This is a genomic window from Arthrobacter sp. ISL-65 (assembly GCF_018613795.1).
Classification (GTDB): domain Bacteria; phylum Actinomycetota; class Actinomycetes; order Actinomycetales; family Micrococcaceae; genus Arthrobacter.
The window spans coordinates 57672-113287 of the sequence record NZ_JAGGPN010000028.1; the positions used below are offsets into that span (position 1 = coordinate 57672).

Genomic DNA, 55616 nt, shown 5'->3' on the forward strand with positions numbered 1-55616 from the left:
TTCGTGTACTGGGCCATGGCCAGGGTTTCGCGGACCGAGATTTCCTCGGCCAGCTCTGGGCGCGTGCGGTGCAGGTGCTCGATGCCGATCCTGCCGTCGTCGGCGTGCTGCGCCGTGCAGTCCGCGATGATGGGGTCGTGCTCGGCGTGGATGTACGTGAGGCCGTCCAGCCGGACCATCTCGCGCATCACCTTCAGGATGGTGTCCCCGTCCGCCATGGTGGTGCCGCGGTTGGTGGTGTACATCTTCACGGAGCGGACACCCTCGGCGGCAAGCTGTTCGAGCTGCCACGGCACGGTCTCGTCCCAGCTGACCACGGACCCGTGGAGAGCCACGTCGCAGCGGGACTCCTGCGCGAGTTCCTTCTTGTGCAGGACAGCGGCCAGCGGGGTTTCCTGGGCGTCGCGGGGGATGCCGAAGTCGATGATGGTGGTGGTGCCGCCCCACAGGGCAGCGGTTGAAGTGGTCCGGTAGTCGTCCAGGGTGCGGAACCGGCCGGTCACCTGGGCCACGTGGCAGTGCCCGTCCACGCCGCCGGGGATGACCAGCTGGCCGGTGGCGTCGACGGTGCGGAGTGCGTCGGGCGCGGGTTCTGTGGCGTCAACCAGTTGGCTGATTTTGCCGTCGACCACCACGACATGGGCGTGCTGGCGGCCAAAACTGTTGACCACGGTGCCGTTGGCGATGACGAGTTCGGGAATCTGGGACATCGTCGTCCTCCTGACTGGGAAGCTGATGGGGAAGTTTGCTGGGGTTAGTTGGGTGAAGTCGGCGGGACTACTTGGCCGGCGATGCTGCGTTCGACGCCGTCTGGGCGGCGGTCAGGGCGGCGTCGAGATTTTCGGACAGGCCCTTGCGGGCCTTGACCGGCGGCGGGGCGAACGCCCCGCCGCGGTGCGGGCCGCACTGGAGCCCCACCAGAGCCTCGGCTATCCGGATGCCGGCGGAGATGCCGTCCACCACGGGGACGGGGATCTGCCCCCGCAGTTCGCGGGCCAGCCCCGCCAGGGGCGCCCCGGCGAGGATGACGACGTCGGCCCCATCCTCAGCGACGGCCTGCCGGCTGAGTGCCAGAAGGGTTTCCTTGAAGTCCTGCTGCACCGAGCCGATGGCGTTCAGGGTCTCGTTGATGGAGCGGATGGAGGCCAGCCGGCCGCCAAGGCCGAACCGCTCCACGCAGTCCAGGTACCACGGACGGATCCGGTCCGAGATGGCGATGATGGAGAACCGGTGCCCCTGCAGCGCCGCGGCGCAGAGGGCCGCCTCGGTGATGCCGACGACGGGCACGTCGGCCAGCTCCTTCAGGGCCGGCATTCCCGGGTCCCCGAAAGCGGCAACCACGACGCCGTCGATGGGGTCTTCCGCGGCAGGCTCCGCTGTGTGTTCCGCGATGATCTCGGCGACGGCGCCGGCCGCGATGAGCGACTCAAAGCGGGTTTCGATGTACTCCACGCCGTGGCCGGCCGTACGGACCACCAGGCTGGTGCCGGGGGAGGCGGAGCGCCGGGCCTCGGACTCGATCAGCGCGGTGACGTCCTCGCTGATATTCGGGTTGATGACAAGAAGCTTCATTTTTTCTTCCGGTGCAGGGCTGGTTCCGTTTTCTGGAAGTCCTCCGGGAACTGTTCGCGGTACTTGCCGATGTGTGACGCCGACTGGGCGGCGGCGCGGTCGGGGTCGCCGCTGGCGATGGCCCCGTACAGGTCCCGGTGTTCCTGGATCAGTTCCGGCAGGTCGCTGACGTGGCGGAAAAGCCAGTGCATGCGCCCCTGCAGGGGTTCCAGCGCGGATTTGAGAAAGTTGTTGTCGGCGATGCCGGTGATGGCGTCGTGGAATTCGCTGTTGGCGCGGTGCGCCTCGATGACGGCACCCTTGGCGAGGCAGCGGTCGGCCTCGTCCAACAGCCCCAACAGGTGGCCGAGGTCCTCAGCCGTGGCACGCGTGGCGGCGAGCCGGCAGGCCAGGACCTCCAGTGACTGCCGGACGTCGAAGAGGTCCTCGACGTCCTTGGCGCTGAGGGTGCTGACTTCCGCGCCGCGCGCGCCGCGGTCACTGATGAGCCCTTCCTGGCGCAGCATCCTGAGGGCCTCCCGGACGGGAAGCCTGGAGACGTTGAACTCGGTGGCCAGGTCGCGTTCCACGAGCCGGGTGCCGGGAGCGTAATGCCCTTCAAAGATCCTGGTGCGGAGCGTGTCCCGGACAGCCTCGCGGAGGGGGCGTTCCTTGTCCTGGGTCTCTTCTGCGGTAAGCATGTTGCTCCATTCGGATTCTTTGGTGGCTTTGCGCTCCCGGCGGCGGGAGCTGGGGCGTGCTGCCCAGCTTAGACAGGCAGGCGCTTGTTGTAGTTGAGCGTGAGCACGGAGACTCCCATGATGATGGCGGATCCCACGAAGTAAAGCAGCGCCCAGGTGTAGGAGCCGGTGGCGCCAACGATCAGGCCGACGGCGATCGGGGTGACGAACCCGGAGATGTTGCCGCTGAAGTTCATGGCCCCGCCGAGGACACCGGCGTTGGTGCGGCCGCCCAGGATGGACGGGATGCTCCAGAACAGGCCTACCCAGCGGAGGAAGAACATCACCACGGAGAGGAGGACGACGGCGGTGGTGGGGTCCGCAACGACGGTCACCCCGATGAGGCCGCCCACCACGACGACGCTGGAGATGCCCAGCAGCGTCCGCATGACGCGGTTGGCGGAGGCGCCGGACGCGCGCCACTTGTCTGCGATGGTGCCGCCCAGGATCTCCCCGACGAAGCCGGCCCCGAAGATCACGAAGGTGGACCAGCCAATGGTTTTCAGATCGAAGCCCTTGGCCTGGGCGAGGTACAGCGGGCCCCAGGTGAGCAGGCCGTAGAACACGCCGTTGAAGCCCAGCCAGCCGAAGCACATGGCCCAGAAGGAGCGGTACTTCAGGTAGGGAAGCAGGGCGCGCTTGCCCTTGCTGCCGTCGAGCTCGGCTTCGGCGTCCTCGGCGGCGTGCGAGGCTTCGATGTACTCTGCCTCGGCCGTGTTGACGCCGCGATGCTGGCGGGGATTGTCGCGGACATACCACCAGACGGCCAGGCCCATGAGGACGGTGGCAGCGCCGGCGATGACGAACGACGTGCGCCAGCTGCCGGTGGAGGCAATGAGCCCGGCGATGAGGAGGCCGCCGAGCCCGGCGCCGAGGGGAGCGCCGGCGTCCAGGATGGTGGCGCCGCGGCCACGCTCCGACTTGTGCATCCAGATGGCGTTCAGCTTGCCGCCGGCCGGCATGACGCCGGCCTCGGTGACGCCGATGCCCAGCCGGGCGATGAACATGCTGAGGAAGCCGCCGGCCATGCCGGAGGCGGCGGTGGCGGCGCCCCAGCCCACGCAGGAGGCGGTCATGACCTTGCGCGGACCGAACTTGTCGATCAGCAAACCGACCGGGATTTGCATCAGGGCGTAGGTCCAGAAGAACGCGGAGAGCAGGAGGCCCACGAGCTCCGGGGCCAGGTTGAATTCCTTTTGGATGATGGGCAGCGCCACGGAGATGGAACCGCGGTCGATGTAGTTGACGGCGACCAGGACGAGCAGCAGCAGGAACAGCTTCCAGCGGACGTTGGTGCGCCGTTGCACGCCGTCCTTGCCGGGCTTGGTGCTGCGGGATTCCGGGGATTGGGCCTGGGTTGTCACTGCTTCAGTATCTGGGAGAGACACAGCTTCTCCTTTGTGGGAAGGGTGCGGACGTGGGATGGGGGATGAAGTGGGGCGGTGCGGCCGCGGTTCGGCGGGAATCTTTGGGCCGGCGCTGTTGAGTTTGCGTCAGCGGAATGGTCCTGCCTTTTGGGATCCCGATTTGGGATCCCAAATTCAAGATAGGTGTGGCGTGGGACACTGTCAAGGGTTGTCGGGGAAGATGGCCGTGGCCCGCGAAAAAACGAATTGTGACTGAGGCACGGAAAGGGAGAGCCGAATGAAGACGGTCCGACTTGGAAACTCCGGGCTGGAAATCAGCGGAGTTGTCCTGGGCATGATGAGTTACGGCGATCCGGAGAAGGGATCGCACGGGTGGAGCGTGGGACTCGATGAAGCCAGGCCTTTCGTACGGCGCGCCTACGAGGCGGGGATCACCACCTTCGATACAGCAAATGTGTACTCGGCCGGCTCGAGCGAGGAGATTACCGGCACCCTGCTCAAGGAACTGGTCCCCCGTGAGGAGGTCCAGATCGCCACTAAGGTCCATGGCCGGATGCGCCAGGCCCGCAACGGGGCGGGCCTCAGCCGGGCCGCGATCATGCATGAGATCGACGCGTCCCTCACCCGGCTTGGCACCGACTACGTCGACCTATACCAGATCCACCGCTATGACCCGGTGACCCCGGTCGAGGAGACGATGGAGGCCCTGCACGACGTCGTGAAGGCGGGAAAGGCGCGGTACATCGGAGCGTCAAGCATGTGGGCCTGGCAATTCGCCCGAATGCAGCATGTGGCGGAGCTGCATGGCTGGACCAGGTTCGTGTCCATGCAGGACCAGTACAACCTCCTCGAGCGGGAGGAGGAACGCGAAATGCACCCGTTCTGCCAGGCCACGGGTGTGGGCGTCATCCCCTGGAGCCCGCTGGCGCGGGGAAACCTGACCCGGCCGTGGGGTGCTGCCGGGTCCGGGACACGGCAGGACACGGACGAGTTCGGCAAGGGGCTGTACAAGCAGGACGAGGACGCGAACAGGGCCATCGTTGACGCAGTCGCCGCCGTGGCGGACGATCGTGGCGTGCCAATGGCGCAAATCGCTTTGGCCTGGAGCGCGGGCAAGTCCGCCGTCACCGCCCCCATCATTGGGGCGACGAAGGAACGCCATATCGACGACGCCGCTGCCGCCGTCGGGCTTTCACTGACCGAGTCGGAGGTCCGGCGCCTCGAAGAGAGCTACACGCCCCGCAACCCCTCCGGGTTCTGACCGACCCGCAGGGGCTCCCGGTGCGCCAGGATTTCGGCGAGCTCCGCGAGCCGGTGGGCGCGGGCCGACTCGGCGGGCGTGAACGGCTCGCCGGGACGGAAAAAGGTGATGGGTCCGTGCCAGGCGGTCGGGATCTTCAGGATGGTGCCGGCGTCGTTCGTTTCCGTGCCGTTCGCTAGGGCGTGGCGGGCTGACTCGCTGCCGGGGTCGAGGATTCGGGCGGACAGCAGTTCCGCCACGGCCAGCGGCAGTTCCCCGGGAGTGGCCGCGATCCGGGCGGCCAGGCTCAGGGCCCTGGTCTGTCCGTCGGCCATGGCCAAGGCGGTGGTGGGCCAGACCTGCGAGCTCCGTCCGCCGCCGTCCGTCAGGGCCTCCAGCAGCTGGCGCTCGCTGACCTCGCCGGGGGCGGAGATCACGAATTCGTCCATCACGCCGCCCCGAACCGGATGGACGTGGATGCCCAGGATGTTGGTGTCCAGCAGCGCCAGGGACCTGGTGATCCGCTTGAGGGAGCCGGGCTCGTCGCGGAGCACGGTCCGGGCTCGCCACAGCGCAGGTGCCGTGCCAAGGCGCCGGCGGTGACGCAGCGCGGGTGCGTGGAGCCACCGCCGCAGGATCCGCGCGGCGGACGGCTCGGCCACCCAGATGACCAGGACGGTGGCCGTCAGCGTCAGGACCAGCACCTTGGCCAGATAAGGCAGATGCGTCTGCACCACCAGCGCGTGCACCAGCAGTTCGATCGGGAGCATGACAGCGACATTGGCCACCGTGAGGCGCGTCTTGGTGGGCTCAGGCATCTGCCCGCAGACCTCGCAGCTCAGTTCGGCCGCTGGGGTGTCCGGCACGTGGTGGTTCGGCTTGTGTTGGTTCCGCGGACGGGGCTTCGGCGAGGCGAGGCTGGGTTTGGGGGGCTTCATGCTCCCAGCCTGCCCGGCCGCTGTTACGGGGGGATTGCCCCCGCGTTCCGATCCCGCGAACCATCCCGAGACGCCCGGAGTTTTTGTACAGATAATGGCCTCTGAGGGTTTTTTGCGCCCAATATCTGTAGAAAAACTCGCGCCATGGTCCGGGGCTTGGCCTCCCCGTTTCCGGGGCTATGGCCAGCCCCCGGCCCGGTCCCTACACTGAAAAGACCAGCGTGCGGAGCTCCCGTACAGCGGCCTGCTCGCACGGAAAAGTCGACTCTTAGAGAGCACCGTAATGCCCATCAGCATCAGTTCAGGCCATACCCGCCGCCGTGCCGCCGCAGGGTTTCTCGCCCTCGCCGCGCTCCTGGTCCCCGCACCCGTCGCCTCCGCCGGAGAGGCCCGATCGGACGACGTCGCCCCCGTCATCCTGCTGGACGGGGCCAAGGGTGCCGAGGGCATCGCGGCCGCCGGCAGCACCAAATTCTTCGCCGGCGACCTCGTCACCGGGGACATCTACCGTGGCGACATCCGCAAGGACAAAGCCACTAAGTTCATCGATGCGCCCGCGGGCAGGATGGCCGTGGGCATGAAGGCAGACCGGCGTAACGATCTGCTGTTCGTGGCCGGCGGCCCCACCGGCCAGGCCTATGTGTACGACACCGACACAGGAAAGACGGTCAAGACCTACCAGCTGACCAAGAAGGAAGCCTTCATCAATGACGTGGCGCTCACGGACCACGGAGCCTGGTTCACCAACTCGCGGCGGGGTGAGCTGTACTTCATTCCGGTGGACGACGACGGTGACCTCGGCAGCGTCCGCACGCTGACGCTGAAGGGCCCCGCGGCGGATACCAGCAAGCAGTTCAACCTCAACGGCATCGCCTACTCACGCGACGCCGGCCGTCTGGTGGTGGCGCACACGGGCAACCAGGCGCTGTACACGGTCAGCCCGCGGAGCGGAGCCAGCACAGCGATCAAGGGCGTGAAAGTACCCAACGTCGACGGCATCCTGGTCAAGGGAGACACCGTCTGGGCCGTCCAAAACATGTCCAACCAGATCAGCAGGCTCCGGGCGAACTTCCACGATTCAACCGCAAAGCTGCGGGAAGTCATCAAGAGCCCGAACTTCAACATTCCGACGACGGCCGCCCTCTTCGATGACACCCTCGCCGCCGTCAACGCCAAGTTTGGAGTGCCGAACGCCAAGACCTTCGAAGTGGTCACCGTAAACGCACGCACCAACGCCACCAAGTAGTCCCAGCCAGTAGGCCCGACTGGGGAGACGAACACAACAAGACAGCAGGCGGCCTCCACGGGAAGGCGGGGGCCGCACCCCGTTAAGCTGGTAAGCGGACGCCAGTGCCGCCGTCGTCAGTTCCAAACTGCAACGAAAGGCGCGAATCCCCCGTGAAGCTGCTGGTCGAGATGTTCACCCTTGCCCCGGCAAACAAGGATCATCACGTCGCCGTGCGGTGCGCCGTGGGCGTCTTCGTGCCGCTGATCACCCTGGTGCTCCTGGGCCGCCTGGACCTGGCGATCTTTGCCTCCTTCGGCGCATTCACCGGCATCTACGGCCGCGGCGAGCTGCACCGCAAGCGGTTCTTCATCCAGGTCCGGGCGGGTGCGCTCATGCTGGTGGTGATACTGCTGGCCACGCTGACCGCCCGGGTCGTGCATGCCGGCGGCCTGTCCCAGGCGGCGAGCATCTGGCTGCAGGTGCTGGCCACCACCCTCGTGGCCGGCGGCTGCTCACTGGTGATCGCCCGGTGGCGGCACCGGCCGGCAGGCTCGCTGTTCCACATCTTCGCCTTCGCGGCGATCGCGTCCATCCCCAACCAGCCGCCGTTGTGGCAGTGCATGCTGGTATCCGCCCTGACCACGCTCTTTTGCCTGGCCGTCGGGCTGTCCTCCCGGGTGCTGCGGAGCCACCGGACGCCGTGGGAAATGCCCCCGCCCGTCCGCCTTGCCGCGGAAGAGAAGCGGGCGGCCGGGCTTGAGGCGCTGGGCTACCTCGTGGCAGCGGGGCTCGCAGGCACCACTGCCACCCTCGTAGGCCAGCTGCTCGGCTTCGGGCACAACTATTGGGCCATGGTGGCGGCCGTGGTTCCGCTGGTGGGACGCACCACGCGGCACCGCATCGCCCGCGGCGTCCAGAGGATCATCGGCACGGTGCTGGGCCTCATTCTCCTCGCGGGCATCCTGCTGCTGCAGCCCGTGCCGTGGCAGACGGTCCTGGTGATCGCCATCTGCCAGTTCGGCGCCGAACTCTTCATCGCCCGGAACTACGTGCTGGCCCAGGTCTTCGTGACGCCGCTGGCGCTGACCTCCACGCTGCTCGTGTCCCCGGCAGCACCCGGCATCCTTCTCCGGGACCGGATCGTGGAAACGGTGATCGGCGCCACCGTTGGAATCGCCGTGGTGCTGGCCCCCGCCGTGTGGTCCCGGGTTTCGCGGCGGACCTCTGCGGAAGTGCGGGCGCGGTAGGGCGCTATTCGGCCACGGTTTACTCAGCCACCAGGAGCGCCTGGGGCGCGGCCTGTTTCATCCTGGTCTGCAGCCACCTGATCTCCAGCTCAGAGTCACCCTCACACTGCTCCACCACGCCCTGGAGTTCCGTGTCGCGCGCCCCCTTCGCGGCCTGCCCCACCATCATCCACGTGACATCGATGTGATTGACCAGCACGTACAGGTCCTGCAGGTCCAGCATCAGAGCCAGCGGGCCGGACCGGACCTCCGTCATGCCGTTGGCCGTCAGCCGATGCTCCTCCTCGCCCTCGATGTCCTCGCCGTAGCGGTCGATGACAGGCTTCAGCGCCTCCCGGTGCGCGTCGCACTTCTTGGCGAACGTCTGCAGGATGAAGTGCACGTCGGGTTCGTCGCCGTGGCCGTCCGCCACCACCCGGAACGACGACGCGAGCGTGGCCTCCGCCTCGTCCAGCAGGCCGATGTAGACGGGGAGTTTCATCGCTGGGCTCCTGTTGCGCGGCGGGAAGCGGTGGTGTCCGGGGCCTTCGACGGGCCGTCGCCGGTGCGCAGCTTTTCCACCCGGACGGCCGCGTTTTTGAACAGCGGCTGCTTGGACACGGGATCCCATTCGGTGATGGTGAGTTCATTCGCCGCACGGTGCGGCCCGCCGTCGGACGTGTCCCAATACCCGTAGTGGAACGGCGCGAAAACGGTGCCCGGCCGGATGTCCCCGACGCGCACCGGAACTTCCAGGCTGCCGCGGCGGGACGTCACCCGGGCGATGTCCCCTTCCTGGCAGCCGGCGCGGGCGGCGTCCTCGACGGACATTTCGATCCACGGCTCCGGCGCAGCGCCGTTGAGCCGGCGGCTGCGGCCGGTCTTGGTCCGCGTGTGGAAGTGGTAGGCCGTCCTGCCGGTGGTGTAACGCAGCGGGTACTCGGCGTCCGGTTCCTCGTGCGGCGGGGTGTAGTCGAGGGCCTTGAGCCAGGCCTTCCCGGGCTGCACCGTTGCCTTGTACTCGGTTTCGCCCGTGGTTGCGCCGGTGAGGAGGTCGTGGCCGAAGGACTCGCAGTATTCCGGTGCGGTGGGGAACCCGCCGTCGGTGTACAGCCGTTCGGTGCCGGTGGAATGCTCCGTGCCGGCGGGCTGATCATCGGTGCACGGCCACTGGATGCCGCTGCCGCCCCTGAGTTTGTCGTAGCTGAGACCTGTGTAGTCGCATGGCCGGCCGCGCGAGCATTCCTTCCACGCCTCGAAGCCGTCCTCCGGGCCGGACCAGTCCAGCAGCGGCCGCCCGTCCTTGTCAGTGAACCCCATCCGGCGGGCATAATCGAGGAACACGTCCAGATCGCTCCGTGCCTCGCCTGGCGGGTCGACGGCCTTCTCGGACAGGTGGACGGTCCGGTCAGCGTTGGTAAAGGTGCCGGTCTTCTCGCCCCAGGCAGCGCAGGGGAGGACCACGTCGGCATACTGCGCCGTTTCGGTGAGGTAGATGTCCTGCACCACCAGGAACAGGCTCTCCTGATCCAGGATGTGCCGGATGCGTTCGAGCTGTGGCATGGAAACGGCCGGGTTCGTGGCGGAAATCCACAGCAGCTCGATGGAACCCTGTTCAACGTAGCGGAAGATCTGCAGGGCGTGCGTCGGCGGCGCCCAGTCCGGGATGATGGCGGGGTCCACGTTCCATAGCCGGGCCAGGTCCTGCACGTGCTGTGGGTTCTCCCAGTTACGGAAGCCCGGCAGGTCGCCGTCGGCCCCGCATTCCCTGTTGTTCTGGGCGGTGGGCTGGCCGTTCATCTGCAGCAGGCCGCAGCCGGGCCTGCCCAGCATGCCGCGGAGCAGGTGCAGGTTGTTGACCTGGCACGCGGACGCCGTCGCGTGGGCCGACTGGTAGAAGCCCTGCAGGACCGTGGAAAGGATCTTTTCTCCGGTGCCGAAGATCTCCGCGGCCCGCCGCACGTCGGCAGCCTGCACGCCACAGGTTTCCGCCACTTTCTCCGGGGTCCACGGCTCCACCACACTGCGCAGCTGGTCCACGTTGGCGGTGTGTTCGGCGATGTAGTCCTCATCGATCCAGCCGTTGGCGAAAAGCTCGCGGACCAGGCCGTTCATCAGCGCCAGGTTGGTGCCCGGATGAACCGGCAGGTGCACGTCGGCACGGCGGGCCACCTCCGTGTCGCGCGGGTCGACGCACACGAGCTTTGGCGGGTTGGGCCCCTCCAACCGGTCAAGCACGCGCGCCCACAGGACCGTCTGCGTCTCGGCCATGTTGTGGCCGTAGAGGAAGATGGCGCTGCACTCATCGACGTCGGCATAGCTGCCCGGCTGGCCGTCGGCACCGAAGGACTCTTTCAGCGAGGCCGCGGCAGTGGCGGTGCACAGCCGCGTGTTGCCGTCCATGTGCGGCGTACCGATCCCGGCCTTGCCGAGGATGCCCAGCGCGTAGTACTCCTCCAGGAACAACTGCCCGCTGGTGTAGAAGCCGTGGCTGAGCGGGCCCTTGCTGGCCAGCAGCTCCTTGCTCCGCTCCACGATGCGGCCCATGGCGGTGTCCCAATCGGTTTCCACCAGCCGGCCGTCCACCCTGATCAGCGGGCGCGTCAGGCGGTCCCGGTGCTGCTCGCCCTGCCAGCTGCCGTAGAGGCCCTTGGGCCCCAGCCGGCCGCGGTTCACCCTGTCCTGCGCGCGGCCGCGGATGCCCACCATTTTCCCGTCCTTGACGGCAATGTCGCAGCCGCAGCCGTTGCTGCACAGGACGCAGGCTGACTGCACCCAGCGGTCCACGTCGCCGTCGGTCAGCCCCTCGGCCAGGACCTGGTCCACGCGCCCGGGCCAGGCCTGGCCGCTTCCATGCGGTGTCCGCTCACCCCAGATGTCTGCGATCCGGTCCGTCATGGGGTCAGCCTCCAAGGATGGTAAGTGAACTTACTGCCCTTAGGTTACCCGCCGCCGTCACCAGCGGAAGGGCTAAGTCATGAGCGTTCGACGGCGGCCTCCCGGCCCGGTGCCGCGGCGATCGCATGGGGCACGCCCACCAGGGCGACGACCGCAAAGACGGCGGCGGCCGCGAACACGTAGAAGCCCCACGGGTAGGCGATGCCGGCGGCCACGAGCGTTCCGGTGACGGCCGGGCCCATGATTGCGCCGAACCTGCCCACGCCGGCAGCGAAGCCGAGGGCGGTGCCGCGGAGCCGGGCCGGAAACAGTTGGCTGACCCAGGCGTAGACCAGGACCTGCGAGCTGAAAACGAAGACGCCGGTCACGAACACGGCCGCGTTGAGCAGCAGCTCGCTTTGCACCTTGATGCTGAGGACGGCAAGGAAGACGGCGGAAAGCCCGAACCACAGCAGGACAATCTTCTTCGTCCCGTGCTTGTCCGCCAAGATTCCGGCCACCACGAGGCCCGCGACGGCGCCGACATTCAGGACCAGCAGCAGCACCAGGCCCGCGCTGACGGTGTACCCGGCGGAGGCCATGAGCTGCGGCAGCCAGGTGTTCAGGCCGTACACCAGCAGGAGGCCCATGAAGGAAGCAACCGCGATGCCGAGGGCGACGAAGGGGTAAGGCTTGCGGATGAGGTCGCGGAAGCCGGCCTGGGGTGCTTCGGCCCGCGGCGTGGCGGCGGGCCGGGCGTCGCGGCTCCGGGTTTCTGCCCCTGCTGCCGCTGTTTCCTGCTCCGCCGCATGCGCAGCCGGCAGGGTTTCCGGCAGCCGGAACCACAGGAGCGGGACCAAGGCGAAACCGGCCACGCCGCCAACGATGAACATGATGCGCCAGTCGGGCACCACCAGAAGGGCCAGGAACGCGGTGGCGACGGCGCCCACGTGGTACCCGGTCATGGTCCTGGTGGTGGACTTGCCGGCGGTGCCGGCCGGGGCGTAGTCATTCATGTAGGCCAGTGCGGCGGGAAGGCAGGCGCCCAAACCCAGCCCGGCGAGGAGGCGGAAGATGCCGAAAACGGCCACGTTCGGCGCAAAGACCACCGCGATCGTGAAGAGGGAAAACCACGCCACGCAGGCCACGAGGAGGCGGCGCCGTCCCAGCCGGTCGGAAAGCGGTGCGATGAAAAGCGCCCCGATGCCCACGCCCACCAGTGAAATGGTGGCTGCGTAGGTGGCCCCGATGGCATCGAAGCCCAGCTCGTGGGTCTTAATCAGGGTCGGTATGACGGTGCCCAGCACCACCAGGTCGAATCCGTCCAGCACCATGGCCAGCCAGCAAAGCCAGACGGGCCACTGGGAGCGGCGGGCAACAGAGAGCGTTGACATGGGAACCTCATCGTCCGGGTAGAAGCTTTTTATGAAATCGAAGGTGGCGCCGACGCGCGTACCGGGCCGGCCGTGGATTGGACCAAGAGCCTCTGGTGTGCGCCGGAAGTACGCTGGGCCGGAAGTCTTTTTGGGCGGCCTGCGCGGGACTCTTGCCGGGAGCCTGCCGCATGCCGCTGTTCCATTCGACATGAGAGTTGTATCACCGTCGGGTGTAATCTGGGACAACAAAAACCATTCAATGGAAGTGGGAATGCGGTGGCCAATTCAGTTTCCGGGGATTCGGTGGTGGACCGCGTGGTGCGCGTCATCGCGGCCTTCCCGGCCGGCGTCACGGTCCTGCAGCTGTCCGAGCTGGCGGAGCGCGCGGAACTGCCCCTCACCACGGCCCACCGCCTGGTGCGGCAATTGGCTGCGCACGGGCTGCTCGAGACCAGCCCCGGCGGCTCGGTGCGGCTTGGGCTCCGGCTATGGGAGCTGGTGAACCGCAATTCGCCAACACTGGCCTTGCGCCAGGCGGCGATGCCCTTCATGGAGGACATCCAGCACGTCCTCAACCAGAATGTGAACCTCGCGGTGCTGGATGGTTGGGAAGCCCTGTTCGTGGAGCGACTGTCCCGCCGCGGTTCCGTGGCAAACCGGGCCCAGATCGCCGGCCGGATGGCGGTCCACGTGTCGTCGGCAGGCCTGGCCCTGATGTCGCACCAGCCGAAGCCTGTCCAGGCCGAATACCTGGACCAGTTTGCCGATCCCGCCGGGAAGGTAGGAAGCGACGGGGTGCGCGCCCTGCTGGCTGAGGCAGCAAACCAGGGGTATGCCGAACTGGCGGGGGTGATCGATCCGGACACGTGGGGAATTGCCGTCCCTGTGCTGGACGGCCAGAAGCGGGCGGTGGCGGCGATCGGCGTCGTCGTTCCCCTGCGGGAGATGCGCATGCAGGCGCTGGTTCCGGCCCTCCAGACGGCGGCGCGCGGCATCGCCCGGCGCCTGACCGAGGGCGCCGCCTGAGTTGTCTCGTCTCGCGCGCTTCCATTCAGCGGAATTTCTGTAACGCCGACCACACTGCCCGGCGCACACTGTTAGCCAGCAACCACCTTCCGCCCGGACCACCGGGCCACGCAACGGAGCGAGGGACACCATGGCACGACAGATCATCACCACCCAGGTGGCCATTCTGGGCGCAGGCCCTGCGGGACTCATGCTGTCCCACCTGCTGGCCAAGGCCGGGATCGAATCCACCGTGATCGAAATCCGCAGCAGGCAGGAAATCTCAGAAACAGTCCGCGCCGGCATCCTTGAGCACGGCACGGTGAACATGCTGGTGGACGGCGGTGTCTCAGACCGTGTGCTGCGCGAAGGGGACCGTCACGACGGCATCGAGCTGCGGTTCAACGGCGAAAGCCACCGCATCGACTTCAAGGAACTCGTGGGGGAATCCGTCTGGCTCTACCCGCAGACCGACGTCTTCATGGACCTCGCCGCCCGCCGCGAAGCCGACGGCGGCGATGTGCGCTACAGCGTCACCGACACCACCATCCACGACATCGAGGACAAGCCCAAGGTCTGGTTCACCGATGCCGACGGCGTTGAATACGAGCTCCGGGCCGACTTCATTACCGGGGCGGACGGCTCGCGCAGCCACTGCCGCTTCCAGATCCCGGAGGCGAGCCGCAAATGGTACTTCCACGAGTATCCGTTCGCATGGTTCGGCATCCTCGCCGAGGCACCGCGCAGTTCCGACGAGCTGATCTACGCCAACTCCGAGAACGGCTTTGCCCTCATCAGCCAGCGCACCGAAACCGTGCAGCGGATGTACTTCCAGTGCGACCCCAAGGAAAACGTGGCCGACTGGAGCGAGGAGAGGATCTGGGCGGAGTTCCGCAGCCGGGTCAACGGCAACGGCTTCGAGCTGAAGGAAGGCCCGGTCATCGACAAGATGGTCCTGCCGTTCCGCAGCTTCGTGCACACACCCATGCGGCACGGCAAGCTGTTCCTGGCCGGCGACGCCGCGCACACGGTGCCGCCGACCGGTGCCAAGGGCCTGAACCTGGCGATCCACGACGTGAAGGTGCTGTTCGAAGGGCTCGACAGCTACTACAACAGCGGCTCCACGGCCCTCCTGGATTCGTACAGCGACCGCGCCCTGGACCGCGTGTGGAAGGCCCAGCAGTTCTCCTACTGGATGACCACCATGCTGCACACCCCTGCCGACGCCGGTGACTTCGCCCGGGCGCGCCAGCTGGGCGAGCTGAACTCCGTTGTGTCCTCGCGGCACGGCCAGGCGTACCTTGCCGAGGCCTACACCGGCTGGCCGTCGGCCTAGGCCCACGCGAGGGCGGCCCGCCCACCCAGCCTCCCGCCGTCGGGCTTAAGATCGGGTCCATGGAAGCCATAACGATCATCGGCGGCGGCATTGCCGGGCTCGCGCTCGCGGCCGGCCTGGACCCCCAGCGCTTCGACGTCGCCATCCACGAGCAGCGGCCCGGCGTTCCGGCGGTGGAGACGTCGCTGGCCATGTGGCCGGAGGCGCAGGCGGCCCTGGCGGTCCTGGGGGTGCTGCCGCAGATCAGGGAGGCGGGCACGGCGTTCGGCGGGTTGGCCCTGCGCGACGCCACGGGCACAGCCCTGGTGGCACCCGCGGTGCGCGGGGTCCTGGGCGTCTCACGGGCGGATCTCATCCGGATCCTCGAAGCCGCCGTGCCCGCCTCCGTGCAGCGCGTAGAGGGCAGGGTGGACGACATCCCCGCTACCGGACCGCTGTCGTCAGGTTTCCTGGTGGGGGCCGACGGCGTCCACAGCGTGGTGCGCCGCTCCTTCTGGGGCGCCCGATCGCAGGCAAGGCTGACCCCCTACCTGGCGTTGCGGGGCGTTCTTCCCGTTCCCGTCCAGGCCGACGCCGGCGGGGAGTACTGGGGGCGCGGGCAGCTGTTCGGCATCACGCCCGCGTCCGGCGATAGGACCTACTGGTATGCCTCGTTCCGCTCAAACCTCGGGCCGGCGGGCGTCGATGCAGCCGAAGCGCTGAAGCAGGCAAAGGAGCGGTTCAGCGGAAGCGCGCCGGCCGTCCGAACAGTGCTGGAGCAGGCCACGCCGGACGCCACGCTGGCGCAGCGGATCTGGACCACGCCCAACCTCGGCAGCTTCGTTCGGCCGGGTGCCGTCCTTGCGGGCGACGCCGCACACGGCATGACGCCCAACCTGGGCCGCGGCGCCTGCGAGGCGCTCGTGGACGCCGTGACGCTGGCCGAACTCCTCAACGCCCGTCCGCTGGAAGACGCGCTCAAGGCCTACAACCGGCAGCGGGCCCTCCGGACCCAGCTGCTGCGGCTGGCTTCCTCCGCCATGGCCGGTGTGGCCCTGACCGAACGGGGACAACCGCTGCGCGACGGCCTGCTGAGGCTGGCTTCCCGTTAAAACCCGGACGACGGCAAAACCCGGACGACGGCGCTGCGCTAGTCCTGCTGCAGCGTTTCGGTGAGGTGGTGTGTGGGGATGCGGTCGCGGTCGTAGGTGATTTCCGTGTAGCCGTGCGGTTCCGGCTTGCCGGTGGAGCTGAGGTTCACGAACACGATCTCCTCAATGGTGAGGATGCTCTGCCGGGTGATCATGTTGCGCACTTCCGCGCGCATGGTCAGCGACGTGCGGCCGAAGCGCGTGGCGGTCAGGCCCATCTCAATCAGGTCGCCCTGGACCGCGGAGCTGACGAAGTTGATTTCCGAGATGTACTTGGTGACCGCGCGGCCGTTGCCGAGCTGGAGGATGGCGTAGATCGCGGCTTCCTCGTCAATCCATTTCAGCAGGCTGCCGCCGAACAGGGTGCCGTTGGCGTTGAGGTCCTCGGGCCGCACCCATTTGCGGGTGCGGAACGTAATGTCTTTGGTTTCCATAGCGCGAGATTAGCCGACGGCGGCCTGCCCCACCGGAGTGTGACGGCCGCCGTCGTGCATTCCACACGCAACGGCCGTGCCCCGCTAGACCGGCCCTGCCCAAGGCCGCTCAAGCGGGCAGGGGCCGGTTGTGGGCCCGCTCAAGCCATTGCGGTATGCGCCGCGCTGTGGCAATCGATCCTCTTTTCGAAGCAGTACGAGTGCTCGACGCCGATATAGGGGCCGAAGTTGGGAACCGGATCGAAGCCGGAGTTCGCGTAGAAGTTGCGGCCGTCAGTCTGCACCGAGCCCGCCTCCGCAGTGATCCGGGTGATGCCCTGGGCAAAGGCCTCGGCCTCGAGGGCGGCCAGGATGGAGCTGGCCACGCCTGAACCGCGGGTGTACGGGAGAACATAGAGGCGCTTGATTTCCGCCGTCTCGGAGTCGAGCAGCCGCAAGCCCCCACAGCCCACCGGCTGGCCTGATCCCTTGTCGTAGGCCACGAGGAACACGGCCGTGTCTACTTCGGAGGGCTTGGGTCCCGGCTCATGGTCGGGGCACCCGAAGCGGGCGTCCAGTTCCGCCTGCTGTGCCGCGCGCAGATCAGCTCCCACAGGATTCGACCAGCTGACTTTCCGGATGTTGAGCCTGGGATTGGTCTGCATCTGTGCCTCGATTCGCCGAAGGGTTATGCGAATTAAGGCTAGAAGCGCACCGTTACCGCGGTGTTTCCTGCCGGTAAGCGCCGTGGGAACACTTGGCCGGGCCTAGCCCGTGGTCTTTCCCATCGGGTCCTCAGCGGTGGGGTCGGCCAGGGCAAGGCCGCCGACGGGGCTGGCGTCCCAGTGGATCAGGTTCCAGCCGGCGTCGGGGCCGCCTTCCAGCGCCACGATGCCGGTATTGGCGAGCACGTGCCGGGCGGCAAATTCCATGTCGATATTGTCTGCCCGGTGGCCTGCCCATACGCGGATCGCGGCGCCGTGGCTCACCACGGCGACGGCGACGGTGCCGGCGGCTTCCGCGGCCACCTTGGCGATGGCGGCGTCATAGCGTTCGAAGAACTCGTGCCCGTTGGGCCCGGCAGGCATCCGGCGGTCGAAGTCGCCGTCGGTCCAGGCGAACACGGTGCTCATATACCGCCGGTGGGACTCGTGGTCCGTCAGCTTTTCCAGGGCGCCCGCCTCGATCTCGTGGATCCCGTCCAGGATCGTCACATCGAGGCCGAGCTCTCGGCCCAGCGGCCTGGCGGTGACCTGTGTGCGGACCAGCGTGGAGGCGTACAGCGCGCTGATCGGCTCGTTCACCAGGGCTCGCGGCAGGGCCTCGGCCTGGCGCTCGCCCAGCTCGGTCAGGCCGGGGCCGGGGTGGGCGGTGTCCAGCTGCCCCAGCACGTTCCCGGGAGTTTCGCCGTGGCGGATGAGCAGCAGCCTCATGGTCTCGCGTTCCTTGTCGTCGTCGGGAAGGTAGGCGGGACAAACCGCCGCAAAACGGGACCGGCAGCGTGCGGAAGCCGCCGGAAACGGAAACGGTGCCGGGCAGCAAAGGCCCGGCACCGCCGTCGTACTTATTTCAGGTGGTCCACCAGCTGGTCCGCGATGCCGGTGTACTTGCCTGGCGTCAGGGCGAGCAGCCGCGCCTCGGCCTCCGCGGACAGGCCCAGGCCCTGGACGAACTCCTGCATCCGGGCGCCGTCCACGCGCTGGCCGCGGGTGAGGTCCTTGAGCCGCTCGTACGGGTTCTCCATCCCTTCGACGCCGGCGATCGCCTCCGCGCGCATCACCATCTGGATGGCCTCGCCCAGGACTTCCCAGTTGGTGTCAAGGTCCCCGGCGAGCACGCTCTCCGCGACGTCGAGCCGCTCCAGGCCCTTGGCCACGTTGGAAATGGCCAGCAGGGAGTGGCCGAATGCCACGCCGATGTTGCGCTGGCTGGAGGAGTCGGTGAGGTCGCGCTGCCAGCGGGAGGTGACCAGGGTGGAGCCCAGCACGTCCAGGAGTCCGGAGGAGATCTCCAGGTTGGCCTCGGCGTTTTCGAAGCGGATCGGGTTGACCTTGTGCGGCATCGTGGAGGAACCGGTGGCGCCTGCCACGGGGATCTGCGCAAAGTAGCCGATCGAGATGTAGCTCCAGATGTCCGTGCAGACGTTGTGCAGGATCCGGTTGAAGCGGGCGACGTCGGCGTACAGCTCTGCCTGCCAGTCATGGCTTTCGATCTGCGTGGTCAGCGGGTTCCAGGTCAGACCCAGCTTCTCGACGAACGACTTCGCGACCTGCTGCCAGTCCGCGCCGGGGACAGAGGCCACGTGGGCGGCGTACGTGCCGGTGGCACCGTTGATCTTGCCGAGATATTCGGTCCTGGCGACGCGCTCCAGCTGCCGGTTCAGGCGGTGCGCGATGACGGCGAGCTCCTTGCCCAGTGTGGTGGGCGTGGCGGGCTGGCCGTGCGTGCGGGACAGCATTGGAACGGCGCGGTTATCCTCGGCCATCTTGCTGATCTGGGCCACGAGGGCACGGGCTGCGGGCAGCCACACGTCCTCCACAGCACCCTTCACGCCCAGGGCGTAGGACAGGTTGTTGATGTCCTCGGAGGTGCAGCCGAAGTGCACCATGGCGGTCAGGTTCTCGATGCCGATGGCGGGCAGGCGGCGGCCGATGTAGTACTCCACGGCCTTCACGTCGTGGACGGTGACGGCTTCGATTTCGGCCAGCTCGGTGACGGAGGAGGCGTCGAATTCGGTGACGATGGCCCGCAGCTGCTGCTGCTGGTCCTCGGTCAGGGGGCCCGCGCCGGGGAGGACGTTGTCCCCGGTCAGGTGGATAAGCCACTCCACCTCGACGGCAACGCGGTCGCGGTTGAGGGCGGCCTCGGACAGGTAGTCAACGAGGGGGCCGACGGCGGACTTGTAGCGGCCGTCCAGCGGGCCGAGCGCGATTTGTTCCCCTGACGCGGCGAGGGCGAGGCGTCCGGAGGGCGTACGGGTGTCAGCTGTGGCGGCAGTTTCAGGCATGACCTGATTCTTTCATGAAGTTCTGTGCCCGCTGAAGCACGGGATTCCGTGTGACTTCTCCTCCACAGCCCCGCCCTCTCGCACTTCTCCACATGGACGACGCCGGCCGTTCCGTCGGCGGCGGACGGCACCTTACCGTCGTGGGCAGGAAGCGAGGAAAGGGCTGACGCCGGAGCGCCGGCCCGCAGGAGATTGGGGGTATCCGAATGAGCGCCAGCGTTACGGCGGCCGACGCCGCGGCATGTTCGTCGCGCAGCTTTGAAGTCCAGCTGTTGGCCGGGCGGGTGGATGCCTGCGCGGAACAGGTCGATGCCGTGCAGGCGAAGCTTGCGCAGCTCCAGCTGATGGACTGGCAGTCGCCTGCCGGGCTGGCTTACCGGTCCAGCCTCCGGGTACAGGCCGTTGCCCTTTGCCGGGCCCGGGAAGGAGTGCTTGCCGCCTCCCTCGCCGTGCGGCGGCACTCCGTACATGTCGCCGAGTCCGCCCTTCCCGCCGCCGGGGGCTACTGATGGCCGAGGCCGCGCCGGGCGGAAGCGGCGGGCAGCTCCGTCCCGTCGAACCGGCCTCCAACGGTGTCTTTTCCGTGCGCGGCGGAGTAGCCGGGATCTCCTTCCAGCTGGAGGAACTGGATTCGGGGGCCCGGGAGATGGACGCGCTCGCCCGGGACTTGGCGGCGGTGGAACTGGGCATCTACAGGGTGTGGGAGGCGTTGGGAAGCTACCAGCGGGATGATCCGGTCAGTGGCGCCGAGGCCCTGACCGCCGTCTGGGAGGGGCGGCGTTCCGTGGCGGCGGTCCGGGAGGAACTGGAGCGCCTGGCCGGCGGGGTGCGCGCCTGCCAGCTCGGATACAGCGCCGCCGAGACGGCAAACCAGCTCATGATGCAGCTCCACCTGGACGCATCATGGTTGTGGGGACGCCAGGTGGTTGACCTTGGCCTGTCCCGGGACTGGCGGGACTGGCGCCCGAACACGGCCAGCACCGAAGCGATCGCCTCGAGCGACCCCGTGGTGGCCGGCACTATCCTTGCGGCGCTCCTGGGAGTGCGTCTAAGTCCTCTGGATGCCGCCGTGAAGATGGCACTCGCCTCCGGTACGACCGGCTCGAGTATCCCGGCCCTTGCGCGGCTGCTGCTGGACCGCGTCCTGCCGGAACTCAGGCCGCGGCCGGTCAGGGCCCTGAAGGAGGGCGCCGCGGACATTGATCTGGACGCCTCACCGGCAGGTCTCCTTGCCCGGGCAGGGGAGATGGAAGACGCCGGCCCGGGCCAGATCGAGGTCATCCAGACAAGCAACGGGGGACGCGACGCGTTCATCGTCATCATTCCCGGAACCCAACCCGGCAACACCGGCGGACCCAACCCCTTCGACGAGGCCGGCATCGGCGAAGCGCTGGGGTACGGGTCCGAGCACACGGCCGCAGCCATCCGGGCTGCCCTGCGCCAGGCCGGGGCAGAGGCCGGGGACCAGGTGGTCGCCGTGGGCTACAGCCAGGGCGGAATCCATGCGATGAACCTGAGCCAGGACAAGGCCTTCCTTTCCGAGTACAGCCTCAAGTACGTGCTGACCGCGGGCTCGCCGGTCGGTGCCATAACTCCGGAACCGGGCGTCAGCTGCCTGCATCTGGAGCACCGGCAGGACTGGGTTCCGGGCGGCGACGGCCTTCCCAATCCGGACACCAGGGACAGGGTGACAGTGACGCTCAACGGTCTGGTCGGGACGCCTCCGGGTGAGGACTCCGGGCTCGGCCCCGGGCACAGGCTCACCAACTACGAGGCTGGGGCCCGGGCAGTCTCGGCGAGTCCGGATCCTTCGCTGGTGGCGTCCACTGCTGCGCTTGCCGGGGTGGTGGGTGCGGGAGGCACGGCCAGGGCCACCCGGTTCCAGCTGGTCCGCGCGCCAAAGCCGCCTGCGCCCGCCGCCCTGCAGCCGTCGCTGCCCACTCTGGGCAGGGTAATCCTTCCCGTCGGTGGTGGCGTCGGCGGTGGCGTCGGCGGTGGCGGAGCCGTCAGCGGTGGCGGTGGCGTCAGCGGTGGCGGGCGCCGGGGACCCGGTTTGCCACCAGGGAAATGACGGTGATGATGATGGCGGCCAGCACGGCGGTCCAGAAGAACGAATCGATGGTGAATTGCACGGGCGTGTAGCCACTGATCCAGGAGGTGAGGTAGAGCATCGCGGCGTTGATCACAACGGTGAACAGACCCAGCGTCAGGATGGTGATGGGCAGGGAGAGGAAGCTGACGATCGGCCGCACGAAGGCATTGACCAGGCCGAAAATCAGCCCGATGAACAGGTACGCGAGGACAATGCCGGCGGCGTCAGTTCCCTGGTTCGCGCCGGTCTTCGCTACAGCTTCCGTGGTGGCTGTAGTGGAGATATCCAGGCCGGGCAGAAGCCAGCTGGCAATCCACAGCGCCAGCCCGTTAATGATCACGCGCATGATGAAAGACCGCATGCGCCCATGCTGTCACACGGCACGGTTGGGCAGGCAGTCAGGGGCATAGGCTAGATGGCATGACTTCATCAGAGACTATGGCGGGGGGCCTGAGGCCACGACCGGTGGTTGACCGGCTGCCCCGCTACGCTGCCGGCAAGCCGCCGGTCGCCGTCGACGGCCTTGCAAGCTACAAACTGTCGTCCAACGAGAACCCGCTGCCGCCCATTCCGGCAGTGGTGGAGGCCATTGCCGCCCAGACGGACTTCAATCGCTACCCCGACCCGCTCAGCACCAAGCTCCGCACCGCGCTCGCCGGCTTCCTCGACGTGCCGGCCGAGGACATCGTCACCGGTGCCGGCAGCCTCGGCGCCCTCACCCAGCTGCTGACCACGTTCGCCGGCCAGAATGACGACGGCAAGCCCGACGAAGTGATCTACGCCTGGCGGTCCTTCGAGGCCTACCCCATCTGCGTCGGACTGGCCGGGGCAGAGAGCGTCCGGACCCCCGTGACGGCTGACGGGCGCCATGACCTTGAGGCCATGGCCGCAGCCGTGACCGCGCGAACCAGGGTGATCCTGCTCTGCACCCCCAACAACCCCACCGGCCCCATCCTGACGGCCGAGGAAACTGAGCGCTTCATCAAGGCGGTGCCGTCGGACGTTGTGGTGGTCATTGATGAGGCCTACCAGGAGTTCGTCAGGGCAGAAGACGCGGTGGACGGCATCCGTATGTACCGCAAGTACCCCAATGTGGTGGTGCTCAGGACGTTCTCCAAGGCGCACGGCCTCGCCGGCCTCCGGGTCGGCTACAGCGTTTCCCAGCCCCAGCTCACCCAGCACCTGCGCGTCGCCGCCACCCCGTTCGCGGTCTCGCAGATCGCCGAACAGGCCGCCGTTGTGTCCCTCCAGAATTTTGGCCAGGTTGTAGAAAGGGTACAAAGCCTGGTGGCGGAGCGGGACCGCGTGACGGCAGGTCTCCGGGACCTCGGCTGGTTTGTTCCGGACGCGCAGGGGAACTTTGTCTGGCTTGATCTTGGCGATGACAGCGCGGAGTTTGCCCAGCTCGCCGGGGAAAGGGCACTGTCTGTTCGCGCCTTCGGAAACGAAGGTGTCCGGGTCAGCGTCGGCGAAGTGGAAGCCAATACGCGATTCCTGGAACTCTGTAAGGTCTACACAAAACCGCCACGCCGTTCCTAGCGCTTAACAAACAGCCGGCGCTACCTACGCCGGATAAAGTAAGGAACAGTAAGCAAAATATATATGCCTCATCGGTAATGCATTCCTCGTGCGGCATATATCCCAGCGACATTGCAACGCATCCGGATGCGGCAGGCAAGGAGACGGTATGGGCGCAACACATCTGCCCTCCACCGAGTTCGATGGAACGGAACTGGACGACCAGCTCGAGGCGCAGGCCGAGGCTACCTTGGGCGTGCCTCCGACTGAAATGGTCCAGCTTCTGGGCCCCGATGGCCGGCTGGGCACGGACTCCGTGTTCTCCGAGTATGCCGAGCGTCTCGACGCCGAAAAGCTCCGGGGTTTCTACGCGGACATGGCGGCCATCCGCCGCTTTGACCAGGAAGCCACGGCCCTGCAGCGGCAGGGCCAACTGGCGCTGTGGGTTCCGCTGACGGGCCAGGAAGCAGCCCAGATCGGATCCGGGCGTGCCAGCCAGCCGCAGGACTACATCTTCCCCACCTACCGCGAGCACGGCGTCGCCCTGACCCGCAACGTGGATCTGGCCGAACTGCTGAAGCAGTTCCGCGGCGTCTCCAACGGCGGCTGGAACCCGAAGGACACCAACTTCCACCTGTACACGCTGGTGCTCGCAGCGCAGACGCCGCACGCGGTCGGGTACGCCATGGGCATCCAGCGGGACCAGCGGCTGGCAGAGGCTCAGGGTGTGGAAGGCTCGCCCGAGCCGAAGGCCGCCGTCATGGTCTACTTCGGCGACGGCGCAAGCTCCGAGGGCGACGTCCACGAGTCCATGGTGTTCGCGTCCTCGTACAACGCCCCGGTGGTCTTCTTCTGCCAGAACAACCACTGGGCCATCTCCGTGCCCACCGCTGTGCAGACCCGCATCCCCCTCTCCAACCGCGCCAAGGGCTACGGCTTCCCGGGCATCCGCGTGGACGGCAACGACGTCGTGGCAGTCCATGCCGTCACCGAATGGGCGCTCGAGCACGCGCGCCAGGGCAACGGTCCGGTGCTGATTGAGGCCTTCACCTACCGCGTGGGAGCCCATACAACGGCCGACGATCCCACGAAGTACCGCGAGTCCTCAGAAGAGGCCCTGTGGCGCGAAAAGGACCCGCTGGACCGCCTGGAGAAGTACCTCCGCGCCGAGGGCATTGCCGACGAAGCCTTCTTCGCCCAGGTTGCCGCCGACGGGGACGAACTCGCCGCCTACATCCGCAAGTCCACCTACGAGTCGGACGCACCGGACATCAGGACCGCCTTCGCCAACACCTACGTCGAGGCGCACCCGCTCGTGGCCGAGGAACTGGCGTGGTTCGAAGAGTACAGCGCGGGCTTTGCCGGCGAGGACGAGGGAGAAGGGGCAGGCCGCTGATGACCACCATGACCATTGCCAAGGCCATCAATGAAGGCCTGCGCGCCACGCTCAGCAACAACCCCAAGTCCCTCCTCATGGGCGAGGACATCGGCCCGCTCGGCGGCGTCTACCGCGTCACCGACGGTCTGATCGGGGAATTCGGAGCGGACCGTGTGGTGGACACCCCGCTCGCAGAATCCGGCATCATCGGCACAGCGATCGGGCTGGCGCTGCGCGGCTACCTCCCCGTTGCCGAGATCCAGTTCGACGGATTCGTGTTCCCCGGCTTCAACCAGATCACCACCCAGCTGGCCAAAATGCACTCGCGCAGCAACGGCAACCTCACCGTGCCCGTGGTCATCCGCATCCCTTACGGCGGCGGCATCGGCTCCATCGAGCACCACTCCGAGTCGCCGGAGGCGCTGTTCGCGCATACCCCGGGCCTGCGCATCATCACGCCGTCCAACCCCCACGACGCCTACTGGATGATCCAGCAGGCCGTAAACTGCCAGGACCCGGTGATCTTCTTCGAACCGAAGCGCCGCTACTGGCTCAAGGGCGAGGTCGACACTGAGTCGGCCGGCCCGGCCGAGGATCCGTTCAAGGCACATGTGGTCCGCGAGGGAACCGACGCCACCGTGGTGGTGTACGGGCCGCTCGTGCCCGTCGCCCTGGCCGCCGCCAACGCCGCGGCGGAGGACGGGCGCAACATCGAAGTGATCGACCTGCGATCCATCTCGCCGATCGATTTCGACGCCATCGAAGCCTCGGTCAAGAAAACGGGCCGGCTGGTGGTGGCGCACGAGGCGCCCACCTTCGGCGGCATCGGCGGTGAAATCGCCGCGCGGATCAGTGAACGGGCCTTCCACTCGCTGGAGGCGCCGGTCATCCGGGTGGGCGGCTTCCACATGCCGTACCCCGTGGCCAAGGTCGAAGAGGACTACCTCCCGGACATCGACCGCATCCTTGAGGCGCTGGACCGCACGTTCGCGTACTGACGCCGTCGCGAACCAGCACCTGCTGACTCTTTCGCCTACCGCCTCCGCACCTCCCGGAGGGCCCCAGCTTTCGAACCCGAGGATCCCATGACGCTTAACAAGTTCAACCTCCCCGACGTCGGTGAGGGCCTGACCGAGGCAGAGATCGTTTCGTGGAAGGTCAAGCCCGGCGATGAGGTGGCCATCAACGACGTCCTGTGCGAGATCGAGACGGCCAAGTCCCTCGTTGAGCTTCCGTCGCCGTTCGCCGGCACCGTCACCGAACTGCTGGTCCCGGAAGGGGCGACGGTCGACGTCGGGACCGCCATCATCAGCGTCTCTGACTCCATGTCCGGCGATCCGACACCGGCCGACGCGCCGGTGCCCGCCGTCGAGGCTACCGAGCCTGCGCTGATGTACGGAAAGCTCCCGGCCGACGGGGAAGCTGCCGACGGCGGAGCTGCCGCCGGCGGCCTGGCCGCCGGTCCGCTGGTGGGATCAGGCCCAAAGGCCGACGCCGTGAAGCGGCGCCCGCGCAAGACCAAACCGGCGATTCCGGAAGATGCAGTCCACGGCGCTCCGGAAGTCGAGCCTGTCCAGCCACGGTCCGTGGAGGATGCGCTTTTGGACGGCCCGGCCAGCGCCGGCCCGGTGGCCGGACCTGCCGTGACGAGGCGGCCTGAGTGGACGCCCGCAATCGAGAGCGACAAGCCAACGCTCGGCGGGGCCATTTCCGGGCTCATGAACAGGGTCCTGGCCAAGCCGCCGGTGCGGAAGATCGCCCGCGACCTGGGCATTGACCTCGCCGACGTCGTGGCCACGGGCGCACGCGGCGAGGTGACGCGCGAGGACCTGGTCAGCTACCAGGCACAGCGGGATGCGGAACTGGACAAGGCGGACACCTTCTGGGGCACGTCAGGCCGTCCGCAGGAACAGCGGATCGAGCGGATCCCGGTCAAGGGCGTCCGCAAGGCCACCGCGAAGGCCATGGTGGAGTCGGCGTTCTCCGCGCCGCACGTGAGCATCTTCGTGGATGTGGACGCCAGCCGCACCATGGAATTCGTCAAGCGGCTCAAGGCTTCGCGTGACTTCGAGGGCATCAAGGTCTCCCCGCTGCTGATCCTCGCGAAGGCTGTCATCTGGGCTGCAGCGCGGAACCCGAGCGTGAACGCCACTTGGGTGGACAACCAGGACGGCAGCGACGCCGCCGAAATCCACATCAAGCACTTCATGAACCTCGGCATCGCCGCGGCCACACCGCGCGGGCTCATGGTCCCGAACATCAAGAACGCCCAGGACCTGTCCCTCAAGGAACTGGCGCTGGCCCTTAACGAGCTCGCCACCACTGCGCGTGCCGGCAAGACCCAGCCGGCGCAGATGCAGGGCGGCACGTTGACCGTCACCAACATCGGTGCCCTCGGCATCGACACCGGAACCCCCATCATCAACCCCGGTGAAGTGGCCATCGTGGCGTTTGGCACCATCAAGCAAAAGCCGTGGGTACTGGACGGCGAGGTCATTCCGCGCTGGATCACCACGCTCGGCGGATCCTTTGACCACCGAGTGGTGGACGGCGACCTTTCAGCCCGCTTCATGGCCGACGTCGCCGCCATCCTGGAAGAGCCCGCCCTGCTGCTCGACTGACCTGCCCTGCTGCTCGACTGATGGTCCCCGGAGCGGTACCCTCCGGGAAAGGGGGAAGGACCGGACAGGCAGGGACGGGGTTCCCATGGGTGAGGATCGCGGGATCATAAGCATCCGGGTGAAGAACCGCGTGGCCCGGGTCATCACGGAAGCCCTTCAGCCGCCGATCACCGTGGCTCTGCTGCTGCTCCTCAGCCCGGCACTGGAACCCGGCTTTCCGGGCACCGTCTGGTTCGGCGCCGTAGCGGTGCTGTTTGTGTGCGTGCTGCCCCTGGCCGCCGTCGTCCTTCTGGTCCGTCTGGGCAAGGTGACGGACCACCACGTCAGCGACCGCAGGCAACGAGCACCAGTGCTTGCCATGACGGTGGTGTCACTGCTCGCGGGGCTGGCAGTGCTCCTGGCCATCAACGCGCCGTACAGCGTCATTGTGGTGGTGCTGGCCATAGTGGGCGGCGTGGTGGTGCTCGCCGTCATCAGCCTGTTTTGGAAGATCAGCGGCCACGCCGGGGCGATCGCGCTGACAACGGCCATCACGGTGCTGATCCTGGGCGTTCAGTGGCTTCCGCTGCTGGTGCTGATTCCCGCTGTCGGCTGGTCCAGGGTGGTGCTGCGAGCCCATACGGTAGCGCAGGTTGTTGCGGGCGCCCTGGTGGGCGGCGGCGTCACCGCCGGGCTGTGGTGGCTACTCCGCGAGGTGCTGGTCCGAATGGCCTGACGCCGGGGACTGGCTTAGTAGGCGGCGTAGGAGTTGGCCAGCAGCTGCGCCATGGCCGGGTCGGAGGACAGTCCTGCCATGCTCACCGCGGCGGCCAGCATGACTCCGCACACAGCCGCGATGCCGCAGCTCACGAGCGTGAGGAACTTCCAGTCCTCGTGGAGGACGCTTTTCAGCGTATCCGGCAGCTGCAGGTCGGGGGAGATGAGGTTCGGAGCGCTGTCCACGGAGCCGTCGTCGAGGAGTGCGATCACGCGGCCCGCGGAGCGGTCCACGCGCATGGCGCTGATGTGGTTGCCGTGGCGGGCAAGGAGGATGTCGTGGCCGACGAGGTGGCGCCGCTGGAGTGTAAGCACAGTGTTCCCCTGAAAGGTAGATTTGGGTTTGTCCGCTCCATCGGGGGCACTTCCAATTTTATCTTTCGGGCCATGCCGGATTGCCGGAAAACGTGGTGAGGCTGCCCACCAGCCGGGGTGATCCGCGTCAAGTCAGGCCTGCGGCACGCTAGTCCGCTCCATAGGTATTGGCGATGTAGACGTCGCAGGACGCACTGTGGGCCACGCTGTTCGCCACGCTGCCCAGCACGCGCCCGAGGCCCTGCATGCGGCGGTTTCCCACCACGATCATCCTCGCCTCAAGGCGGTCCGCCTCCCTGACCAGGGCCTCGGCCGGCTTGCCCCGTGCGGCGGAATAGGTGATCTTGAGTTCGCCGCTGGCCAAGGCAGCCGCCACCTCCCGGGCCACCTTTTCGGCTTCCCCGGCGTCCGACACGATCCACCGGTCACTGCCGCTGCCGAAGACTTCGGTCCGGTCGGTATCGAACGCGGACACGACATGGAGCCCGGCGCCCAGCGCGCCGGCCAAATCCCGCGCCACCTCGGCTGCCTTGCGCGCAGTACCGCTTCCGTCCACACCCACAACAATGGTTTCCGCCATGGCCTTATCTCCTTTGAATATCCCGAATAATCTGATGTCCCCGCCGCCCGCAGCTCAGGCCAGCGCGTTTATGGCTTCCCGCAGCACCGGAGCCAGCCGCCGCACGCCCTCGGCAATGGCCTCCGGAGGAACGGCGCTGAAAGCAAGGCGGAGTTTGTTCGACGGGGCGTCCGAGTGCGTGAAGGCTGCGCCGGGAATGAAGACGACGCCGGCATCAATCGCCTTGTGGAGCAGGGGGTACGTGTCCACGCCCTCCGGCAGCGTCACCCAGACGAAGAATCCGCCCTGCGGCCGGGTCCAGCTGAGCCCATCGGGCATGTGCTTCTCCAGTGCCGCCAGCATCGCGTGGCACCGCTCGGCATACAGCCCGCGGTACGTCTCAATCTGGCCCTTCCAGTCGTACTCGCGGAGGTAGGCCGAGACCAGCATCTGGTTCAGAGTGGGCGGGCAGAGCGTCACTGCCTCGGAGGCCAGGTAGTAACGGCGCTGCAGGTGGGCCGGAACCAGGGCCCAGCCGATGCGCAAACCCGGGGCAAAGATCTTCGAGAACGATCCCATGTAGATGACGTCGTCGGGGTTGCCTGCGCGCAGCGGGGCCAGCGGCTCGCCGTCGAACCTCAGCAGGCCGTAAGGGTTGTCCTCCAGCACCAGGATGTTGGCACGGCGGCAGATGTCCACGATCTGCTGCCGGCGCTCCTGCGCCAGCGTGATGCCCGACGGGTTGTTGAAGTTGGGGATGGTGTAGAGGAACTTAATGTTTTTCCCGGCGGTCTGGAGCGCCGCGATCCTGGCCTCGAGAAGATCAGGCACCAGGCCGTCGTCGTCCATTGGCACGGCCTCCACCTGGACCTGGTATGCCTCGAACGTGTTCAGCGCCCCCACATAAGTGGGTTCCTCCACCAGGGCCACGTCGCCGGGGTCGCAGAACACCTTGGTGGCCACGTCCTGGGCGGACTGCGAGCCCGCGGTGATCACCACGTTCTCCGGCCGGGCGTCCAGGATGCCTTCGGCGGCCATGACTTCGCAGATCTGCGTGCGCAGTTCCTCAGTGCCCTGGCCCCCGCCGTATTGAAGCGCCGTGAGGCCGTCCTCGGCGATGATCCGTGCGGCCGTCTGGGCAAGCTTTTCGAGTGGCAGGGACTGCAGGTAGGGGCTGCCGCCGGCCAGCGAGACCAGGCCCGGTCGCATGGAGATGTCGAAAACATCCCGGACCGCCGACTGCTTGATGTTCGCGGCGCGCTCGGAGAAGAGTTCGTCGTGGCGGTGGGCTGATGTCGCAGCGCGCTCGATGGCGTCGATGGCTTCGGCGGGGAGGACGGCTGCGGCGGCGTCGAGTGTCTCGTGGGTCACAGTCCCAGAGTACAGCCATAGGTTGCTAAGTAGGCAACAGCTGTTGACCTGAATTCCGGAGGATTCGAAACTGCGGCCTTCGGGCACCTTTACCTCCGGCAGACCAAGGCATGGAATGGAGCCATGACGTCACTCGAGCCCCAGCACGCACCGTCCCAGCCCGCCAAGGCTGACGCCTTCCGTCAAATGCACGCGGGCGGTGCTGTTCCGCTGGTGCTCGTGAACGTGTGGGATGCCGCGTCGGCCCGGCTTGTGGAGAAGGCCGGGGCGCGGGCCATTGCCACCTCGAGTTCGGCCATCTCCTGGAGTCTGGGGTACCCCGATGGGAGCCACGTGCCTCCGGGCCTGGCGTTGGACGCGCTCCGCAGGATCACCGCGGCGACGAGGCTCCCGGTCACGGCGGATATCGAAGCCGGGTATGCGGGCACCGACGGCGCTTTCGACGACGGGCTGCTCCGGCAAACTGTCACGGCGGTGCTGGAGGCCGGCGCAGTGGGCGTGAACATCGAAGACTCGGGCGGGATGCGTCTCACGGACGCCGACGAGCAGGCCCGCCGGATCAGTGTGGTCCGCAGCATCGCGGCAGAGTCCGGCGTGAACCTCTTCATCAATGCCCGGACGGACACGTACCTTTCCGGGCAGTTCGGGGACTCAGCGTTCAAGGAAACGCTGGAGCGGGCGGAACGCTGTCTGGCCGCGGGGGCCGACGGAATCTTCGTTCCCGGCGTGACAGACCTCCACATTCTGCATGAGCTCAGCAGGCGGATATCGGCGCCGCTGAATGCCCTTGCCGGCGTCGGATCGGCGTCGGTGGGCGAACTGCACGACGCCGGTGTGCGGCGGGTCAGCATCGGCGGCAATGCTGCCAAGGCGGCCTATGCGACTGTTTCCCGAGTGGCCGCCGAAATCCTGGGCGACGGTAACTGGTCAGAACTCGCCGGTTCGCCGAGCCATAGTGACATGGACGCGCTGTTCTCACCGGAAGGCGAGGGCTAGCGGAGGCCGAGAACTTCGGCCAGGGGCACGCCGCTGACGTAGATTTCCGCCCGGACGGCACCCACGGCCGTGACGGCCGTATGGGTGAGCTGTGCTTCGATCCGCGGAAGATCGCAGACGCCGCCCGGTTGCACTGCGCCGGTCAGGTTCACCACCACCGTGGTGCCGTCGAGGTACCCGGACACGTACTGGAGCGAGGAAGCTGACAGTGCGTTGTACAGGCCGCTCGCGGGCGGGGCGCCCGGGCCGGACAGCAGCCTGCTCATGGCGGCCTGCAGTGGCTCGCTGATGGATGAGTCGGCATGGTGCACGGCCACCAGGCTGTCGTTGCAGCCGAAGCGCACGCCGGACGTGCCGCCGTCGTCGAGTGCGACGTAGTAAACCGCAGTGCCGGCGCCAGCTTCGCCGGTCCCGGTCCCTGGCAACGTGGAAGCCGGTGCCGTGGAGCCCGTTGTGGGGCCAGGGGAATCCGGGCCGGCCGCGGCGCCCGAAGCAGGGGCCCCTGAAGCAGGCACGGGCTGCTGTCCGGCGCCGCCCGGCAGTTGTGCTTGGGTGTCCGGGCCGGCGACGCCCCCGCCCAGGCCGCCGGCAGTTTGGCCGCCGGGGTTCGAGCCTGCGGACGGAGGAGCTGAACCGGTAGCAGGAACGGGCTCGGAAACGCCGGCCGCTGTTCCCACGCCAGGGCCGGCAGCACCCTGACCAGTAGCGCCCTGGCCGGATGCTCCCGGGGCGGGTGCGCCGGTTTCCTCGGGCGGGCTCACCGGAGGCGCCGGGCGGGGTTCGGGTGCCGTGGCGGGGGCGGGCCCGGCGTCGTAAGCATTTTGCTGGAGCGGGGCGCAGGAGCCGACCCACAAGGGAAGCGTCAGGCAGAAGGCGGCAACCGCCGTCGTCAGCGGTCTGACTCCCCAGCTCGACTTCATGCCTGCACCGCACTCCCTGCTCCGGCACGTCCCGTACATCAACGTTACGGCGGGGCGGCGGGCCGGGGAACGGTGCCCGGGTGTCAGTTTGGCCGCAGCTCAGTCACGGATTGGTTGCAGCAGGCCCCGGCTCTGTCCGGTCAGAGGGCATGGCCGGGAATGGCACACGCCCCCGGCCACTGGAAGGCCGGGGGCGTGCGAAGGGCGGAGTTGCTTAGGCGGCTGCGCCGGCGGGCTCGACGGCGGCAAGGGCAACGAAGAGTTCCTTGATCTGCTCAACGACTTCGGCGTCGTCCTTCGGGTGGGTTTCCGCGAAGCGGACCATGGAGCCGGGGACGGCGAGCTTGGCATCCTCCAGCACACGGGCGCCGGCGATGCCAACAGCCTTGCGGGCCTCGTCCTGGGCCCAGACGCCACCGAACTGGCCAAAGGCGGTGCCGACGACGGCGGTGGGCTTGCCGGCGAGGGCGCCGGCACCATAGGGGCGTGACAGCCAGTCGATGGCGTTCTTCAGCGAGGCGGGCATGGTGCCGTTGTGCTCAGGGGTGACCAGCAGCAACGCGTCCGCCTGGCCGGCTGCCTCGCGCAGGGCGGCGGCGGCTGCCGGAACCTGGCCCTCGACGTCGATGTCCTCATTGTAGAAGGGGATGTTGCCCAGGCTCTCGTGGATCACGATCTCGAGGCCTTCCGGGGCGTTCAGCTGGATGGCTTCGGCAAGCTTGCGGTTGTGGGAGTCGGCGCGCAGGCTTCCCACCAGGGCGAGTACGGTGCTCTTGGACATGTGAACTCCTTAGGTTTGCCGCGGAACGCTCCGTGGCGAGTGGTTCTTGGAGGCGTTTAGTGCCTTCATCCAGACTAAACGGACTGCGGTCCGGATATTATTCCCGGGTCTAGAATGCTTGGTGTGAGCCTCATCCCAATTCGTTCCGGATCCTCTCCCGCACCCTCGGCCGGCTCCGGAGCGGAACGCAGCGATGCTGCCCGGAACCGGGAGCTGCTCCTGTGCGCTGCCCGGCAGCTCGTGGAGGAATGCGGTGCCGACGGCGTGACCATGGACAAGCTGGCGGAGCGCGCAGGCGTAGGCAAGGGAACGGTGTTCCGCCGCTTCGGCAGCCGGGCCGGCCTCATGATGACCCTGCTCAGCGACGCCGAGGCCGAGTTCCAGGGCCGCTTCATGTTCGGACCGCCGCCCCTTGGCCCCGGGGCGCCGCCACTGGAACGGCTGATCGCCTTCGGCGCCGAACGTATCCGCTATGTCATGGAGTACGGCGAGCTCGCGAGGGCCGCCGAAGCGTCACTGCACAACAGGTTTGAGGCCCCCGCTGCGGTGCTCTGGCACCGCCACATTGAGCACCTGCTGGGCTCGGCGGGCTTCGACGCGGACCCGTGGCTCATGGCCATGTCCCTCAGCGCAACCCTCGAACCCGAACGGCTGCTGCACGCCGTGCGCGTGCAGCACCTTTCGCCGGAGCGGCTGGAGGAGTCCTGGCGCCAGTTGGTCACCCGCGTCGTCGGAGGTGCGGCGGGCTGAGGGCCGGATGCCTCACGGCTGAACGCGGCTGAACCGGGACCGGCCCAGGGGGTAGCGTGGCACCATGAGCACCGATTCCTCCACCCCCTCCACTCCCATCCGGACCGCTGTGGTGGGCTTCGGCCTGTCCGGCCGGGTATTCCATGCGCCGCTGGTCGCGGCGGACCCGAGCTACTCGCTGGACGTCATCGCCACCTCTGACCCCGGCCGGCAGGCTGCCGCCGTCGGCCAGTACCCAGGCGTGAAAACAGTGCCCGACGGCGATGCGGTCCTTGCGCGGGCCGCTGACCTTGACCTCGTGGTGCTGGGGACGCCGCCGGCCACCCATTACCCGCTGGCGAAGGCCGCGCTCGAGGCCGGGCTCGACGTCGTCGTCGACAAGCCGTTCGCTGTGACGAGCGACCAGGGGCACGAGCTGATCGCGCTCGCTGAGCGGCTCGGGCGGGTGCTGACGGTGTTCCAGAACCGGCGTTGGGACGGAGACTACCTCACGGTCAAGGAACTGCTGGCTGAAGGGTCGCTGGGGCAGGTGACCCGGTTCGAATCACGCTTCGAACGGTGGTCGCCCGAGGTTGCCAAGGCCTGGAAGGCGGAGGCCACGGCGGCCGACGGCGGCGGTGTCCTGTTCGACCTCGGCACCCATCTGCTGGACCAGGCACTGCAGCTCTTCGGCCCGGCAACAGTGGTCCATGCCGAGCTCCAGGCCCGGCGGCCGGGGGAAAAGACTGATGACGACTGTTTCGTGGTCCTGCGGCACGGGTCCGGCGTGCTTAGCCACCTCTGGATGAATATGCTGTGCGCCCAGCAGGGACCGCGCTACCGGGTGCTCGGCTCGGAAGGCGCGTTTACCAAGCACGGCGTGGACCCGCAGGAACCGTACATCGTGGCCGGCGGGGGACCGCTGGACGAAGAGTACGGCGTGGAAGCACCCGAGTGGGCCGGGAAGCTGGGCCGGGACGGCCACCTCGACCGGCTGTCCACGGAGCGCGGTGCCTACCCGGAGTTCTACCGGATCCTCGCGGCCAAGATCTCCGACGGCGGCACCACCTCGGCTCTGCCCGTCCCGGTAGATCCGGCCGGCCCGGTCGAAGTCCTCAAATTAATTGAAAAGGCCCGCGCGCTGGCTTCCGCGCAGGGTTAACGCACGCAACGCTGGACGACAGGCATCCGGCAGCGTGCTCCCCACCGGCACCCTAACCTCGCAAGCTCGGCTAGGGAACCCTGCCGGCGTGGGCCCAAGCACGCGGAGGATGACTGCCGTCCAGGACGGCGAGCTAGCTTACGCGGAGACCAGCTCGTGCCAGTCCGCCACGAGGGGCAGGTTGTGCGCCTCGGAGACGGAGTGGTGCGCAACGTGGCCTGCGGCGATGTTCAGGCCGGCTGCGAGTGCGGGGTCCTTCTCGAAAGCGGCCTTGACGCCGAGGTTTGCCAGGGCGACGCCGTAGCGGAGCGTGACGTTGGTCAGTGCGTAGGTGGAGGTGTTCGGGACGGCGCCGGGCATGTTGGCGACGCAGTAGAAGATCGTGTTGTGGACCTTGTACGTGGGTTCCTGGTGCGTGGTGGGGTGCGTGTCCTCGAAGCAGCCTCCCTGGTCCACGGCGATGTCCACGAGAACCGAGCCGGGCTTCATACGCGCCACGAGTTCGTTGGTCACCAGCTTGGGGGCCTTCGCGCCGGGGATGAGCACGGAGCCGATCACGAGGTCGGCGTCCACCACGGACTTCTCGATCTCGTACTTGTTGGAGGCGACGGTCTTAAGCCGGCCCTGGTACTGGGCGTCGAGTTCGCGTAGCCGGTTGATGTTGATGTCCAGGATGGTGACGTCGGCGCCGAGGCCCAGAGCCATGGCGGCTGCGTTGGTGCCCGCGACGCCCGCGCCGAGGACCACGACCTTGGCGGGGCGGACGCCCGGGACGCCGCCGAGCAGCACGCCCTTGCCGCCGGCGGGCGCCATCAGGGAGGTCGCGCCGACCTGGACGGAGAGCCGGCCGGCTACCTCGGACATGGGTGCGAGCAGGGGCAGGGTGCGGCCTTCCTGGACGGTCTCGTAGGCGATGGCGGTGACGCCGGAGTTGATGAGCTCCTGGGTCAGCTCGGGCTCGGCGGCCAGGTGCAGGTAGGTGAAGAGGATCAGGCCCTTGCGGAAGCGGTGGTACTCGGCCTTGATGGGCTCCTTGACCTTCATCACCATGTCCGCGCGGGACCAGACCTCGTCGGCGTCGGCGACGATTTCTGCGCCAGCGATGGCGTACTCCTCGTCGGTGATGCCGGAACCCAGGCCCGCACCGCGCTCCACCAGGACCGTGTGGCCGTGGGTGCGGAATTCGTGAACGCCGGCAGCCGTGATGGCGACGCGGAATTCGTTGTTCTTGATCTCTTTGGGGATACCGATGATCATTTTTTGGGCTCCAGATCCGATGGCTGCAAGGCCGGAATGTGTGGGGAAGTTGTGATTCCAGAATAGATCCGGCTGTGAGGCGCACTACATGGACCGGCCGCCTCGCCGAGAGCCGGACCGCGTGTTTCCGGGGTTTTCGAAGTCCCACGTTCGACTATTGTCGACCGCCGGGGCGTCAGGTGTCGCCTGATGTCCGTTCGCTCACGGCGCCCCGCGGGACGTAGTCTGTCAGCATGCAGCAGGATGTGGAACAGCTCGTCGAACGTGTGGCCCTCAAACTGGGCCGCGGGCTGTCCCTGGAGGACCTCGACGGTTTGCTGCTCGCCTACAGCTCCAACCAGTCGCATGCGGACCGGGTGCGGGTGAACTTCCTGTTGAGCAAGCGCGTGCCGCTGGACGTCAAAAACTGGCAGCTCTCGCACGGCATCGCCACCGCAGTGCGTCCCGTGGTGGTGCCCGCCAACGAGGAGCTGGGAATGCTGGGGCGCGTCTGCGTCCCGCTTCTGGTCCGCGGGTTCCGGGTGGGTTACCTGTGGGTGCAGCTGGACCTGGAAGATCAAAGCGCGACGGCGATCCTTGCCGAGCTGCCCGACGTCCGGGACGAGCTGGACCTGCTGTCCGGACTGCTGCTGGATTCCAACACCGCGGAATCAGAGTTCCGGCGCAGCCGTGAACGCGAGTTCCTGGCCGCCTGTGCTGGGGAAGCCAATGCCGTTGCTGCGGTGGCGGGCTGGAAGGAAGTGCAGGACCGGGGACCCTGGCAGCTGGTGACGGTTCTGGACGCGGACGGCTGGATGGCCGGTCCGGATCCCATCGCCTCGACGCTCATCCACCGCGCCGCGGCACTGCAGGCCACCATCGGCGTGGACGCTGTCCTGTTCAGTGCAGGTGCGGAGACCCACTCAGTTGTCCTCTTCCGGGAGTCCACAGGGCGCGCCAGCCAGGCGCAGGTTCTGGTTCACTACCAGTTGGAGCTCGCCAAGCGCTCCGGCAGGTCCGTCGAGCGGATCATCCTGGGAACCAGTGAGGGATTCAGCCGCATCAAAGACATGGCCGAGGCTTACCGGCAGTCCAAGGTGGCCGCCCTGGCAGCCGCGGTTGATCCACGGCTCGGCGAGCTGGTGGATTGCCGGGCCACCGGGGTGTATCAGCTCCTGGCCTCGGCCGGCGGCGGGGCCGGGGTCTGGAGCGACGCCGGTTCGGTGAATTTCCAGGCCCTCGAGGACCACGACCGGAACGGGGAGCTGCTGCCCGTGCTGGAACTGCTCTACGACAATGACGGTTCCGTCCAGGACGTTGCCGAAAAACTGCACCTGCACCGCAGCAGTATCTACAACCGGCTGGGCCGCATCCGGCAGCTGCTGGGCGTCGATCCGCTCAAGGGGATGGTCCGGCTGGAGCTGCACGCCGCCCTGAAGGCGCGGCGCTGGGCATCAAGGCCAAGGATCTGAGGCCGGGAGGAACCAACTAGGCGGCGTTGCCCTCGCCGCTGGGCAGCTGCTCGGCAGGATGTTCCGTGGTCCGCTCTGCGGTCCGTTCCAGCGTGACGGCGTCGGGGAGATGTTGCGGGAGTCCCTGGAGCTGGGTGCGGAACTTGGCGACGCGGCTCTGGACCCACAGGGATACTGCCACGAAGACCACGCAGCTGGAGGTAAAAACGGCGGTGTTGTTCAGGCCCATGATGATTCCCAAGGCAGCCGCCACACCCATGGCGACGATGCCCGCCACGATGTGCAACCCCCTGAATCTCACCACGAATAAAGAGTAACCCCGGGCGCCAGCCGGAAACCCTGGTAACGGGGGATCGTTGCTTGATCCTTATCACCCCGTCATTTTTGCGTGCGGGCCGGGACATCTACTGCCCCACGAAGGAGCCTAATCCCGGAGGGTGATCAGCTTCCAGGGCAGACGCGCGGGGTTGGCGGGCGAGACGTCCACTGAAATGTCGGCCCGCGCCATGTCCTCTTCCAGGAACAAAGTTCCTGTGGCGATGCGTGCGTTGTTGGACGCGATGACGCGGCCGTTGGGTCCAAGCAGGACCACCACGGGCTCGCGGAGCTGAAGGGCCCGCAGGAAGATTCCCTCAAGGTTCGCCAGGGTCAGGTCGCACCCCAGGATCTGAATCCCCTGCGCGGTGGGCGCCGGAACGCAGAGCGTGATGATGTTGACGTTGATGCCGCCGAAATCAACGTAGGGTCCAACCGCCACGGGCTGCCCGCTGGCCGACGGGATAGTGAACCAGTCGCGGGTTGTGTAGTCGTAGTAGTTCAGCGAGTCCGGGTTGAGGTCATGGGTGACGAAACGGGGTTCACCCGTCCGTTGCGTCCGCCACCATTCCAGCCAGTGGGTTGCTTCCCGGAGGCTCCCCGGGGCGTAGGCGATGCCGGCGCCGACGATGATGTCCGAGTGCAGCTTGATGAAGTTGGCCAGTTCCTGCTTCAGGAACAGGAATTCGCTGCGGCGGGGTACGCCTGACACGGCTGCCGCCGCCGCCGAAACGGTGCCTGCAATCTTCTCCAGATCAACGAAAACACGGCTGATGCTGGAGGAGAGCACGGTGGCCGTCCGCTCAAGGGCCTCTTCTACGGTCTCCACGTCACCCACCTTCTTCGGGCCGCATCGTCAATCTGAGATGCTGCTCTATCAAGTATTCGGTCTCGTTGCGGCTGTGCCGTTCTGCCGCGCTGGCGGCCGCGTCCGAGTCCCGGGCCCTGATTGCATCAACGATTGCGGCGTGTTCTTCCACGGACTTGCCGTCACTGCCGGCCTGGCCGGAGCGCCCCCACCACAGGGTCATCACCTCGGCTTCAAGCTGAAGGGCGGCCGAGGTCAGCCTGCTGGACTGCGCGGCAATGCTGACGGCAACGTGGAACCGGCTGTCCATGCGGCGCCGGGCCCGGTCATCGGCCGAGTCCCGGTGGCGCCTCGCCAGATCTTCAAGGTGCTCCACATTCGCGGGGTCCGCCCGCCCGGCCGCAAGCCGCGCTGACATTGAAGCGATGGCCGCACCCAGGTCACCCAGGTCCCTGAGCGCCTCGGTGCTCGTTTCCCGAAGCTTGTCCTGCAACTGTGAGTCTGTGAAATCGAGCTGCCGGCGAATGACACTGCCGCCGCTGCGCCCCCGGCTGGTTTCGATCAGGCCCTTGGTCCGCAGGGCGGCAAGGGACTGCCGCAGGGTGATCGGGGAGATGCCAAGTTCCGCGGCAAGCACAGACTCCGTAGGCAGCCTGTCGCCTTCGGTGAGGATGCCCATCAGGATGGCGGTCTCAATCTGGTAGGAAACCTGGTCGGCGCGGCCCAGCCCCTCGGGCTCGCTTCCGCGGAGCAGCAACAGCAGGTCAAGCGCCGAAGTGGAAATTGCCGCACTTCCCATTCCCAGGCCTCCCGCGGTCCGTGGCTCCGATGTCGCCGGCGCTTTTCCGATTACCTTCAATCTTTGCACGTTGTTTCCGGCCACCACCGAGCCGGGTGAGGCGCTACTGTCCGCTCTCGCCGTCGGAAGTGCCGGTTTCGGAGGCTTCTCCGGCCGCGGCCGCTGCCGCCTGCTTCTTTTTCTGCCCCTCCAGCCATGCCATGATGGCCGCCAGCCGGATGCGTCGGTGTGTGCCGCGGTATTCCACCGGGATCTCGCCCCGGTCCGTCATGTTCCGCAGGTAGGTGTGGGAGATGCCAGCCAGTTCGGCCGCCTTTGAGGTGGTGAGCATTTCCTCCACGCTGCTTACAGTCACCGCTTCGCCGCGGCTGAACCTTGCCAGGAGGTCGACGACGGCGTCCCTCGCCTGGGGCGGGAGGCGATGGACAGTGCCGTCCACGAACACGGTGATGTCAGTGCCGCCGTCGAGCGCGCGCTGCATCGCCAGCGCGTCTTCGGCAGGAAGGGCGGGCGCCACCCTGGGAGCAATCAGAGCCATGGCAGAAGCCTAACCGCTGCGGAACGGTGAGTTGGATATGCTCGGCGGATGAGACTTAGTGATGGAGTAGCAGTGACGGCGAACGGCCTGACGGGCCGCCTGTACACGTCGAACGAGGCGTCGGCCGCGGGGCAGCCGGCTTATGTGCTGCTGCACGGCATCGGCGTCTCGCACCGCTACCTCGCCCGGCTGCACGTCGAACTGGCCCAAGGCCCGAAAGAACAGAACCAGCAGGCGGAGGGCACCGAACGGGGTGCTGCCGTCTACTCCTTCGACCTGCCGGGCTTCGACGGCACGCCGCGTCCAGGCCGGCAGGTGACGGTCGGTGAGTACGCGGCTTTCGTCGCGGCGGTCCTGGCTGAGTATGGCGTGGAGTCCTGCATCGTGGTGGGCCATTCCATGGGAGTCCAGTTCGCGGTGGAATTGGCGCTCCAGGCACCCGGGCTGGTGAGCCGGATAGTGCTCATGGGTCCGGTGGTGGATCCCGCCCGCAGGAGCGCTGCCTGGCATGCGCTTGCACTGACGCGGGATTCCCTCTTCAGCGAGCCCCCGCTGACGAACGTCGTGGTGTTTACCGACTACTTCCGAACCGGTGTTCGGTGGTACCTGACCGAACTGCCCGTGATGATGGAGTATCCGCTGGATTCCCGGGTGCCCGGCGTGGCGCAGCCGGTGCTCGTCCTCCGTGGTGGAAGGGATCCGATCGCCCGCAGGCCGTGGTGCGAATATCTCGCCGCGCAGGCCCCGGATGGCGCGTTTGCCGAGGTCCCCGGGCGCGGGCACGTCGTTCAGGACACCGCTACCGAAGAGGTTGCCCGGACCATCCGGCACTGGGCCGGCACCGCGGCCGAGGGCTCCGCGGCAGCGGAGGGCTCGACGGCCTGAACCCCAATCTGACTACCTGAACCCCGAAAAGCAGGCAGGCGCCCGGAATTCCGGGCGCCTGCCTGCTTTGGACGCCTGCCTGCTGCCGGGCCGTCCGACCTGCAGTCGAGCTACAGTCCGAGTTCTTCCAACACGGGCAGCTTTTCCCGGACCCATGCCCGGGCTTCCACGGCGCTAGGCGCGGACAGGGCCAGCTTGGCCAGCTCCTGGGCCTCCGCCAGCGTGACGGTCTTCAGCACCGCGGCCACCGCCGCCAGTGAGCGGGCGGTCATGGACAGTGTGATGACGCCCAGGCCGGTCAACACGACGGCGAGGGCAGGGTCCGCCGCGGCCTCGCCGCAGACGCCCACGGGCTTGCTGTGTCCCTCTGCCCTGGAACCCTCAACGGTCAGGCCCACGAGGCGCAGCACGGCAGGCTGCCACGGAGTGTTCAGCCCGGCGAGCGGACCCAGTTGGCGGTCGGCGGCCATGGCGTACTGGGTGAGGTCGTTGGTTCCCAGGCTGGCGAACTGCACTTCGCGCAGGATGGTGTCGGCCGTGAGAGCGGCGGAGGGAACCTCCACCATCACGCCCGGCGTCTTGATGCCGGCCTCGGCACACATGGTGGCGAAACGGGCGGCTTCCTCCGCCGTCGAAATCATTGGGGCCATGACCCAAACGTCAGCCTCCGACTCCTTTTCGGCCTTCGCAATCGCCTCCAGCTGCCGGTCAAGGACACCCGGGGTGGTGAAGTCGGTGCGGTAGCCGCGAACGCCCAGGGCCGGGTTGGGTTCGGTGGCGTCCGTGAGGAACGGGAGCGGCTTGTCCGCGCCGGCGTCCAGGGTGCGGAGCACCACCTTCTTGCCGGGGAAGGCGTCGAACACGCCCTTGTATGCCGCGGCCTGTTCCTCGACGGTGGGCTCGGTGTCACGTTCGAGGAAGCAGAACTCGGTGCGGAACAGGCCCACGCCCTGGGCGCCGAGCTTCGCCGCGGCCTGGGCATCCTTGGCACCGCCCACATTGGCGAGCAGGGGCACCAGGTGGCCGTCCGCCGTCGAGCCCGTGCCGCTGAACTCAGCCAGGAGGGACGCCGTGGCGGCCCAGGCCTCTGCGGCTGCGCGGAGCGACGCGTCCGGGTTGACCGTGATGGAGCCGGCGGCGCCGTCGACGTAAACCTCGGTGCCGTCCGGCAGTTCGTCCACGCCGATGGCGGCCACGACGGCGGGCAGGCCGAGTGAGCGGGCGATGATCGCGGTGTGGGATTGCGGACCGCCGCCGGCGGTGACCAGTGCGAGGACCTTGTTGGGATCGAGGGTGGCGGTGTCAGCGGGGGCCAGGTCCTCGGCCACCAGGATGAACGGTTCGTTCGACGACGGGATGCCCGGGGCGGGCACGCCGCGGAGTTCGGCCACGATGCGGGCGCGGACGTCCAGGACGTCGGTGGCGCGTTCCGCCATGTAACCGCCGAGGTTATGCAGCATTTCCGAAACCGAGGAGCCGGATTCCCAGATGGCGCGCTGGGCGGAGTTGCCGCGTGCGATCAGCTTCGCGGCGCCCTTGATCAGCATGGTGTCCTTGGCCATCAGGGCCGTGGCTTCCAGGACGGCCTTGCCATCACCGGTGGCGTGGTCCGCGCGGGCCTTCAGCTCATCGTGGACAGCGGTAGCCGCCGCCTTCAGTGCCGCGGTTGCATCCTCCGGGGTAGTGCCCGCGGGAAGCTGTTCGCCGGCCGGAGGTTCGCTAATGGGCTTGGGCATCTGGCGGATCGTGCCGATGATGCGGCCGGGGCTGACGCCTACTCCTGGGAAGTTCTGCACTGAAGGTCCTCGTTCTCTGCCGGTAGCCAGGCCCGCCGGTATCTGCCCGGGTGGGAGCCCGGAAGCTCGGAACGGCTACGTCCGATGCTGCGTTGCGGTGCCTGGAAAAAATTGTATGTGATTCAGTTCATATAGCGTTGCTATAGGTGCTAGGGTAGCGGTTATGAGTTTCGATGGCCAGCTTCCGCCCAAAATGAGGCTGTTGCGTGCGGCAGCCGAATTGCTGGCCAAATCCGCGGGGGCCGCTGTCTCTACCCGCCAGATCACGCAGCTGGCGGGCGTCACGGCGCCCACCCTCTATCACCACTTCGGTGACAAGGAGGGCCTGTTTGACGCAGTTGTCGCCGCGGGCTTCGAAGAATATGTGGCCGGCGAACGGGACTTCGCCCCGTCCGGACAACCGCTGGTGGACATCCGGCGGATGTGGGACAACCACGTGCAGTTCGGGCTGAATCAGCCGGAACTTTATCTGGTCATGTTCGGTAACATCCGCCCCGAGAGCCGCCCCGCCATCGTTGCCGATGCCGAGGCTCTCATGGAGGAGATGCTGAACAAGGCAGCCGCTGCCGGGCAGCTGAACGTCCAGCCGCGGGAGGCTGCCAGGAGCATCCTGGCGGCCAACGTCGGTGTCACGCTCATGCTGATCGCGGAACCGGTGGCCGAGCGGAACCTCGAGCTGTCCACCATGACGCGGGACGCCATGATCTTCGCGGTGTCCAGTGATCAGGGCAGGAATGCCGGACCGGAGGATTCCGGGAAATCATCCGTGGTGGTCGCTGCCATCGCGCTGAACGCGGCGCTGCAGGCATCGCACTCGGACCAGCTGTCCAGCTCGGAACTCAAGCTCTTTCTCGAATGGCTCCACCGGATCTCCAACAGTTCCACCGGCTAGACGAAACTATCGGACCATCCTGCGGTGCAGCAGGGACCACGTTAGGAAATCACATGGCAACAGAGACAGTTGCAAAACCGAAAACCAGCGCACGGGTGCACGTCCAGAGGTTCGGGACATTCCTGTCCGGCATGATCATGCCCAACATCGGCGCCTTCATCGCCTGGGGCCTCATCACCGCCCTCTTCATTGAAAAGGGCTGGATCCCCGTACCCGAGCTTGGCGGCTTTGGCACCAATGCCGAGGGTGTGGCCAATTTGGGCCTCGTCGGTCCCATGATTAAGTACCTGCTTCCCCTCCTGATTGCCTACACCGGCGGCAAGATGGTCTATGACGTCCGCGGCGGTGTGGTGGGTGCCATCGGTACCATGGGCGTGATTGTCGGCGCCGGTATCCCCATGTTCATCGGAGCCATGATCATGGGTCCGCTGGGCGGCTGGACCATCAAGAAGCTCGATGCGATCTGGCACGGCAAGATCCGTCCCGGCTTCGAGATGCTGGTGAACAACTTCTCCGCCGGCATCTGGGGCGCCCTGCTGGCACTGCTCGGCTTCTACGGGATTGCCCCGCTGGTCCAGGCCTTCAGCGCCGGAGCCGGCAACGTGGTCCAGTTCCTGGTGAACAACGGACTGCTGCCGCTGACCTCCATCTTCATCGAGCCGGCCAAGGTACTGTTCCTGAACAACGCCATCAACCACGGCGTGCTGACCCCGCTGGGCATCCAGCAGTCACTGGAACAGGGCAAGTCAATCCTCTTCCTGCTGGAGGCCAACCCCGGCCCGGGCCTGGGCATCCTGCTTGCCTACATGTTCTTTGGCCGCGGCGCTGCCAAGGCCTCAGCGCCGGGCGCCGCCCTCATCCACTTCTTCGGCGGCATCCACGAAATCTACTTCCCGTATGTGCTGATGAAGCCGATCCTGATCCTCGCCTCTATCGCTGGCGGCATGACAGGCATCGCCACCCTGGCCATCACCAACTCCGGCCTTGTGGCGCCGGCCGCCCCTGGTTCCATCTTCGCGGTGTTCGCCCAGACCGCCCGTGACAGCTACCTCGGAGTGGCCCTCTCAGTTCTGCTCGCAACGACGGTTTCCTTCCTCGTCGCCTCGGTGATCCTGCGGACGTCCAAGAACCGGGACGACGAGGGCGACCTCAGCGCCGCTACCAGCCGCATGGAGGACATGAAAGGCAAGAAGAGTTCCGTCTCTTCCGCCCTCACTGGCGCCGGAGCCGGTGGCACCGCGGTCCTGACCCGTCCCGTCGAGAACATCGTGTTCGCGTGCGACGCCGGCATGGGCTCCAGTGCCATGGGCGCCTCCGTACTGCGCAACAAGATCAAGGCGGCCGGTTTCCCGGACGTCAAGGTCACCAACGCGTCCATCGCCAACCTCACCGACACCTACGACGTGGTGGTCACCCACCAGGACCTCACCGAACGTGCCGCACCGGCCACGTCCAGCGCCGTGCACTACTCCGTGGACAACTTCATGAACAGCCCGCGCTATGACGAAATCGTGGAACTGGTCAGGAGCAGCAACGCCCCGGAAACCGCCGACGGCGGTACTGCGGCAACCGCTGCACCCGCCGGTGCTGCGGGTGCCGCCCCCGCTGCCGAGGCGCCCGCGGAAGGCGCTGCGCCGCCGTCGGACATCCTGGTGGCCGACAGCGTGGTCCTGACCGGCACCGCGGCAACCCGCGACGCCGCGATCGACGAGGCGGGCCAGCTGCTGCTGGCGCGCGGAGCCGTGGACAACGACTACATCCTGGCCATGCACGAGCGGGAGGAATCCGTTTCCACGTACATGGGCAGCTTCCTGGCGATCCCGCACGGCACCAACGCCGCCAAGGACCACATCATGAAGTCCGCCGTGTCCGTGGTCCGCTACCCCGAGGGCATCGACTGGAACGGCAAGCAGGTCAAGTTCGTGGTGGGCGTGGCCGGCATCAATAACGAACACCTCCACATCCTGTCCTCCATCGCGAAGGTCTTCACGAACAAGGCGCAGGTGGCGCAGCTTGAGGCGGCTACGTCGGTGGACGAAGTGCTGGAGCTGTTCGGAAAGGTCAACGCATAGTGAAGGCTGTACATTTCGGGGCCGGGAACATCGGCCGGGGGTTCGTAGGTTTGCTGCTGCACGAGGCCGGGTACGAGGTGGTGTTCGCTGATGTCGCGGACGCGCTGATCTCCCAACTCGCCGGGGCGGACAGCTACAGCGTGCACGAGGTGGGGGAGGACCCCGCCGTGCGCACGGTGGACAACTTCCGGGCGGTGAACTCCGGCACCCAGGAGGCGCAGCTCATCGAGGAAATCGCGACGGCGGACATGGTCACCACCGCGGTGGGCCCGCACATCCTCAAGTTCGTGGCGCCCGCCATCGCCAAGGGAATTGCCGCCCGGGCCGCCGGGCTGCCGCCGCTGCAGGTGATGGCCTGTGAGAACGCCATCAACGCCACGGACCTCCTGCGCGAGTCGGTCGTTCAGTCCTGGGACGAGGCCGCCGGACCGCTGGCGGACTCAGCCGTTTTTGCCAACACGGCCGTGGACCGGATCGTGCCCAACCAGGAACCAGGGCAGGGCCTGGACGTCACGGTGGAGACGTTCTACGAATGGGTCATCGACCGCACGCCGTTCGGGGGTGCCGCGCCGGTGATTCCGGGTGCCACCTTCGTGGACGAACTGGGGCCCTACATCGAGCGCAAGCTGTTCACGGTGAACACTGGGCACGCCTCCGCGGCGTACTTCGGCTTCGAAGCCGGGCTGGAGAAGATCTCCGACGCCATGGCGGACGAGGACGTTGCTGCGGACGTGCGCGCCGTGCTCGAGGAGACCAAGCAGCTGCTCGTGTCCAAGCACGGCTTCAGCTACGACGAGCAGGAGGCCTACGTCCAGAAGATCCTGGGCCGCTTCACCAACCCGCACCTGCCGGACACCGTGCACCGCGTGGGGCGCGCGCCGCTGCGCAAGCTCAGCAGGCACGAGCGGTTCATCGGTCCGGCTGCGGAACTGGCCGAACGCGGGATTGTCCCCGAGGCGCTGCTCGGGGCCATCGCAGCGGCCCTGCGCTTCAACGACCCCGCCGACACCGAAGCAGTGGAACTCGGCCAGATCCTGGCGGCGTCCGAGCCCGCCGCGGCCACGGAGCGGATCACCGGACTGGCGCAGGACCACCCGCTCTTCTCGGCGGTCTGCGGACTCGTCGAGGAGCGCAAAGCGGAGGACGTCGCAGCCCCGGCCTAGCCAGGCCGCCGCGGCCCCGCTGCAGACGGGCTCTGCTCCACAGTTTCTGCTGCACAATAACGGAACTGCTGCACAACGGAACTGAATACAACGGAACGCCCGACGCCGGAACTCAAGATGAGTTCCGGCGTCGGGCGTTTGTACGTGCATTCAGGACGCTTCTTCAGATCCTGCATCTTTTCTCCCGACGCTTCCTCAGATCCTGTCGCCTTTTTCCGGACGCTTCCTCACTTCAAGCCGGTTCGGGCCAACCCTGCTTGCGCCAAGTGCGGGAGCGTTTGGTGAAAACCCGCAGGAGGTGAGGAGGGGTTTGAAGAAAGCCTGCAGGACGTGAGGAAGGGTTTGAAGAAAGCCTGCAGGATGTGATCGAGCGTTTGGCTACGGTTAGCTCGCCTGGAGGCTCTCGGCTGCGGCCTTTACCGCCTCGCGCAGCGGCGTGGTGGGGCGGCCGAGCAGGGCGCTGAGGTCTCCGCTGGTGACCAGGAGATCGCCGCGGGCGATGCCCAGGTCACTGTCCGCCAGGATGGCCGCGTAGGGCTCCGGCAGACCGGCGTCCACCAGGACCTCGGTGTACTTCTCTGCCGACAGATCCCTGTAAGTCACGGGCTTGCCGGACGCTGCGCTGACTTCCCCGGCCAGCTCACTGAGGGTGAAGGCGTCGTCGCCGCCCAACTCGTAGACCTGGCCGCCCTGGTCATCTCGGAGCAGCACAGCCGCTGCCGCCGCCGCGTAGTCGGCGCGGGCAGCGGCGCTCACGCGGCCGTTGCCGGCACTGCCGAGAACGGCGCCGTGCTGGACCTGGACCGGGAGCTGGCCGGTGTAATTCTCCAGGTACCAGCCGTTGCGAAGCAGGACGAACGGGATCCCGGAATCCCGGAGGATCTCTTCAGTTGCGATGTGCTCATCGGCCAGCTTCATAGCGGTGGTGTCCGCGTTGGCAACACTGGTGTAAGCGACCAGGCCGACGCCGGCCCCCTTGGCCGCACCGATCGCGTTCCGGTGCTGCTCGACGCGCTGGCCCACCTCACTGCCTGAAACCAGCAGGACCTTGTCCGCGCCCGCGAACGCCTGCCGCAGCGACTCGGGCTGGCTGTAGTCGATGGTGCGGACGTGGACGCCGCGCTGGCCGAGGTCGGCGATCCTGTCCACGGTCCGGCCTGCGGCTACAATCTGCTCCGCGGGCAGGCCGCTATCCAGCAGTGCTTCGACAACGAGGCGGCCAAGCTGGCCGGTGGCTCCGGTGATGACGATGGTCATGGTTGGTCCTTTCTGAGGTGACTGTCAGTGGTGCCAACCCGGTCCTTTCCGGATTACTTCCCAAAAGAGAGTACGCACTTTCAGGTAAGGTACTGTCATGAAGGTAAGTGCCACAGCCAAGGTCCCCGCTTTCCCCTTCGCCGACGGAATCTTCCCCGCGGGATGCCCCAGCCGGACCGTGCTGGACCACGTTACGAGCAAGTGGGGTGTGCTGATCCTCGTGGCCCTGTCCGAGGGCCCCCAGCGCTGGAGCGAACTACGACGCCGCGCCCAAGGCATCAGCGAGAAGATGCTCGCCCAGACACTGAAGACCCTCGAGGCCGACGGGTTCGTCCGCCGCGACGCCCAGCCGGTCATCCCACCCCGGGTGGATTACAGCCTGACCGGCCGCGGGGAGGAACTGGCCGCCCTGCTGCTGCCCCTGGTCGCTTGGGTGGCCGAGCACGCCGACGCGATCGTGAACCGATCCGAATCCTAGGCTGTGAAGTCCCGCCTACAGGTAATGAGCGGCGTTCGCTGACTCGCGGCTACGCGCACAAAACAAAAGACGCCCACGCTCCCGGGACACAGTCCGCAGAGAACATGGGCGTCTTCCGTTTCATGCCGGAGGAGCCAAGAGCCGGTCAGACCTTGACGGACCCCTTCGGAACAAACAGGGTCTCAGCCTGTTCCAGCGACATGCCGTTCGTCTCCGGCACCTTGTACATGACGAAGAAGAATGAAGCTGCCGCGAAGAGTGCGTACATGGCGTACGTCAGCGGCAGCGAGGCTGCGGCCATCACGGGGAAGCTCAGCGTGATGGCAAAGTTGGCGATCCACTGGGCGGCGGCGGCCAGGCCCAGGGCGCGGGCGCGGATCCGGGCCGGGAAGATCTCACCCAGCAGCACCCAGACCAGCGGTCCCCAGGATGCGCCGAAGCTGATCACGAACACGTTCGCGGCCACGAGGGCAACGGGGCCCCAGGCGCCGGGGAGCGTGATGTCGGAGCCGGAGCCCGTCGCCGACGCGAAGGCGACGGCCATGGCGCCGAGGGAAACGGCCATGCCGATGGAGCCAGCCAGCAGGATGGGGCGGCGGCCGATCCTGTCCACGAGGGCGATGGCCACGAGCGTGACCAGGATGTTGGTGATGGACGTGGCCACCGAGATGGTCAGCGAGTCCTTCTCCTGGAAGCCCACGGCCTTCCAGAGCGTGGTGGAGTAGTAGAAGATCACGTTGATGCCCACGAACTGCTGCAGGACGGACAGGGTGATGCCGATCCAGACCACGGCCTGCAGGCCGAACGCCTTGCCGCGCAGCGAGCCCTTCCTGCCCGCGAGCTGGTCCTCCTCGATCGCCTCGCGGATTTCCCGCAGGTGACGGTCGGTGTCCTCATCCGGGGCGATGGAGTCGAAGACCTTCCGGGCCAGGTCCTCCTTGCCCTGGACCACCAGGAAGCGCGGGGACTCGGGGAGCGTGTAGGCGACCACGCCGTAGAGCACCGCCGGAACAGCGGCGGCCAGGAACATCCAGCGCCAAGCCTCGATGCCCAGCCAGAATGCCTGGTGCGCACCTCCGGCAGACGTGGCGAACAGGGCATCGGACAGCAGGGCGGCGAAGATACCCGTGGTGATGGCCAGCTGCTGCAACGACGCGAGCCGGCCGCGGACGTGCCGGGGCGAAATTTCGGAGATGTATGCCGGTGCAATCACCGAGGCCAGGCCGATGCCGAGCCCGCCCACCAGGCGCCAGAAAATGAGGTCCCAGACGCTGAAGCAGAAGCCGGTGCCGATGGCGCTGATGAGGAACAGCAGTGCCCCCAGCTTCATCGCGGGGATGCGGCCGTAGCGGTCCGCTACCTTGCCGGCCATGTACGCGCCGGCTGCGCAACCCAACAGTGCTACGGCCACGGCGAAACCTGTGACGGCCTCGCTGAGCGCGAATTCGTCCTTCATGGCATCCACGGCGCCGTTGACCACGGAGGAGTCAAAGCCGAACAGGAAGCCGCCCACGGCGCCGGCAAGCGCCAGCCAGATCACCCGCTTGGGGATCTTAGCGGTTGTCTGCTTGTCGGTGGACATGGTTCTCCCTTGGTTCGGGGGTGGGTGGATGCGGTGCAAACGTCGTCGGCTGCGGAAACCGGCCCTGTCGGCCGGCGCACACGCGCCTAACAGTGTGCCACGTCACCGGGCGCTGATCCACTCCGGGACGGATGACGACGACGGCGGGAGGTCCCGCCGTCGTCGTCCGTTTGGTGCCGCATCCGGCGGATTTCCGCGGAAAACGCAACGGCAGGCACCCCGGAAGGTGCCTGCCGTAACGCAGGTGCGGAAGTTCCGCCGACAACGAGTGGTGAGCGGCGCCTAGTGGGCCGCCGCGGGTTCTTTCATGACGGCCTTCGGGTCCGTGAGCTTCTTCTTCGGCAGCGCGAAGCTGATGAGGAAGGCGATGCCGGTGAGGACGGCAGCGGTGAGCATGACGGCGTCGATCGACTGGGCAAAGCCCTCGGTGATGGGCCGGGTGAGCACCGGGTTCGCGGAGTGCAGCCAGCTGGTGTCGTTAAGGGATTCGTTGCTGGCGCCGTTCTTGAAGAAGTCGTAGAGCTTGGCGTTCGCGGGATCGGCGGCGACAGCGGGGTCCTTCAGGACCTTCACGTAAGCGGCATTCTGCATGGCGTCCTTCATGCCGCTTGCGATCTTGTCCGCGGCCAGGCTGAACAGCATGGAGATGAACACCGCCGTGCCCACCGCGCCGCCCATGGAGCGGAAAAACGCGGCGGTGGAGGTGCCAACGCCCATGTCCTTCGCGGGCACCGAGACCTGCATCGCGAGGGTGAGCGGCTGCATGCAGAAGCCCAGGCCCAGGCCGAAGAAGACCGCGATCAGCCCGGGGACCCAGAGCTGGGTGTCAGCGCCCAGGGACAGGCCCATCACGGTCGCGGAGCAGGTCAGGGTGGCGGTGCCCAGGATCGGGAAGATCCGGAAGGTGCCCGAGGCCGAGATGGTCCGTCCGGCGGTGATGGAGCCGGTCAGGATGCCGACAGTGAAGGTGATCATCATCAGGCCGGCCTCGGTGGGCGTGAGGCCCTTGACCAGCTGCAGGTACATGGGCAGCATCGCGATGGCGCCGAACATGCCGATGCCGATGATGAAGTTCAGCAGCGAGGACAGCCCGAAGGTGACGTTCCGGAAGAGGCGCAGCGGGATGAGGGCGTAGTCCCCGGCGCGGCGCTCTGCCAGCAGGAATGTGATGATGCCGAGGACGCCCAGGCCGTAGCAGATGAAGGAATTGGCTGAGGTCCAGCCCCAGCTGCGGCCCTGTTCGGCGACGAGCAGCAGCGGGACGATGGCAAGGGTGATGGCTGCGGCGCCCCAGTAGTCGATCCGCTGTTTGACGTGCTTGGCGGGCAGGTGGAGGTAGAGGAACACCACGGCCAGCGCGGCCAGGCCGATGGGCAGGTTGATGAAGAAGACCCAGCGCCAGCCGTCGAAGCCCAGGATGCTCTCCGAACCGGCGAAGGCGCCGCCCACGACGGGGCCGAGGACTGATGAGATGCCGAATACGGACATGAAGTAGCCCTGGAACTTGGCCCGGTCCTTGAGCGGCACGATGTCGCCGATGATGGTCAGTGCCAGGGCCAGGAGGCCGCCGGCGCCCATGCCCTGGATGCCGCGGGCGATGGCCAGTTCGGTCATCGAGTGCACCGAGCCGGCATACAGCGAGCCGGCCAGGAAGATGATGATCGCCGCGAGGTAGAGCGGGCGGCGGCCGAAGATGTCGCTGAGCTTGCCGTACAGCGGGGTGGTGACCGTGGACGTGATCAGGTATGCCGTGGTGGCCCATGCCTGGAGGGAGAGCCCGTCGAGGTCGTTGGCAATGGTGTAGATGGAGGTGGACACGATGGTCTGGTCCAGCGAGGACAGGAACATGCCGAGCATCAGCCCCACCATGACGGTGATGGTCTGCCGCTGCGTCAGGGCCTCTCCGGGCGCGGGTCCGACAGTGGATTTGGACATGGCTGCTCCAGGGTCAAGAGAAAGGGGATCGCATTTGATAGTTGCTTTCAGTAACTATGTTACTTGCTGCTTTGTTCCCCGGAGCAACGGAAATTTTCCCGCGGAGTGCCCTACGTGTCTCAGCGCTCGATGAGGATTCCGTCAGGATCGCACCAGATAGTGGCGCCGGTGCGGATGGTCACGCCGTCGATCAGCAGGTCCACGTCAGTCTCTCCCGCCCCGGCCTTGGCGCTCTTGCGCGGGTTGCTGCCGAGGGCTTTGACGCCGAGGGGGAGTTCTGCGATGGCCTCGCGGTCGCGGATGGCACCGTTGATTACGACGCCGGCCCAGCCGTTTGCCACGGCGCTCGCCGCGATCAGGTCCCCCATTAGAGCGGTCCGCAGCGAACCGGCGCCATCCACCACCAGCACGGCGCCGTTCCCGGGTGTGGCGAGGACGGCCTTGACGAGGGCGTTGTCCTCCAGGCAGCGCACAGTCCGGACGGGGCCGCTGAAATGCGTGTGACCGCCCAGGGACTGGAATTGCAGGGAGACGGAGTCCAACTCGTCGCCGCGGTCATCGTAGAGGTCGGCGGTGTTGATGGCGGCATTGGCAGGCGAAGCGGTCATTGGTTCTCCTCGGGATCGTGGTGCGGCTATCAAAGCCTAGCTATCCGCAGGGCCTCCACGTCTTACCGCCGGGTGCGTAGCAGCGCGGCCCGGTGTAGCCCGGGTACGGGTCGGTGACCGGTGCCGGAGCTGCCGGCGGTTCATATACGGGCGGAACGTAGACAGGGGGAGCCGGCGGAACATAGACAGGAGGAAGGTTTCTGATGCGTTCGGCCTCCGCGGCGGCGGCATCAGCTGCAGCCCTGGCCTTGGCTGCTGCGGCCGCCTCAGCCGCCATTTTCGCAGCTGCCGACTTTGCTGCGGATTCAGCCTTCACCCGGGCCGCCTTCGCTGCTGCTGCCGCATCGGCGAGGCTTTTCTTCTTACCCTTGATTGTTGCCTGCCGTGCTGTCGCCGCTGAGGCTGAAGTGTTAAGCCGTGAAACGAGCTGAGCCAGCTTGGCTGGCTGGTAGGCAGCCCAATGGACCTTGCCCTTAGCTTCCGAGGCCGCCTTCAGCGCTGCGATGGTCGCCAGGGCGGTTGCAAGCCCCGCATTTGATTTGTCGAGTGCTGACGTCGATTCGGAGAGCGGAACAGCCGTGATCGTCTCAACTGCTGCGACCGCCTTCTCAACCTGCTGCGCAGGCAGACACGCGAGATCCGTAGAGTTGAGTCCCACAGCCCGGGTCCGGGCCTCGTCGAAGGCTTCCTCAACCGCCGGGTAAAACTTGCGGTTCGGCTCTATAAGCATCGGAACACCCAAGCCTTGGCGCGCGACCTCCGCGTTGATAAGGGTTCCTGACGAATCAAAAACGCCGGCGAGTGTGCGTCCATACTTGTCGGTTGGCTCTACATCGAGCTCCAAACGGACCACCGACCCGACTGGAAGGAGCTGCTCCAGCGCGGTGGTAGCTTCGGGGCCGAGGCACTCTACGGGAGCGTTCGGATCCTTGGTTTCCGGCGTATCGACGTTGAGCAGGCGAATGGTCTTCTCGCCTTCACGGGTCGTTGCCACGAAGGTGTCTCCGTCGATGACGCGGCTGACTGTGGCCTCGTCATTTGCAGGGCTCTGGCTGGAGCTGGAGGCCTGTTGGGTGCTGTTGGTGGTACAAGCCGTGAGCGCCAGAGCGGCGGCGATCGCAACAGCGGCGGATTTGAGTAGGGCGCGATGGCCGGGGATGTGTGATGACAAGTTGCGTTCCCCCATGGAAAGAGCAATAGGTGTCTCTGCGAGCGGTACCCCGGTGGCAGGAGGTGTGCAGGCAACGCATTCTATCGCTGCAAAGAACGCTGATCTAAACGTCCTGCAGATAGTCTGATTCCATCATCACGATGTTTCAGGGGGAGACCGCCATGAGCCTGTCCGACATACCCGGCGCCGTACCCGACCCTGGCATGGTGGGCACGCGGCCATCCGCCGCGCTCGCTGAACCGACGGAGCGCGTCAGGTCCCTGTGGATCACGGGCGTGGTGCTGGTCAACCTCGGCATTAACGCGGCGTTTTTCGGCCCCATCCAGGTGCTCCTCGCGCAGCAGGCGGAACATTTCGATCCCGGGCAGAAGGAAGCCATCCTCGCGCTGGTGACAGGTGCCGGGGCAGCGGTGTCGCTCGTGGCGAACCCGCTTTTCGGCGCCTTCAGCGACCGGACCACTTCCCGCTTCGGGCGCCGGGTGCCATGGGTGCTGGCGGGTGCCGTCCTGGGTGCGGCGGCGCTGGTTGGCCTGGCCGGGGCTCCGAACGTGGCGGTCATGACCCTGCTGTGGTGCCTCGTGCAGGCAGGCTGCAACGGCGCCTACGCGGCCATCACCGCTGCCCTTCCTGACCGGGTCCCCGTTCCGCAGCGTGCCACCGTCGGCGGGCTGGCGGCCATGGGCCAGACGATGGGCATCCTCCTCGGCGCGGTGATTGCTGCCGTCGTCAGTGGAAACTTCGCACTGGGCTATGTGGTGTGCGCGGCAGCGCTGGTGGCGGGCGTGGTGATGTACCTCTTCCGGAGTGACGACGCGCCGCTGCCCGCAGTTGCCCGGCCCCGGCTGAACTGGTCGGAGTTCCTGCTCGGCTTTATCCGGCCGCTGCGCCATCCGGACTTTGCCTGGGCGTGGATCACCCGGCTGCTGGTCAACATCGGCAACCACATGGTCACCCTGTACCTGCTGTTCTTCCTGGCGGACGCCGTGCACCTGAAGGAGACCACGGGGCTCGAACCAGCCTTCGGCGTGCTGGTGCTAACCGGGCTGTACGCCGTATTCGTGATCATCACCAGCGTGGTGGGCGGCAGGCTCAGTGACAGGATGGGCAAGCGTAAGCCCCTGGTCATCGCATCCTCGGCCATCATTGCGCTGGCGTCCCTCATCCTGGCCTTTGCGCCCACCTGGATCGGCGGCATCGTCGGCGCCAGCGTGCTCGGCATAGGGTTCGGCGCCTACCTTGCCGTTGACTTCGCCCTCATCACGCAGGTGCTGCCCAGCGCGGGCGAGCGGGGCAAGGACCTGGGCGTCATCAATGTCGCCAGCTCGCTGCCCCAGGTCATCGCCCCGGTACTGGCCTGGCCCTTCGTCACGCTGTGGGGCGGCTACGTGTCGCTCTACGTTGCTGCCGCGGTAATCGGGCTGCTGGGGGCCGTGTTCGTGGTCAAGATCAAGGGCGTTGCCTAGCGTCGGCGACATTTCCGGCTCCAAGGGAGCGCGGAGGCCTGTGCCGTATAGTGGTGTGCGAATCGCGGCAGGACCGGGAATGGGGCTCTCCCTGACTGCACCAGGAATCTCAACCTCCGGACTGATGATGCTTGACTCTATGCCTGATCTTCCGCCCATGGCCGCCCCGCCCTCCCTTCCCCGGCAGCAGCGCCGCTATAACCGGATTCTGGAGGTGGCCGCCGGGTTCGCGCGGAAGGGCCTCCAGTCCGTGACCCTGTCCGAGGTTGCCGCCCAAGCCAACGTCCCCCTCGGCACCCTGTACCGCTACTTCCCCTCCGCCACCCACCTGATGCTGGCCTTGTACCGGCATCAGCTCGGCGAGCTCAAGACGGGGACCGGGCCGGGCGCTGTCCGCATCCATGCGCTCTCCGGTGTGGCCATGGAAATCTTCCACATGCGCGTCATGCAGCCCGCCGTCGAACAGTGCCTCAGCCAAGGCGTGTACCTCAAGGACCGGGACACCACCGGCCTG

The 55616-nt window shown here is 67.0% G+C and carries 53 protein-coding genes (2 of these 53 cut by a window edge); 24 read left to right on the forward strand and 29 right to left on the reverse strand.

Annotation, left to right across the window (positions count from 1 at the left end):
• The 4 genes from J7I85_RS12080 to J7I85_RS12095 all read right to left on the reverse strand — a co-directional run.
• Positions 1-710, reverse strand: the 5' portion of a protein-coding gene (locus J7I85_RS12080; protein WP_214851994.1) for an amidohydrolase family protein. It extends 712 nt beyond the left edge of the window; the window shows 710 of its 1422 coding nt (coding positions 1-710); it begins with the start codon at positions 708-710; its stop codon lies off the left edge, out of view.
• A gap of 67 nt (positions 711-777) precedes the next feature.
• On the reverse strand, positions 778-1572 hold the full coding sequence (locus tag J7I85_RS12085; protein WP_214851995.1) for an aspartate/glutamate racemase family protein: 795 nt from the start codon (positions 1570-1572) through the stop codon (positions 778-780).
• Positions 1569-2252, reverse strand: a complete 684-nt coding sequence (locus J7I85_RS12090; protein ID WP_214851996.1) for a GntR family transcriptional regulator — start codon at positions 2250-2252, stop codon at positions 1569-1571. The genes J7I85_RS12085 and J7I85_RS12090 overlap by 4 nt, the downstream gene beginning before the upstream one ends.
• Positions 2253-2320: 68 nt before the next feature.
• Complete coding sequence (locus J7I85_RS12095; protein WP_214851997.1) at positions 2321-3679, reverse strand: MFS transporter; 1359 nt, start codon at positions 3677-3679, stop codon at positions 2321-2323.
• Positions 3680-3935: 256 nt separating this feature from the next.
• Between J7I85_RS12095 and J7I85_RS12100 the strand changes: the two genes are divergently transcribed.
• Positions 3936-4919 (forward strand): aldo/keto reductase, encoded by a 984-nt coding sequence (locus J7I85_RS12100; protein ID WP_214851998.1) that lies wholly within the window; start codon positions 3936-3938, stop codon positions 4917-4919.
• Here the strand turns inward: J7I85_RS12100 and J7I85_RS12105 are convergent.
• Positions 4889-5716: an amino acid-binding protein gene (locus J7I85_RS12105; RefSeq protein ID WP_214852142.1), complete on the reverse strand. Its 828-nt coding sequence runs from the start codon at positions 5714-5716 to the stop codon at positions 4889-4891. The two genes, J7I85_RS12100 and J7I85_RS12105, sit on opposite strands and share 31 nt — an antisense overlap.
• A gap of 403 nt (positions 5717-6119) precedes the next feature.
• On the opposite strand from J7I85_RS12105, the gene J7I85_RS12110 reads away from it, so the two are divergent.
• Both J7I85_RS12110 and J7I85_RS12115 read left to right on the forward strand, forming a co-directional pair.
• Entirely contained in the window at positions 6120-7082 is a 963-nt protein-coding gene (locus J7I85_RS12110; RefSeq protein WP_214851999.1) for a hypothetical protein, read from the forward strand.
• 152 nt (positions 7083-7234) lie between these two features.
• Positions 7235-8311, forward strand: coding sequence for an FUSC family protein (locus J7I85_RS12115; RefSeq protein ID WP_214852000.1), 1077 nt, complete (start codon positions 7235-7237; stop codon positions 8309-8311).
• A gap of 19 nt (positions 8312-8330) precedes the next feature.
• On the opposite strand, the gene J7I85_RS12120 is transcribed toward J7I85_RS12115, so the two are convergent.
• The 3 genes from J7I85_RS12120 to J7I85_RS12130 all read right to left on the reverse strand — a co-directional run bounded on the left by J7I85_RS12120 (position 8331) and on the right by J7I85_RS12130 (position 12561).
• Positions 8331-8792: a hypothetical protein gene (locus J7I85_RS12120; RefSeq protein ID WP_214852001.1), complete on the reverse strand. Its 462-nt coding sequence runs from the start codon at positions 8790-8792 to the stop codon at positions 8331-8333.
• A complete protein-coding gene (locus J7I85_RS12125) occupies positions 8789-11188 on the reverse strand; it encodes a molybdopterin oxidoreductase family protein (protein ID WP_214852002.1) in 2400 nt (799 codons plus the stop codon). The genes J7I85_RS12120 and J7I85_RS12125 overlap by 4 nt, the downstream gene beginning before the upstream one ends.
• A gap of 77 nt (positions 11189-11265) precedes the next feature.
• The gene (locus tag J7I85_RS12130; RefSeq protein WP_214852003.1) at positions 11266-12561 is read right to left on the reverse strand and encodes an aromatic acid/H+ symport family MFS transporter; all 1296 of its coding nucleotides are present in this window, start codon (positions 12559-12561) and stop codon (positions 11266-11268) included.
• A 258-nt stretch (positions 12562-12819) separates the two neighbouring features.
• On the opposite strand from J7I85_RS12130, the gene J7I85_RS12135 reads away from it, so the two are divergent.
• From J7I85_RS12135 to J7I85_RS12145, 3 genes are all read left to right on the forward strand, one after another.
• Positions 12820-13569, forward strand: coding sequence for an IclR family transcriptional regulator (locus J7I85_RS12135; protein WP_214852005.1), 750 nt, complete (start codon positions 12820-12822; stop codon positions 13567-13569).
• Between the two features lie 130 nt (positions 13570-13699).
• Entirely contained in the window at positions 13700-14884 is a 1185-nt protein-coding gene (locus J7I85_RS12140; protein WP_214852006.1) for a 4-hydroxybenzoate 3-monooxygenase, read from the forward strand.
• A gap of 59 nt (positions 14885-14943) precedes the next feature.
• Complete coding sequence (locus J7I85_RS12145) at positions 14944-15975, forward strand: FAD-dependent monooxygenase (protein WP_214852013.1); 1032 nt, start codon at positions 14944-14946, stop codon at positions 15973-15975.
• Positions 15976-16013: 38 nt separating this feature from the next.
• On the opposite strand, the gene J7I85_RS12150 is transcribed toward J7I85_RS12145, so the two are convergent.
• From J7I85_RS12150 to purB, 4 genes are all read right to left on the reverse strand, one after another.
• Positions 16014-16448 carry an acyl-CoA thioesterase gene (locus tag J7I85_RS12150; RefSeq protein WP_214852015.1) on the reverse strand — a complete coding sequence of 145 codons (435 nt, stop codon included), beginning with the start codon at positions 16446-16448 and terminating at the stop codon, positions 16014-16016.
• Between the two features lie 140 nt (positions 16449-16588).
• On the reverse strand, positions 16589-17092 hold the full coding sequence (locus tag J7I85_RS12155) for a GNAT family N-acetyltransferase (protein ID WP_214852016.1): 504 nt from the start codon (positions 17090-17092) through the stop codon (positions 16589-16591).
• Between the two features lie 102 nt (positions 17093-17194).
• On the reverse strand, positions 17195-17860 hold the full coding sequence (locus tag J7I85_RS12160; protein ID WP_214852018.1) for a histidine phosphatase family protein: 666 nt from the start codon (positions 17858-17860) through the stop codon (positions 17195-17197).
• A gap of 131 nt (positions 17861-17991) precedes the next feature.
• Complete coding sequence (gene purB, locus J7I85_RS12165) at positions 17992-19434, reverse strand: adenylosuccinate lyase (protein ID WP_214852025.1); 1443 nt, start codon at positions 19432-19434, stop codon at positions 17992-17994.
• A 206-nt stretch (positions 19435-19640) separates the two neighbouring features.
• Between purB and J7I85_RS12170 the strand changes: the two genes are divergently transcribed.
• Positions 19641-19943: a hypothetical protein gene (locus tag J7I85_RS12170; RefSeq protein ID WP_214852027.1), complete on the forward strand. Its 303-nt coding sequence runs from the start codon at positions 19641-19643 to the stop codon at positions 19941-19943.
• Positions 19943-21505 (forward strand): PE-PPE domain-containing protein, encoded by a 1563-nt coding sequence (locus J7I85_RS12175; RefSeq protein WP_214852029.1) that lies wholly within the window; start codon positions 19943-19945, stop codon positions 21503-21505. The genes J7I85_RS12170 and J7I85_RS12175 overlap by 1 nt, the downstream gene beginning before the upstream one ends.
• On the opposite strand, the gene J7I85_RS12180 is transcribed toward J7I85_RS12175, so the two are convergent.
• Positions 21459-21887 (reverse strand): phage holin family protein, encoded by a 429-nt coding sequence (locus J7I85_RS12180; RefSeq protein ID WP_214852031.1) that lies wholly within the window; start codon positions 21885-21887, stop codon positions 21459-21461. The genes J7I85_RS12175 and J7I85_RS12180 overlap by 47 nt on opposite strands.
• A gap of 59 nt (positions 21888-21946) precedes the next feature.
• On the opposite strand from J7I85_RS12180, the gene J7I85_RS12185 reads away from it, so the two are divergent.
• The 5 genes from J7I85_RS12185 (at position 21947) to J7I85_RS12205 (ending at position 27758) form a co-directional block, all read left to right on the forward strand.
• Positions 21947-23065 carry a histidinol-phosphate transaminase gene (locus J7I85_RS12185; RefSeq protein WP_214852033.1) on the forward strand — a complete coding sequence of 373 codons (1119 nt, stop codon included), beginning with the start codon at positions 21947-21949 and terminating at the stop codon, positions 23063-23065.
• Between the two features lie 148 nt (positions 23066-23213).
• Entirely contained in the window at positions 23214-24440 is a 1227-nt protein-coding gene (gene pdhA, locus J7I85_RS12190; RefSeq protein WP_214852035.1) for a pyruvate dehydrogenase (acetyl-transferring) E1 component subunit alpha, read from the forward strand.
• Positions 24440-25420: an alpha-ketoacid dehydrogenase subunit beta gene (locus J7I85_RS12195; RefSeq protein ID WP_214852037.1), complete on the forward strand. Its 981-nt coding sequence runs from the start codon at positions 24440-24442 to the stop codon at positions 25418-25420. Before pdhA ends, J7I85_RS12195 begins: the two co-directional genes overlap by 1 nt.
• An 87-nt stretch (positions 25421-25507) precedes the next feature.
• The gene (locus J7I85_RS12200; RefSeq protein ID WP_214852039.1) at positions 25508-27043 is read left to right on the forward strand and encodes a dihydrolipoamide acetyltransferase family protein; all 1536 of its coding nucleotides are present in this window, start codon (positions 25508-25510) and stop codon (positions 27041-27043) included.
• A gap of 85 nt (positions 27044-27128) precedes the next feature.
• Positions 27129-27758, forward strand: a complete 630-nt coding sequence (locus J7I85_RS12205) for a phosphatase PAP2 family protein (protein ID WP_214852046.1) — start codon at positions 27129-27131, stop codon at positions 27756-27758.
• A gap of 14 nt (positions 27759-27772) precedes the next feature.
• Here the strand turns inward: J7I85_RS12205 and J7I85_RS12210 are convergent, their stop codons facing one another.
• The 3 genes from J7I85_RS12210 to J7I85_RS12220 form a co-directional block, all read right to left on the reverse strand.
• Positions 27773-28114, reverse strand: coding sequence for a hypothetical protein (locus J7I85_RS12210; RefSeq protein WP_214852048.1), 342 nt, complete (start codon positions 28112-28114; stop codon positions 27773-27775).
• A gap of 148 nt (positions 28115-28262) precedes the next feature.
• Positions 28263-28694: a universal stress protein gene (locus J7I85_RS12215; protein WP_214852050.1), complete on the reverse strand. Its 432-nt coding sequence runs from the start codon at positions 28692-28694 to the stop codon at positions 28263-28265.
• A gap of 54 nt (positions 28695-28748) precedes the next feature.
• Positions 28749-30044: a PLP-dependent aminotransferase family protein gene (locus J7I85_RS12220; RefSeq protein ID WP_214852051.1), complete on the reverse strand. Its 1296-nt coding sequence runs from the start codon at positions 30042-30044 to the stop codon at positions 28749-28751.
• A gap of 123 nt (positions 30045-30167) precedes the next feature.
• Here J7I85_RS12220 and J7I85_RS12225 point away from each other — a divergent pair, with 123 nt between their 5' ends.
• Positions 30168-31040: an isocitrate lyase/phosphoenolpyruvate mutase family protein gene (locus J7I85_RS12225; protein ID WP_214852052.1), complete on the forward strand. Its 873-nt coding sequence runs from the start codon at positions 30168-30170 to the stop codon at positions 31038-31040.
• Here J7I85_RS12225 and J7I85_RS25025 read toward each other — a convergent pair.
• Entirely contained in the window at positions 31037-31960 is a 924-nt protein-coding gene (locus J7I85_RS25025) for a GerMN domain-containing protein (protein WP_251024272.1), read from the reverse strand. The two genes, J7I85_RS12225 and J7I85_RS25025, sit on opposite strands and share 4 nt — an antisense overlap.
• Before the next feature lie 214 nt (positions 31961-32174).
• Complete coding sequence (locus J7I85_RS12235) at positions 32175-32741, reverse strand: NAD(P)H-dependent oxidoreductase (RefSeq protein WP_214852053.1); 567 nt, start codon at positions 32739-32741, stop codon at positions 32175-32177.
• Between the two features lie 123 nt (positions 32742-32864).
• Here J7I85_RS12235 and J7I85_RS12240 point away from each other — a divergent pair, with 123 nt between their 5' ends.
• Positions 32865-33491, forward strand: a complete 627-nt coding sequence (locus J7I85_RS12240) for a TetR/AcrR family transcriptional regulator (RefSeq protein ID WP_214852055.1) — start codon at positions 32865-32867, stop codon at positions 33489-33491.
• A gap of 64 nt (positions 33492-33555) precedes the next feature.
• The gene (locus J7I85_RS12245; protein WP_214852062.1) at positions 33556-34632 is read left to right on the forward strand and encodes a Gfo/Idh/MocA family oxidoreductase; all 1077 of its coding nucleotides are present in this window, start codon (positions 33556-33558) and stop codon (positions 34630-34632) included.
• A gap of 138 nt (positions 34633-34770) precedes the next feature.
• On the opposite strand, the gene ald is transcribed toward J7I85_RS12245, so the two are convergent.
• A complete protein-coding gene (ald, locus tag J7I85_RS12250; RefSeq protein WP_214852069.1) occupies positions 34771-35889 on the reverse strand; it encodes an alanine dehydrogenase in 1119 nt (372 codons plus the stop codon).
• Between the two features lie 233 nt (positions 35890-36122).
• Between ald and J7I85_RS12255 the strand changes: the two genes are divergently transcribed.
• Complete coding sequence (locus J7I85_RS12255) at positions 36123-37340, forward strand: CdaR family transcriptional regulator (RefSeq protein ID WP_214852071.1); 1218 nt, start codon at positions 36123-36125, stop codon at positions 37338-37340.
• A gap of 16 nt (positions 37341-37356) precedes the next feature.
• Here the strand turns inward: J7I85_RS12255 and J7I85_RS12260 are convergent, their stop codons facing one another.
• The 4 genes from J7I85_RS12260 to J7I85_RS12275 all read right to left on the reverse strand — a co-directional run bounded on the left by J7I85_RS12260 (position 37357) and on the right by J7I85_RS12275 (position 39800).
• Positions 37357-37644, reverse strand: coding sequence for a hypothetical protein (locus J7I85_RS12260; RefSeq protein WP_214852072.1), 288 nt, complete (start codon positions 37642-37644; stop codon positions 37357-37359).
• Positions 37645-37764: 120 nt separating this feature from the next.
• Positions 37765-38484 (reverse strand): cache domain-containing protein, encoded by a 720-nt coding sequence (locus J7I85_RS12265; RefSeq protein WP_214852074.1) that lies wholly within the window; start codon positions 38482-38484, stop codon positions 37765-37767.
• 1 nt (position 38485) lies between these two features.
• Complete coding sequence (locus J7I85_RS12270) at positions 38486-39262, reverse strand: FadR/GntR family transcriptional regulator (RefSeq protein WP_214852080.1); 777 nt, start codon at positions 39260-39262, stop codon at positions 38486-38488.
• A 103-nt stretch (positions 39263-39365) separates the two neighbouring features.
• Complete coding sequence (locus J7I85_RS12275) at positions 39366-39800, reverse strand: helix-turn-helix domain-containing protein (protein ID WP_214852081.1); 435 nt, start codon at positions 39798-39800, stop codon at positions 39366-39368.
• A 48-nt stretch (positions 39801-39848) separates the two neighbouring features.
• On the opposite strand from J7I85_RS12275, the gene J7I85_RS12280 reads away from it, so the two are divergent.
• On the forward strand, positions 39849-40685 hold the full coding sequence (locus J7I85_RS12280) for an alpha/beta fold hydrolase (RefSeq protein WP_251024273.1): 837 nt from the start codon (positions 39849-39851) through the stop codon (positions 40683-40685).
• A 110-nt stretch (positions 40686-40795) separates the two neighbouring features.
• Here the strand turns inward: J7I85_RS12280 and ptsP are convergent, their stop codons facing one another.
• Positions 40796-42481, reverse strand: coding sequence for a phosphoenolpyruvate--protein phosphotransferase (ptsP, locus tag J7I85_RS12285; RefSeq protein ID WP_214852082.1), 1686 nt, complete (start codon positions 42479-42481; stop codon positions 40796-40798).
• A 163-nt stretch (positions 42482-42644) separates the two neighbouring features.
• Between ptsP and J7I85_RS12290 the strand changes: the two genes are divergently transcribed.
• Genes J7I85_RS12290 through J7I85_RS12300 form a run of 3 tightly spaced genes read left to right on the forward strand, consistent with a single transcriptional unit; the run spans position 42645 to position 46608 of the window.
• Positions 42645-43373 (forward strand): TetR/AcrR family transcriptional regulator, encoded by a 729-nt coding sequence (locus J7I85_RS12290; protein WP_214852083.1) that lies wholly within the window; start codon positions 42645-42647, stop codon positions 43371-43373.
• Between the two features lie 53 nt (positions 43374-43426).
• A complete protein-coding gene (locus J7I85_RS12295; protein ID WP_214852089.1) occupies positions 43427-45445 on the forward strand; it encodes a PTS mannitol transporter subunit IICBA in 2019 nt (672 codons plus the stop codon).
• A complete protein-coding gene (locus tag J7I85_RS12300) occupies positions 45445-46608 on the forward strand; it encodes a mannitol-1-phosphate 5-dehydrogenase (protein WP_214852091.1) in 1164 nt (387 codons plus the stop codon). Before J7I85_RS12295 ends, J7I85_RS12300 begins: the two co-directional genes overlap by 1 nt.
• A gap of 384 nt (positions 46609-46992) precedes the next feature.
• On the opposite strand, the gene J7I85_RS12305 is transcribed toward J7I85_RS12300, so the two are convergent.
• Complete coding sequence (locus J7I85_RS12305) at positions 46993-47865, reverse strand: SDR family oxidoreductase (RefSeq protein WP_214852093.1); 873 nt, start codon at positions 47863-47865, stop codon at positions 46993-46995.
• A gap of 97 nt (positions 47866-47962) precedes the next feature.
• On the opposite strand from J7I85_RS12305, the gene J7I85_RS12310 reads away from it, so the two are divergent.
• Complete coding sequence (locus J7I85_RS12310; RefSeq protein ID WP_214852095.1) at positions 47963-48343, forward strand: helix-turn-helix domain-containing protein; 381 nt, start codon at positions 47963-47965, stop codon at positions 48341-48343.
• Positions 48344-48488: 145 nt separating this feature from the next.
• Here the strand turns inward: J7I85_RS12310 and J7I85_RS12315 are convergent, their stop codons facing one another.
• The 4 genes from J7I85_RS12315 to J7I85_RS12330 all read right to left on the reverse strand — a co-directional run bounded on the left by J7I85_RS12315 (position 48489) and on the right by J7I85_RS12330 (position 53639).
• Positions 48489-49925, reverse strand: a complete 1437-nt coding sequence (locus J7I85_RS12315; protein WP_214852097.1) for a sugar porter family MFS transporter — start codon at positions 49923-49925, stop codon at positions 48489-48491.
• A 282-nt stretch (positions 49926-50207) separates the two neighbouring features.
• Positions 50208-51860 carry an MDR family MFS transporter gene (locus J7I85_RS12320; protein WP_214852099.1) on the reverse strand — a complete coding sequence of 551 codons (1653 nt, stop codon included), beginning with the start codon at positions 51858-51860 and terminating at the stop codon, positions 50208-50210.
• 119 nt (positions 51861-51979) lie between these two features.
• The gene (gene rraA / locus J7I85_RS12325; RefSeq protein WP_214852103.1) at positions 51980-52468 is read right to left on the reverse strand and encodes a ribonuclease E activity regulator RraA; all 489 of its coding nucleotides are present in this window, start codon (positions 52466-52468) and stop codon (positions 51980-51982) included.
• Between the two features lie 40 nt (positions 52469-52508).
• Positions 52509-53639: a thermonuclease family protein gene (locus J7I85_RS12330; RefSeq protein WP_214852107.1), complete on the reverse strand. Its 1131-nt coding sequence runs from the start codon at positions 53637-53639 to the stop codon at positions 52509-52511.
• Positions 53640-53800: 161 nt separating this feature from the next.
• Between J7I85_RS12330 and J7I85_RS12335 the strand changes: the two genes are divergently transcribed.
• Together J7I85_RS12335 and J7I85_RS12340 are read left to right on the forward strand one after the other, a co-directional pair.
• Positions 53801-55102 (forward strand): MFS transporter, encoded by a 1302-nt coding sequence (locus J7I85_RS12335; protein WP_214852109.1) that lies wholly within the window; start codon positions 53801-53803, stop codon positions 55100-55102.
• A 139-nt stretch (positions 55103-55241) separates the two neighbouring features.
• Positions 55242-55616 carry the 5' portion of a TetR/AcrR family transcriptional regulator gene (locus tag J7I85_RS12340; RefSeq protein WP_251024274.1) on the forward strand. The gene runs 207 nt beyond the window's last position, so the window shows 375 of its 582 coding nt (coding positions 1-375); the start codon lies at positions 55242-55244; its stop codon lies off the right edge, out of view.

What these genes read in the sequence shown, in the direction of transcription:
- J7I85_RS12085 (WP_214851995.1), bottom strand. Translation starts at nt 1,572, where the DNA reads ATGAAGCTTCTTGTCATCAACCCGAATATCAGCGAGGACGTCACCGCG.
- rraA (WP_214852103.1), bottom strand. Translation starts at nt 52,468, where the DNA reads ATGACCGCTTCGCCTGCCAATGCCGCCATCAACACCGCCGACCTCTAC.
- J7I85_RS25025 (WP_251024272.1), bottom strand. Translation starts at nt 31,960, where the DNA reads ATGAAGTCGAGCTGGGGAGTCAGACCGCTGACGACGGCGGTTGCCGCC.
- J7I85_RS12130 (WP_214852003.1), bottom strand. Translation starts at nt 12,561, where the DNA reads ATGTCAACGCTCTCTGTTGCCCGCCGCTCCCAGTGGCCCGTCTGGCTT.
- J7I85_RS12175 (WP_214852029.1), top strand. Translation starts at nt 19,943, where the DNA reads ATGGCCGAGGCCGCGCCGGGCGGAAGCGGCGGGCAGCTCCGTCCCGTC.
- J7I85_RS12105 (WP_214852142.1), bottom strand. Translation starts at nt 5,716, where the DNA reads ATGCCTGAGCCCACCAAGACGCGCCTCACGGTGGCCAATGTCGCTGTC.
- J7I85_RS12195 (WP_214852037.1), top strand. Translation starts at nt 24,440, where the DNA reads ATGACCACCATGACCATTGCCAAGGCCATCAATGAAGGCCTGCGCGCC.
- J7I85_RS12310 (WP_214852095.1), top strand. Translation starts at nt 47,963, where the DNA reads ATGAAGGTAAGTGCCACAGCCAAGGTCCCCGCTTTCCCCTTCGCCGAC.
- J7I85_RS12255 (WP_214852071.1), top strand. Translation starts at nt 36,123, where the DNA reads ATGCAGCAGGATGTGGAACAGCTCGTCGAACGTGTGGCCCTCAAACTG.
- J7I85_RS12180 (WP_214852031.1), bottom strand. Translation starts at nt 21,887, where the DNA reads ATGCGGTCTTTCATCATGCGCGTGATCATTAACGGGCTGGCGCTGTGG.
- J7I85_RS12335 (WP_214852109.1), top strand. Translation starts at nt 53,801, where the DNA reads ATGAGCCTGTCCGACATACCCGGCGCCGTACCCGACCCTGGCATGGTG.
- J7I85_RS12295 (WP_214852089.1), top strand. Translation starts at nt 43,427, where the DNA reads ATGGCAACAGAGACAGTTGCAAAACCGAAAACCAGCGCACGGGTGCAC.
- J7I85_RS12235 (WP_214852053.1), bottom strand. Translation starts at nt 32,741, where the DNA reads ATGTCCAAGAGCACCGTACTCGCCCTGGTGGGAAGCCTGCGCGCCGAC.
- J7I85_RS12320 (WP_214852099.1), bottom strand. Translation starts at nt 51,860, where the DNA reads ATGTCCAAATCCACTGTCGGACCCGCGCCCGGAGAGGCCCTGACGCAG.
- J7I85_RS12120 (WP_214852001.1), bottom strand. Translation starts at nt 8,792, where the DNA reads ATGAAACTCCCCGTCTACATCGGCCTGCTGGACGAGGCGGAGGCCACG.
- J7I85_RS12275 (WP_214852081.1), bottom strand. Translation starts at nt 39,800, where the DNA reads ATGGCTCTGATTGCTCCCAGGGTGGCGCCCGCCCTTCCTGCCGAAGAC.
- J7I85_RS12155 (WP_214852016.1), bottom strand. Translation starts at nt 17,092, where the DNA reads ATGCAGACCAATCCCAGGCTCAACATCCGGAAAGTCAGCTGGTCGAAT.
- pdhA (WP_214852035.1), top strand. Translation starts at nt 23,214, where the DNA reads ATGGGCGCAACACATCTGCCCTCCACCGAGTTCGATGGAACGGAACTG.
- J7I85_RS12140 (WP_214852006.1), top strand. Translation starts at nt 13,700, where the DNA reads ATGGCACGACAGATCATCACCACCCAGGTGGCCATTCTGGGCGCAGGC.
- ald (WP_214852069.1), bottom strand. Translation starts at nt 35,889, where the DNA reads ATGATCATCGGTATCCCCAAAGAGATCAAGAACAACGAATTCCGCGTC.
- J7I85_RS12090 (WP_214851996.1), bottom strand. Translation starts at nt 2,252, where the DNA reads ATGCTTACCGCAGAAGAGACCCAGGACAAGGAACGCCCCCTCCGCGAG.
- J7I85_RS12200 (WP_214852039.1), top strand. Translation starts at nt 25,508, where the DNA reads ATGACGCTTAACAAGTTCAACCTCCCCGACGTCGGTGAGGGCCTGACC.
- J7I85_RS12280 (WP_251024273.1), top strand. Translation starts at nt 39,849, where the DNA reads ATGAGACTTAGTGATGGAGTAGCAGTGACGGCGAACGGCCTGACGGGC.
- J7I85_RS12170 (WP_214852027.1), top strand. Translation starts at nt 19,641, where the DNA reads ATGAGCGCCAGCGTTACGGCGGCCGACGCCGCGGCATGTTCGTCGCGC.
- J7I85_RS12110 (WP_214851999.1), top strand. Translation starts at nt 6,120, where the DNA reads ATGCCCATCAGCATCAGTTCAGGCCATACCCGCCGCCGTGCCGCCGCA.
- J7I85_RS12305 (WP_214852093.1), bottom strand. Translation starts at nt 47,865, where the DNA reads ATGACCATCGTCATCACCGGAGCCACCGGCCAGCTTGGCCGCCTCGTT.
- J7I85_RS12205 (WP_214852046.1), top strand. Translation starts at nt 27,129, where the DNA reads ATGGGTGAGGATCGCGGGATCATAAGCATCCGGGTGAAGAACCGCGTG.
- J7I85_RS12125 (WP_214852002.1), bottom strand. Translation starts at nt 11,188, where the DNA reads ATGACGGACCGGATCGCAGACATCTGGGGTGAGCGGACACCGCATGGA.
- J7I85_RS12225 (WP_214852052.1), top strand. Translation starts at nt 30,168, where the DNA reads ATGACGTCACTCGAGCCCCAGCACGCACCGTCCCAGCCCGCCAAGGCT.
- J7I85_RS12270 (WP_214852080.1), bottom strand. Translation starts at nt 39,262, where the DNA reads ATGGGAAGTGCGGCAATTTCCACTTCGGCGCTTGACCTGCTGTTGCTG.
- J7I85_RS12315 (WP_214852097.1), bottom strand. Translation starts at nt 49,925, where the DNA reads ATGTCCACCGACAAGCAGACAACCGCTAAGATCCCCAAGCGGGTGATC.
- J7I85_RS12160 (WP_214852018.1), bottom strand. Translation starts at nt 17,860, where the DNA reads ATGAGGCTGCTGCTCATCCGCCACGGCGAAACTCCCGGGAACGTGCTG.
- J7I85_RS12245 (WP_214852062.1), top strand. Translation starts at nt 33,556, where the DNA reads ATGAGCACCGATTCCTCCACCCCCTCCACTCCCATCCGGACCGCTGTG.
- J7I85_RS12100 (WP_214851998.1), top strand. Translation starts at nt 3,936, where the DNA reads ATGAAGACGGTCCGACTTGGAAACTCCGGGCTGGAAATCAGCGGAGTT.
- J7I85_RS12215 (WP_214852050.1), bottom strand. Translation starts at nt 28,694, where the DNA reads ATGGCGGAAACCATTGTTGTGGGTGTGGACGGAAGCGGTACTGCGCGC.
- purB (WP_214852025.1), bottom strand. Translation starts at nt 19,434, where the DNA reads ATGCCTGAAACTGCCGCCACAGCTGACACCCGTACGCCCTCCGGACGC.
- J7I85_RS12290 (WP_214852083.1), top strand. Translation starts at nt 42,645, where the DNA reads ATGAGTTTCGATGGCCAGCTTCCGCCCAAAATGAGGCTGTTGCGTGCG.
- J7I85_RS12150 (WP_214852015.1), bottom strand. Translation starts at nt 16,448, where the DNA reads ATGGAAACCAAAGACATTACGTTCCGCACCCGCAAATGGGTGCGGCCC.
- J7I85_RS12145 (WP_214852013.1), top strand. Translation starts at nt 14,944, where the DNA reads ATGGAAGCCATAACGATCATCGGCGGCGGCATTGCCGGGCTCGCGCTC.
- J7I85_RS12185 (WP_214852033.1), top strand. Translation starts at nt 21,947, where the DNA reads ATGACTTCATCAGAGACTATGGCGGGGGGCCTGAGGCCACGACCGGTG.